Annotated in this window: 47 protein-coding genes and 1 pseudogene (1 of these 48 only partly in view); 32 read left to right on the top strand and 16 right to left on the bottom strand. The window is 73.3% G+C overall.

What is annotated here, in order from left to right; genetic code table 11:
* The 3 genes from ACIP4Y_RS01940 to ACIP4Y_RS01930 all read left to right on the top strand — a co-directional run.
* On the top strand, positions 1-313 hold the end of the coding sequence (locus ACIP4Y_RS01940; RefSeq protein ID WP_401386507.1) for a DeoR/GlpR family DNA-binding transcription regulator. 515 nt of this gene lie to the left of the window's left edge; 313 of the gene's 828 nt are visible here — the last part of the coding sequence; its start codon lies off the left edge, out of view; its stop codon occupies positions 311-313.
* 69 nt (positions 314-382) lie between these two features.
* Complete coding sequence (locus tag ACIP4Y_RS01935) at positions 383-1,408, top strand: 2-hydroxyacid dehydrogenase (RefSeq protein WP_401386504.1); 1,026 nt, start codon at positions 383-385, stop codon at positions 1,406-1,408.
* A gap of 18 nt (positions 1,409-1,426) precedes the next feature.
* On the top strand, positions 1,427-2,854 hold the full coding sequence (locus ACIP4Y_RS01930; RefSeq protein ID WP_401386501.1) for an FGGY family carbohydrate kinase: 1,428 nt from the start codon (positions 1,427-1,429) through the stop codon (positions 2,852-2,854).
* A gap of 115 nt (positions 2,855-2,969) precedes the next feature.
* On the opposite strand, the gene ACIP4Y_RS01925 is transcribed toward ACIP4Y_RS01930, so the two are convergent.
* Entirely contained in the window at positions 2,970-3,608 is a 639-nt protein-coding gene (locus ACIP4Y_RS01925; RefSeq protein WP_358644529.1) for a DsbA family protein, read from the bottom strand.
* 137 nt (positions 3,609-3,745) lie between these two features.
* Between ACIP4Y_RS01925 and pepN (ACIP4Y_RS01920) the strand changes: the two genes are divergently transcribed.
* From pepN (ACIP4Y_RS01920) to ACIP4Y_RS01910, 3 genes are all read left to right on the top strand, one after another.
* The gene (gene pepN / locus ACIP4Y_RS01920; protein WP_401386498.1) at positions 3,746-6,328 is read left to right on the top strand and encodes an aminopeptidase N; all 2,583 of its coding nucleotides are present in this window, start codon (positions 3,746-3,748) and stop codon (positions 6,326-6,328) included.
* 207 nt (positions 6,329-6,535) lie between these two features.
* Positions 6,536-7,573: a hypothetical protein gene (locus tag ACIP4Y_RS01915; RefSeq protein ID WP_401386496.1), complete on the top strand. Its 1,038-nt coding sequence runs from the start codon at positions 6,536-6,538 to the stop codon at positions 7,571-7,573.
* Between the two features lie 195 nt (positions 7,574-7,768).
* A complete protein-coding gene (locus tag ACIP4Y_RS01910) occupies positions 7,769-8,593 on the top strand; it encodes an SGNH/GDSL hydrolase family protein (protein ID WP_401386493.1) in 825 nt (274 codons plus the stop codon).
* Here ACIP4Y_RS01910 and ACIP4Y_RS01905 read toward each other — a convergent pair.
* The 5 genes from ACIP4Y_RS01905 to ACIP4Y_RS01885 form a co-directional block, all read right to left on the bottom strand.
* Positions 8,548-9,720, bottom strand: a complete 1,173-nt coding sequence (locus ACIP4Y_RS01905) for a serine hydrolase domain-containing protein (protein ID WP_401386490.1) — start codon at positions 9,718-9,720, stop codon at positions 8,548-8,550. The two genes, ACIP4Y_RS01910 and ACIP4Y_RS01905, sit on opposite strands and share 46 nt — an antisense overlap.
* A 94-nt stretch (positions 9,721-9,814) precedes the next feature.
* Positions 9,815-11,566, bottom strand: coding sequence for a TIGR03767 family metallophosphoesterase (locus ACIP4Y_RS01900; protein ID WP_401386487.1), 1,752 nt, complete (start codon positions 11,564-11,566; stop codon positions 9,815-9,817).
* A 200-nt stretch (positions 11,567-11,766) separates the two neighbouring features.
* Entirely contained in the window at positions 11,767-12,249 is a 483-nt protein-coding gene (locus ACIP4Y_RS01895) for an NUDIX hydrolase (protein ID WP_358644517.1), read from the bottom strand.
* A gap of 9 nt (positions 12,250-12,258) precedes the next feature.
* Positions 12,259-13,125, bottom strand: coding sequence for a pyridoxamine 5'-phosphate oxidase family protein (locus ACIP4Y_RS01890; protein ID WP_401386483.1), 867 nt, complete (start codon positions 13,123-13,125; stop codon positions 12,259-12,261).
* A gap of 2 nt (positions 13,126-13,127) precedes the next feature.
* Positions 13,128-13,574 carry a VOC family protein gene (locus tag ACIP4Y_RS01885; protein WP_401386480.1) on the bottom strand — a complete coding sequence of 149 codons (447 nt, stop codon included), beginning with the start codon at positions 13,572-13,574 and terminating at the stop codon, positions 13,128-13,130.
* 125 nt (positions 13,575-13,699) lie between these two features.
* Between ACIP4Y_RS01885 and ACIP4Y_RS01880 the strand changes: the two genes are divergently transcribed.
* Together ACIP4Y_RS01880 and ACIP4Y_RS01875 are read left to right on the top strand one after the other, a co-directional pair.
* Positions 13,700-14,242, top strand: coding sequence for a CGNR zinc finger domain-containing protein (locus ACIP4Y_RS01880; protein WP_401386477.1), 543 nt, complete (start codon positions 13,700-13,702; stop codon positions 14,240-14,242).
* A 155-nt stretch (positions 14,243-14,397) separates the two neighbouring features.
* A complete protein-coding gene (locus tag ACIP4Y_RS01875; RefSeq protein ID WP_401386474.1) occupies positions 14,398-17,694 on the top strand; it encodes a S8 family serine peptidase in 3,297 nt (1,098 codons plus the stop codon).
* Positions 17,695-17,937: 243 nt separating this feature from the next.
* On the opposite strand, the gene ACIP4Y_RS01870 is transcribed toward ACIP4Y_RS01875, so the two are convergent.
* On the bottom strand, positions 17,938-18,807 hold the full coding sequence (locus ACIP4Y_RS01870) for a hypothetical protein (protein WP_401386471.1): 870 nt from the start codon (positions 18,805-18,807) through the stop codon (positions 17,938-17,940).
* A 1-nt stretch (position 18,808) separates the two neighbouring features.
* Positions 18,809-19,357 carry a sigma-70 family RNA polymerase sigma factor gene (locus tag ACIP4Y_RS01865; RefSeq protein WP_358644596.1) on the bottom strand — a complete coding sequence of 183 codons (549 nt, stop codon included), beginning with the start codon at positions 19,355-19,357 and terminating at the stop codon, positions 18,809-18,811.
* Between the two features lie 329 nt (positions 19,358-19,686).
* Between ACIP4Y_RS01865 and ACIP4Y_RS01860 the strand changes: the two genes are divergently transcribed.
* Positions 19,687-20,706, top strand: a complete 1,020-nt coding sequence (locus ACIP4Y_RS01860) for an aspartate-semialdehyde dehydrogenase (RefSeq protein WP_401386466.1) — start codon at positions 19,687-19,689, stop codon at positions 20,704-20,706.
* Positions 20,707-20,795: 89 nt separating this feature from the next.
* Here the strand turns inward: ACIP4Y_RS01860 and ACIP4Y_RS01855 are convergent, their stop codons facing one another.
* Positions 20,796-21,272: a DUF1203 domain-containing protein gene (locus ACIP4Y_RS01855; RefSeq protein WP_358644503.1), complete on the bottom strand. Its 477-nt coding sequence runs from the start codon at positions 21,270-21,272 to the stop codon at positions 20,796-20,798.
* Positions 21,273-21,384: 112 nt separating this feature from the next.
* Here ACIP4Y_RS01855 and pepN (ACIP4Y_RS01850) point away from each other — a divergent pair, with 112 nt between their 5' ends.
* On the top strand, positions 21,385-23,958 hold the full coding sequence (gene pepN / locus ACIP4Y_RS01850; RefSeq protein WP_401386462.1) for an aminopeptidase N: 2,574 nt from the start codon (positions 21,385-21,387) through the stop codon (positions 23,956-23,958).
* Between the two features lie 96 nt (positions 23,959-24,054).
* On the opposite strand, the gene ACIP4Y_RS01845 is transcribed toward pepN (ACIP4Y_RS01850), so the two are convergent.
* Positions 24,055-24,309 carry a hypothetical protein gene (locus ACIP4Y_RS01845; protein WP_401386459.1) on the bottom strand — a complete coding sequence of 85 codons (255 nt, stop codon included), beginning with the start codon at positions 24,307-24,309 and terminating at the stop codon, positions 24,055-24,057.
* Between the two features lie 268 nt (positions 24,310-24,577).
* Positions 24,578-25,525 (bottom strand): EamA family transporter, encoded by a 948-nt coding sequence (locus ACIP4Y_RS01840; protein ID WP_401386456.1) that lies wholly within the window; start codon positions 25,523-25,525, stop codon positions 24,578-24,580.
* A 142-nt stretch (positions 25,526-25,667) separates the two neighbouring features.
* On the opposite strand from ACIP4Y_RS01840, the gene ACIP4Y_RS01835 reads away from it, so the two are divergent.
* Complete coding sequence (locus tag ACIP4Y_RS01835; RefSeq protein WP_358646844.1) at positions 25,668-26,168, top strand: MarR family transcriptional regulator; 501 nt, start codon at positions 25,668-25,670, stop codon at positions 26,166-26,168.
* Positions 26,169-26,190: 22 nt separating this feature from the next.
* On the opposite strand, the gene ACIP4Y_RS01830 is transcribed toward ACIP4Y_RS01835, so the two are convergent.
* Positions 26,191-27,651: an FAD-dependent monooxygenase gene (locus ACIP4Y_RS01830; RefSeq protein ID WP_401386453.1), complete on the bottom strand. Its 1,461-nt coding sequence runs from the start codon at positions 27,649-27,651 to the stop codon at positions 26,191-26,193.
* 186 nt (positions 27,652-27,837) lie between these two features.
* On the opposite strand from ACIP4Y_RS01830, the gene ACIP4Y_RS01825 reads away from it, so the two are divergent.
* Positions 27,838-28,395 carry a TetR family transcriptional regulator gene (locus ACIP4Y_RS01825; RefSeq protein WP_358646840.1) on the top strand — a complete coding sequence of 186 codons (558 nt, stop codon included), beginning with the start codon at positions 27,838-27,840 and terminating at the stop codon, positions 28,393-28,395.
* Between the two features lie 106 nt (positions 28,396-28,501).
* Here ACIP4Y_RS01825 and ACIP4Y_RS01820 read toward each other — a convergent pair whose 3' ends face one another.
* From ACIP4Y_RS01820 to ACIP4Y_RS01810, 3 genes are read right to left on the bottom strand one after another with little or no spacing between them, the layout of a single operon-like run.
* Positions 28,502-28,783 carry a hypothetical protein gene (locus tag ACIP4Y_RS01820; protein ID WP_358646838.1) on the bottom strand — a complete coding sequence of 94 codons (282 nt, stop codon included), beginning with the start codon at positions 28,781-28,783 and terminating at the stop codon, positions 28,502-28,504.
* A gap of 5 nt (positions 28,784-28,788) precedes the next feature.
* Complete coding sequence (gene malQ / locus ACIP4Y_RS01815; protein WP_401386448.1) at positions 28,789-30,939, bottom strand: 4-alpha-glucanotransferase; 2,151 nt, start codon at positions 30,937-30,939, stop codon at positions 28,789-28,791.
* The gene (locus ACIP4Y_RS01810; RefSeq protein ID WP_401386445.1) at positions 30,940-31,185 is read right to left on the bottom strand and encodes a hypothetical protein; all 246 of its coding nucleotides are present in this window, start codon (positions 31,183-31,185) and stop codon (positions 30,940-30,942) included.
* Positions 31,186-31,340: 155 nt separating this feature from the next.
* On the opposite strand from ACIP4Y_RS01810, the gene ACIP4Y_RS01805 reads away from it, so the two are divergent.
* The 5 genes from ACIP4Y_RS01805 to ACIP4Y_RS01785 all read left to right on the top strand — a co-directional run bounded on the left by ACIP4Y_RS01805 (position 31,341) and on the right by ACIP4Y_RS01785 (position 35,674).
* The gene (locus ACIP4Y_RS01805) at positions 31,341-31,949 is read left to right on the top strand and encodes an RNA polymerase sigma factor (RefSeq protein WP_401388613.1); all 609 of its coding nucleotides are present in this window, start codon (positions 31,341-31,343) and stop codon (positions 31,947-31,949) included.
* Positions 31,946-32,839 carry a zf-HC2 domain-containing protein gene (locus ACIP4Y_RS01800; RefSeq protein ID WP_401386443.1) on the top strand — a complete coding sequence of 298 codons (894 nt, stop codon included), beginning with the start codon at positions 31,946-31,948 and terminating at the stop codon, positions 32,837-32,839. Before ACIP4Y_RS01805 ends, ACIP4Y_RS01800 begins: the two co-directional genes overlap by 4 nt.
* A 125-nt stretch (positions 32,840-32,964) precedes the next feature.
* Positions 32,965-33,735 carry an ATP-binding cassette domain-containing protein gene (locus ACIP4Y_RS01795; RefSeq protein WP_401386440.1) on the top strand — a complete coding sequence of 257 codons (771 nt, stop codon included), beginning with the start codon at positions 32,965-32,967 and terminating at the stop codon, positions 33,733-33,735.
* Complete coding sequence (locus ACIP4Y_RS01790) at positions 33,735-35,066, top strand: hypothetical protein (RefSeq protein ID WP_401386437.1); 1,332 nt, start codon at positions 33,735-33,737, stop codon at positions 35,064-35,066. Before ACIP4Y_RS01795 ends, ACIP4Y_RS01790 begins: the two co-directional genes overlap by 1 nt.
* Positions 35,063-35,674 (top strand): hypothetical protein, encoded by a 612-nt coding sequence (locus tag ACIP4Y_RS01785; RefSeq protein ID WP_401386434.1) that lies wholly within the window; start codon positions 35,063-35,065, stop codon positions 35,672-35,674. Before ACIP4Y_RS01790 ends, ACIP4Y_RS01785 begins: the two co-directional genes overlap by 4 nt.
* Before the next feature lie 58 nt (positions 35,675-35,732).
* Here ACIP4Y_RS01785 and ACIP4Y_RS01780 read toward each other — a convergent pair whose 3' ends face one another.
* Positions 35,733-36,269: an HNH endonuclease gene (locus tag ACIP4Y_RS01780; RefSeq protein ID WP_358646822.1), complete on the bottom strand. Its 537-nt coding sequence runs from the start codon at positions 36,267-36,269 to the stop codon at positions 35,733-35,735.
* Between the two features lie 317 nt (positions 36,270-36,586).
* Here ACIP4Y_RS01780 and ACIP4Y_RS01775 point away from each other — a divergent pair, with 317 nt between their 5' ends.
* The 15 genes and pseudogenes from ACIP4Y_RS01775 to ACIP4Y_RS01705 form a co-directional block, all read left to right on the top strand.
* Entirely contained in the window at positions 36,587-37,660 is a 1,074-nt protein-coding gene (locus ACIP4Y_RS01775; protein ID WP_401386430.1) for a mechanosensitive ion channel family protein, read from the top strand.
* 556 nt (positions 37,661-38,216) lie between these two features.
* Complete coding sequence (locus tag ACIP4Y_RS01770; protein WP_358646816.1) at positions 38,217-39,428, top strand: ROK family transcriptional regulator; 1,212 nt, start codon at positions 38,217-38,219, stop codon at positions 39,426-39,428.
* Between the two features lie 42 nt (positions 39,429-39,470).
* Complete coding sequence (locus ACIP4Y_RS01765) at positions 39,471-40,814, top strand: ABC transporter substrate-binding protein (RefSeq protein WP_401386427.1); 1,344 nt, start codon at positions 39,471-39,473, stop codon at positions 40,812-40,814.
* Positions 40,814-41,755: a sugar ABC transporter permease gene (locus tag ACIP4Y_RS01760; protein WP_358646812.1), complete on the top strand. Its 942-nt coding sequence runs from the start codon at positions 40,814-40,816 to the stop codon at positions 41,753-41,755. The genes ACIP4Y_RS01765 and ACIP4Y_RS01760 overlap by 1 nt, the downstream gene beginning before the upstream one ends.
* Before the next feature lie 2 nt (positions 41,756-41,757).
* Entirely contained in the window at positions 41,758-42,651 is an 894-nt protein-coding gene (locus tag ACIP4Y_RS01755; RefSeq protein WP_401386424.1) for a carbohydrate ABC transporter permease, read from the top strand.
* Positions 42,652-42,658: 7 nt separating this feature from the next.
* Positions 42,659-43,924: a 6-phospho-beta-glucosidase gene (locus tag ACIP4Y_RS01750; RefSeq protein ID WP_401386421.1), complete on the top strand. Its 1,266-nt coding sequence runs from the start codon at positions 42,659-42,661 to the stop codon at positions 43,922-43,924.
* Positions 43,915-44,901, top strand: a complete 987-nt coding sequence (locus tag ACIP4Y_RS01745; protein WP_401386418.1) for an N-acetylglucosamine kinase — start codon at positions 43,915-43,917, stop codon at positions 44,899-44,901. The genes ACIP4Y_RS01750 and ACIP4Y_RS01745 overlap by 10 nt, the downstream gene beginning before the upstream one ends.
* A gap of 72 nt (positions 44,902-44,973) precedes the next feature.
* A complete protein-coding gene (locus tag ACIP4Y_RS01740; RefSeq protein WP_401386415.1) occupies positions 44,974-46,428 on the top strand; it encodes a purine-cytosine permease family protein in 1,455 nt (484 codons plus the stop codon).
* 182 nt (positions 46,429-46,610) lie between these two features.
* Positions 46,611-48,059 carry a hypothetical protein gene (locus tag ACIP4Y_RS01735; RefSeq protein ID WP_401386412.1) on the top strand — a complete coding sequence of 483 codons (1,449 nt, stop codon included), beginning with the start codon at positions 46,611-46,613 and terminating at the stop codon, positions 48,057-48,059.
* A 14-nt stretch (positions 48,060-48,073) separates the two neighbouring features.
* On the top strand, positions 48,074-49,105 hold the full coding sequence (locus tag ACIP4Y_RS01730; RefSeq protein WP_401386409.1) for a glutamate ABC transporter substrate-binding protein: 1,032 nt from the start codon (positions 48,074-48,076) through the stop codon (positions 49,103-49,105).
* A gap of 41 nt (positions 49,106-49,146) precedes the next feature.
* On the top strand, positions 49,147-50,439 hold the full coding sequence (locus ACIP4Y_RS01725) for a hypothetical protein (RefSeq protein WP_401386406.1): 1,293 nt from the start codon (positions 49,147-49,149) through the stop codon (positions 50,437-50,439).
* Positions 50,436-52,913, top strand: a complete 2,478-nt coding sequence (locus ACIP4Y_RS01720; RefSeq protein WP_401386403.1) for a tetratricopeptide repeat protein — start codon at positions 50,436-50,438, stop codon at positions 52,911-52,913. Before ACIP4Y_RS01725 ends, ACIP4Y_RS01720 begins: the two co-directional genes overlap by 4 nt.
* 3 nt (positions 52,914-52,916) lie before the next feature.
* Positions 52,917-54,152, top strand: coding sequence for a PP2C family serine/threonine-protein phosphatase (locus tag ACIP4Y_RS01715; RefSeq protein ID WP_401386400.1), 1,236 nt, complete (start codon positions 52,917-52,919; stop codon positions 54,150-54,152).
* Between the two features lie 114 nt (positions 54,153-54,266).
* Complete coding sequence (locus ACIP4Y_RS01710; RefSeq protein ID WP_401386397.1) at positions 54,267-55,610, top strand: VWA domain-containing protein; 1,344 nt, start codon at positions 54,267-54,269, stop codon at positions 55,608-55,610.
* A gap of 34 nt (positions 55,611-55,644) precedes the next feature.
* Positions 55,645-56,635 (top strand): annotated as a pseudogene (locus ACIP4Y_RS01705) (phosphopeptide-binding protein); the annotation flags it as partial.

Here is a 56,635-nt window from a genome sequence, read left to right as displayed (position 1 = left end):
CGTCGACGTCGGCTTCGTGTCCACCTCCGGCGTGCACGGCGGCTACGCCTACCACCAGGAGCAGCACATCGTGTCGGTGAAGCGGGCGATGCTCGACATCGCCGCCCGGAACGTCCTGCTCGCCGACCACACCAAGCTGGGCCGGGTCGCCCTGCACCGGGTGGCCCCGCTCTCCCGCTTCGACCTGCTGCTGGTGGACGACGGGGCCGCCCCGGAGGCGCTGCGCGACCTGGACGAGCACAAGGTGCGCTACGAGGTGTGCGCCACCGCCGCCGGGACGGGGGAGGGCGATGACCGCGCCGGAGCCACGTGAGCTGCGCACGACCTACCGGTCGCGGGGACCGGCCCATGTCCTCGACGCCGAGACGGGAGACTCCCTCAGATGACCTCCAGTGGTGTGCGTGTGGTGGCCGCCGGCGACCACTTCGTCCTGCCGTCCCTGATCACGGCCGCGCTGGCGGAGGAGGCCGACTGCGCGGTGCGGGAGCTGACCCTGGGCTGGCCGCTGGAGCCGTTCGGGCCGGTGGCCGAGGTGAGCGAGGCGAGCGACGCCGAGGAGGCGCTGATCGCGGCCCTCGACGGCGCCGAGGTGCTCGTCACCCAGATGGGACCGGTCACCGAACGCGTCCTCGCCGCCTGCCCGGGGCTGCGGCTGGTCGTCGTCTGCCGGGGCGGACCGGTCAACGTCAACCTGGAGGCGGCCGGGCGGCACGGCGTGCGGGTGTGCTTCGCGCCCGGCCGCAACGCCGCGGCCACCGCCGAGTTCACCGTCGGTCTGCTGCTCGCCGCCCTGCGCCGCATCCCGCAGGCCCATGACCTCCTTGCGCGGCAGGGCAGTTGGGCCGGTGCGTCGTACTACACCTACGAGCACAGCGGCCTGGAGCTGGAGGACCTGCCCGTCGGGCTCGTCGGCTACGGCGCGGTCGGCAGCCGGGTCGCCCGGGTGCTGTGCGCGTTCGGGGCGCGGGTGATGGTGTACGACCCGTACGCGCGCGGCGAGGTGCACGGGCTGCGCCTGTCCGCGCTGGACGACCTGCTGCGCCGCTCCGCCGTCGTCACCCTGCACGCCCGGCTCACCGCCGAAACCCGCGGTCTGATCGGCGCCCGCGAGCTGGCGCTGCTGCCGCCGGGCGCGGTGGTGGTCAACGCGGCCCGGGGTCCGCTGCTGGACGAGGACGCGCTGTGCGACGCGCTGGCCGAGGGCCGGCTGTCGGCGGCGGCCCTGGACACCTTCGCCCGCGAACCGCTGCCGCCGGACTCCCGGCTGCGCGCGCTGTCCGACCGGGTGGTGCTCACCCCGCACCTGGGCGGGGCCAGCCGTGCGGTGGCGGAGAAGGCCGCCCGGATCGCCGCCGCCGAGGTGGGCCGCTGGGTGCGCGGGGAGCCCCTCGCGCACTGTCTGACCTGATTCCCCGGGAGGCTTGGCATGTTCGTCGGGATCGATGTGGGGACCTCCCTGGTGAAGGCCGCTGCCTTCGACCGGGCCGGGCGGCAACTGGCCGTCGAGGCACGGCCGGTGCACCTCGATGTGCGCAGGGGGGCCGTGGAACAGGAGATGCGGGAGGTGTACGCGGCCGTCGTCGGTGTGCTGCGGGCGTTGACCGGGCGGCTGGAGGCGCCCGTGGAACTGGCCGGGCTGACCGGGCAGGGTGACGGGGTGTGGCTGGTGGACGCGGCGGGCCGCCCGGTGCGGCCGGCGCTGTCCTGGATGGACGGCCGGGCGCACGAGCTGGTGGACCGGTGGCTGGCGGACGGCACCTTCGAGGCCGTCTTCCGGCGCACCGGCAGCGCGATGTTCCCGGGCTGCCCGGGACCGCTGCTGGCCTGGCTGGACCGGCACGAACCGAAGGCCCTGGACGCCGCCGCGGCGGCCGTCTACTGCAAGGACATGGTGTTCCAGCGGCTGACCGGCGCGGCGCGGGCGGTGACGGACGTGTCGGACGCGTCGATGCCGTTCCTGGACCCGCGCTCCCGGTCGTACGACGACGGGGTGGTGGAACTCCTCGGCCTCGCCCACCGGCGCGGACTGCTCCCGGGGATCGGCGATCCGATCGCGACCGGCGAGGCGAGCGGCGAGGGGCTGCCCGCCGGGACCCCGCTGGCGAACGGCCCGTACGACCTGCCGGCCTGCGCGCTCGGCGCCGGGGTCACCGTGCCCGGCGACGGCCTGCTGATCGTGGGCACCTGTCTGGCGAGCCTGGTCGCCACCACCGAGCTGGACCTGGACGGCGAACCGGCGGGGCTGTACATCTCCACCGACCGGCCGGGCCACTGGCTGCGCGCGATGCCCGCGATGGTCGGCACGGCGGCGCTCGACTGGGTGCTGCGCACGACGGGGGCCCGGCACGAGGAACTGGACGACCTGCTGGTCGCCGCCCCGCCGGGCTCGTCCGGGGTGCGGGTGCTGCCGTACTTCGCGCCGTCCGGTGAGCGGGCGCCCTTCGTGGAGCCCAGGCTGCGGGCCGAGCTGCTCGGGGTCTGTCTGGAGACGCGCCCCGCCGACCTGGTCCGGGCCACCTGCGAGGGCATCGGCTACGCGGCCCGGCACTGCCTGGAGGCGGCGGGCCTGACCGGCTCGCTCGCGGTGTGCGGCGGCGGCACCCGCAGCCTCGCCTGGACGGGGCTGCTGGCCGATGTGCTGGGCCGGCCGCTGAAGGTGGTGGAGGGCGAGGTCGGCGCGCGGGGCGCGGTGCTCGCGGCCGCCGCCCGGTACGGCATGCCCCTGGACACCGCCGCCTGGACCGGGCCGACCCGGGTGATCGAGCCGGACCCGGACCGGGCGGCGTACTACGCGAAGGGGTACGAGGAGCACCTGGAGCTGCTGGCTGCGGCACGGGAACGGGCCCGGCGCTGAGTGCTCCGCAGGAACTGCCGGGTCGCGCTGGCGGGCGGCTGCGGCGCCGTCGTGGCTGGTCGCGCACTTCCCCGCGCCCCTGCGGGGTGCCGGCCGCCGGGCCCGTCACCCGAACTCACAGGTTGCTGAAGTCGGGGCCCTTGGTGCGGGAGCGCTTGATCTCGTAGAAGCCCGGCACCGAGGCCACGGCGAGCGTGCCGTCCCACAGGCGGGCCGCCGCCTCGCCCTGCGGGGCGGGGGTGACGACCGGGCCGAAGAAGGCGATCTCCTCGCCGTCGGGGCCGGGCACCGCGATGACCGGGGTGCCGACGTCCTGGCCGACCTTCTCGATGCCCTCCTTGTGGGAGGCGCGCAGCTCCGACTCGTACGGGGTGGAGTCCCAGTGGTCCATGAGGGACTCGGGCAGCCCCACGTCCCGCAGCGCGGCGGCCACGGCCGACTTCTCCGGGCCCTCGCCCTGGTTGTGGATGCGGGTGCCGAGCGCCGTGTAGAGGTCGCCGAGCACCGCTTCGCCGTGCTCCTGCTGGGCCGCGATGACGACGCGGACCGGGCCCCACGCCTTGGTCGCGAGCATCTCGCGGTACTCCTCGGGCAGCTCGTCCAGCCGGTTCTCGTTGAGCACGGCGAGGCTCATCACATGCCAGCGGACCTCGATGTCGCGGACCTTCTCCACCTCCAGCACCCAGCGGGAGGTCATCCAGGCCCAGGGGCACAGCGGGTCGAACCAGAAGTCGACGGGGGTCTTGTCCGACATGTCTCTCCTCGTCAGTATCACTTTCCCCGGAAAACGCGCGGGTCGGCCGTGCCATTCCCCGTCCCCCCTGTCAGGGGCGCATGGGAGGATCGGTCCTGTTCAACCGCCATCCGCGCGATCACGAGGGAGTGCCGTCCGTGCCCGGTGAGAATCTGTCCCGCGACGAGGCCCGGGAGCGGGCCGCCCTGCTGTCCGTCGAGGGCTACGAGGTGTCCCTGGACCTGCGGTCCGCCGTCGGCGACGCGGGCGGCGAGCCGCGCACGTTCCGCTCGCTGACCACCGTCCGCTTCCGCTGCAACGAGCCGGGCGCCTCCAGCTTCGCCGATCTGATCGCGCCGAGCGTGACGTCCGTCTCGCTGAACGGCCGGGATCTGGACCCGGGCGAGGTGTTCGACGGTTCCCGGATCGCACTGGAGGACCTGGCCGCGGAGAACGAGCTGGTGGTGGACGCCCGGTGCGCCTACTCGCGCACGGGTGAGGGCCTGCACCGCTTCGTCGACCCGGAGGACGGCGAGGTCTACCTGTACACGCAGTACGAGCCGGCCGACGCCCGCCGGGTGTTCGCGAACTTCGAGCAGCCGGACCTGAAGGCGCCGTACCGCTTCGAGGTGCAGGCGCCCGAGGGGTGGACGGTGTGGAGCAACGGCGCCGGTGAACTGGCCGACGGCATCTGGCGGTTCGCGGAGACCAAGCCGATCTCGACGTACATCACGTGCGTGGTGGCGGGCCCGTACCACTATGTGACGGACTCCTACACCCGGACCTTCGAGGACGGCACGAAGCTGGAGATCCCGCTCGGCGCGATGTGCCGCAAGGGTCTCGCCCCGCACTTCGACGCCGACGACGTGTTCCTGGTGACCAAGCAGGGCCTGGACTTCTTCCACGACCACTTCGACCACCCGTACCCGTTCGGGAAGTACGACCAGGCGTTCGTGCCGGAGTACAACCTGGGCGCGATGGAGAACCCGGGTCTGGTGACCTTCCGCGAGGAGTACATCTTCCGCGGGAAGGTGACGCAGGCGTCGTACGAGGCGCGGGCCAACGTCATCCTGCACGAGATGGCGCACATGTGGTTCGGCGACCTGGTCACCATGGAGTGGTGGGACGACCTGTGGCTGAAGGAGTCCTTCGCGGACTTCATGGGCACGTTCGCGAACGTCGGCGCGACCCGCTTCAAGGACGCGTGGATCACCTTCGCCAACCGCCGCAAGGCCTGGGCGTACCGCGCGGACCAGCTGCCGTCCACGCATCCCATCACGGCGGACATCCGTGACCTGGAGGACGCCAAGCTGAACTTCGACGGCATCACCTATGCCAAGGGCGCCTCGGTGCTCAAGCAGCTGGTGGCGTACGTCGGCCAGGACGCCTTCCTCGAAGGCGCCCGGCGTTACTTCAAGCGCCACGCGTACGGCAACACGCGCCTGGGCGACCTGCTGTCGGTGCTGGCCGAGACCAGCGGCCGGGACATGACGGCGTGGTCGCGGTCCTGGCTGCAGACGGCCGGGGTGAACACGCTGACCCCGCAGGTGCTGCTGGACACCGAGGGCGGCCGGATCGCGGAGCTGGCGATCCTCCAGGAGGCTCCCGAGTCGCACCCGGAGCTGCGTCCGCACCGGATCGCGGTGGGCCTGTACCGCCGTACGTCCGAGGGGGCGCTGGAGCGGTACGCGCGCGTGGAGACGGACCTGCACGAGCCGCGTACGGTCGTGGCGGAGCTGGCGGGCGCCGAGGCACCGGAGCTGGTGCTGGTCAACGACGACGACCTGACCTACTGCAAGGTCCGGTTCGACGAGACCTCGCTGGCGACGCTGCGGTCCGGCCTGGGCGGGCTGACGGACCCTCTCGCGCGCGCCCTGTGCTGGTCGGCGCTGTGGAACCTGACCCGCGACGGGCTGCTGCCGGCGCGGGACTTCATCGACCTGGTGCTGCGGTTCGCGGGCCGCGAGTCGGACATCGGTGTGCTGCAGATGCTGCACGCCTGGGCGAACTCGGCGCTGGTGCACTACGCGGCGCCGGCGTGGCGGGAGACCGGCGGGGAGCTGCTGGCCGAGGGGGCGCTGCGGGAGCTGCGGGCGGCCGAGGCGGGCAGTGAGCACCAGCTGGCCTGGGCGCGGTTCTTCGCGGCGGTGGCCTCCGCCGAGCCGGACCTGAAGCTGCTGGCGGATCTGCTGGACGGCACCACCGGAATCGAGGGTCTGGAGGTGGACCAGGAGCTGCGCTGGGCGTTCCTGGAGCCGTTGGCCGCGCACGGGGCGGCGGACGAGTCGGTGCTGGCCGCGGAGCTGGCCCGGGACGACACGGCGTCGGGCAAGCGGCACCAGGTGCGCTGCCTGGCCGCGCGGCCGTCGGCGGCGGTCAAGGCGCAGGCGTGGGCGCAGGTGGTGGAGTCCGACGCGCTGTCGAACGCGCTGGTGGAGGCGACGATCTCGGGCTTCCAGCAGCCGTCGCAGCGGGAGCTGACCGCGCCGTACGCGCAGCTGTACTTCGCGGCGATCGAGCGGGTGTGGCGGGAGCGGTCGATCCAGATCGGCATGGACGTGGTGCGGGGTCTGTTCCCGGCGTACCAGGACCGGCGGGAGACGCTGGACGCGACGGACGCGTGGCTCGGGGCGCACGGCGACGCGGCGCCGGCGCTGCGCCGGCTGGTACTGGAGGCACGGGACGATCTGGCGCGGGCGCTGCGCGCACAGGAGTGCGACGCGGCGGCCGGCGACCGGTGAGCTTTGGCCTGAGCTTTCCCGGGCGGTGACCGTTACGAAATTCGGTCAAACACAGCCGTAACCCCTGGTCCGCACCCGATCGGACCAGGGGTTTTCCGTCTCTACTCGGCATCCGAACACCTGACCTTTAGTCCCGCCTTGTCCGCATTCCTCGACGGGCGTGTAACAGCGGTTAAGGGCATGACCGGGCGCGGGAATCCCGAGGCCATGACCCACAACACCCCGCTCTCCCCCCGCCCCCTGCGCCACCTCTCCGACGCCCACCGCCGCGTCCTGACGACGGCCCAGCTGCGCGCCCACGGCGTGACACCGGCCGAGCTGTCCGAGCAGTGCCGGGCCGACGGCCCCTGGCGGGAGCTGCTCCCGAACGTGATCCTGCTGCACCCGGGCCCGCCCACCGGCGAGGAACGGCTGCACGGGGCCCTGCTGTACGCGGCCCGCGCCACCGAGCCGGCCGTCCCGGCCCAGCCGACGGCCGACAGCCCGCACCGGCCGCTGTACACCGAGGCCGTGCTCACCGGCCTGGCCGCGCTGACCCTGCACGGCTTCTCGTCCACCCCGCCACTGCCCTCCCTGGACCACGTGGACGTCCTGGTCCCGCGCCTGCGCCGGCTGCGCTCCGCCGGCTACGTCCGCGTCCTGCGCACCCCGTCCCTGCCCGCCCCGCAGGCGGTGTCGGGCCTGCCGGTGACACCGGTGCCACGGGCGCTGGCGGACGCGGTGGCGGAGCTGATGGACGCGGAGGCGGTACGGCGGCTGCTCACCGAGGCGGTGCGCGGCGGCCACTGCGAACCGGCGGCCGTGGTCCGCGAGCTGACCCTGGCGAAGCTGCTGAACCGCCCGCACGTGGTGGACGCGGTGGACGCGCTGGTCGCCGAGGGCCGCTCGATCGCCGAGGACCGCCTGTACCGGATGGTCCGCGAGCACGGCCTGCCCGACCCGGTCTGGAACGTCGACCTGCGCCTGCCCGGCGGCCCGCACCTCGGCGGCCTGGACGCCTACTGGCCGGACCAGGCGGTCGCCGTCGAACTCGACACCCGTGCACCCCGGCAGGACGACGACGCGCTGTGGTCGGAGTACGCCCGCAAGCGCGAGCACCTGGAGCGCCTCGGCATCACGGTCGTGCACCTCACGCCGAGGAAGCTCCGGGACTCCCTGGAACAGCAGGCGACGGTGGTGCGGACCGCGCTGATGGCGTCCGGGGACCGCGACCCGGCCGCGTACGTCCTGGTGCTGCCCCGGTAGTGACGGACCGGGGCGGCGCCGGGAGGGTCCGAGGGCCCTCAGGAGGGGAGAGGAGGGGCCGCCGGCCGGACACCGGCGGCCCCTCCTCACGCGTGCCGCCGCCCGTCCACTTCTGCTGCGCCGGCCGGGTGAGGGTTCACCGGAACGGACGAGCAGGGCGGGCGGGCAGGGAGCCGGCCGCGGTACAGGAGAGTCATGAGACACCCCCGAATAGCGGCAGGCGCGTGCTCCCTCCTCCTCGCGGCCGCCTGCGCGTTCGCCGATCCCGCGACGGCACACGTGGCACCCCGCACCGTGGCCGGCGGCTACGTGGCCCTCGGCGACTCCTACTCCTCCGGTGCCGGAGCCGGCGACTACCTGGCCTCCGGCAAGGAGTGCAAGCGCAGCAGCCGGGCCTTCCCCGTGCTGTGGGCCGAGGCCCACGCGCCGGCGTCCTTCACCTTCGCCGCGTGCAACGGCGCCGGCGCCGACGACGTCCTGACCGACCAGCTCGGCCATCTCGGCCCGGGCACCGGACTGGTCACGCTCACCGCCGGCGGCAGCGACTCGGGCTTCGTCTCCGTCATCGCGAGCTGCGCGCTGGGCGGCGCCGAAGGGTGCCTGTCCGCCGTCTCCCGAGCCCGCACCACCATGGACGGCTCTCTCTCCGGCAGCCTCGACCGGCTCTACTCGGCCATCCGGAACCGGGCCCCCGCCGCCCGTGTCGTGGTGCTCGGCTACCCGCACCTGTACCACCTGCGGGGCGCCTGCGCGCTGGGCCTCCCGGACGGCGAACGGGCCACCCTGAACGACGCCGTGGACCACCTCAACGCGGTCATCGCCCAGCGTGCAGGCGCCCACGGGTTCACCTTCGCCGACGTCACCGCCGCCTTCGCCGGGCACGAGATCTGCTCGTCCCGGCCCTGGCTGCGCGGTGTCGACGTACTGGCGATCACCGAGTCGTACCACCCGACGGCACCGGGACAGTCCCTCGGCTACCTGCCGGTGCTCACCCGGGTGTCGGGATGGAAGGCCGGCTGACAGAACTCCTTCTCGATCACGTCCGAGGTCTCCCCGGCCCAGTCCCCGTTGAAGTTGACCGCCAGGGAGTGCCGGCCGTCCGCCGTCGTCGCCGTCTCGGACACCGAGCCGTGGATCCCGCCGGTGTGGCCCCAGACATGGGCACCGCAGGTCAGCCGGGTGTCCATGAGACCGAGGCCGTAGCGCATGCGGGGCGCGACCCCGGTGGCCACCGTGGTCTTCATCTCCTTCAGCTGCTGCGGCGGGAGCAGCTCGCCGCGGAGCAGGGCGCCGTAGAAACGGGACAGGTCGGCGGAGTCGGAGATCATCTCGCCGGAGGAGGAGGCCAGCGACGGGTTGAGTTCCGTGACGTCGTACGCCGGGCCGCCGGGGACCTTGAACGTCGAGTACGCCCTGCTGCCCGGCCGCGGCAGGGTGACCCGGGTGCCGGGCACGGAGGTGGCCCTCAGGTGCAGCGGTGTGATGATCCGCCGGGTGATCTCGGTGCCGTACGGGCGGCCCGTCACCTTCTCGATCACCATGCCGGCGAGCACGTAGTTGGTGTTGGAGTACCGCCAGGAGGTGCCCGGCGCGAAGTCCGGCGCGTGCCGCAGCGCGAGGCCGACCAGGTGCTGCGGGGTGAGGGTGTCGTAGCGGTGCTCGGAGAAGCCGTCCTCGGTGAAGTAGTCGCGGCGGAAGTCGGCGTCGTCGAGGTAGTCGTGGATGCCGCTGGTGTGGTTCAGCAGCTGCCGCAGGGTGACCTTGCGGCCGTCGTGGCCGTGGCCGCGGACCACTCCCGGCAGCCACCGCTCCACCGAGTCGTCCAGGGAGAGCCGACCCTCCGCCTCCAGCTGGAGCAGGACGGTGGCGACGAAGGTCTTGGTGATGCTGGCGACGCGGTAGTGGTCGGCTGCCGAGCGCGGCCTGCCCGTGCGGGTGTCGCCCACGCCGGCCGTGGCGGACCAGGTGCCGTGGCCGTCCCGCGCGGTGGCGGTCGCGCCGGGTACGCCGGCCGTGACGGCCGCTGCGAGGGCCTCGCGGGTCGCGGTGTGCCCTTGGGACGCGGGTCCGGCCGCGAGGGCCGGACCCGCGAGGGCCGCCGAGAGGAGCAGGGCGGTGGTGCCCGCCAGAGCCGTGCGTGCGCGCATGTCTTCCCCAACCTGTGGTGTGCGGTGCGGTCGGGGGGAGGGACCCGGGAGCGTTGTGCGAAGGTTGCCTGGATGTAGGCCGGTTGGGTGACTTTCAGCCCTTCCGCAGCACCAGCTCGGTGTTCCGGTCGGCCGCGGCACCGGCGAGGGTCGTGTTGGCGCCGGGGGCGTTGCAGGACAGCTCGCGGTAGAGCGCGGCGAGGCCGGTCTGGGAGAGGTCGGCGTAGTCGGTGCGGTGCGGGGCCGCGGACTCGATCAGGGTGGTGAACAGGGAGACGGTGCCGTCCTTGTTGTCGACCAGCTCGATGATCCGGGCGAGCTGCGGGTAGTCGACGTGCGAGGCGGTGGAGATCTCCCAGAAGGAGCGCCCGCCCCCGGCCCGGTGCGGGGTGATGACGTTCTTGTGGATGTGCCCGTTCACCCAGGCCAGCACGTTGGCGTGGGCGGACAGCACGGAGATCACCTCGGCGCCGTTGTGCCGCTTCTCCCCCGGGCGGGCCGGGTCGGGCCGGGTGTTGGTCATGGTCTTGCTGGTGTGGTGGCTGAAGACGACCGCGTAGGAGTCCTTGTTGTCCTTCAGCGTCCTGTCGAGCCACTTCAGCTGGGCGGTGCCGAGGGAGCCGTCGTAGTGGCCGCCGGCGTCGGTGGTGTCGAGGCTGATGCCGATGACGTCGTCGGAGATGCGGAAGGCGTAGTACTGGGTGCCCGCGTCCAGGTTCGCCGACGAGTAGCCGTGGCCGACCGGGCCGTGCCCCTGGTGGGCGGGGTCGAGGTGGGCCTTCAGGTAGTCGGCCTGGGTGTACGGGGCGCGCTTCTCGTCCGGCGTGACCGAGCGCATCGAGCGGGCGTGGGCCTTGAGGAAGTCGCGGTAGCCGACGCCCTTGGGGTCCTTGGCGTATCGGATGGCGTCCTGGAGCTTCTTGGCGTCGGCGGCGGAGACGCTCATCAGCTTCTTCCCTCCGATGGCCGCCTCGGCGAGGTAGCGGTCGCCGTGGGAGCCGTAGCAGCCGAGCGGGAGGGCGTCGTGGTTGCCGACGGTGGAGTACCAGGGCAGGCCGAGCCCGGGGCTGCGGACCTCGCGGACGGCGGCGGCCAGGAACTTCTCCAGGTGGGGGAAGCCGAGCGCCTTGTCGTGGTCGCGGGTGGCGGAGCCGGGCTGCCAGTACAGCTTCAGCCCGCTGTTCTGCACGCCCTCGTAGTGCCCGGGGTCCCCGGTGTTCGGGGTGATCCGGCCGCCGCTCATCACCTTCATGAACCACTCCAGTTCGGAGTGGGCGTTGTTGTCGGTGTTGTCGCCGGTCGTCATCACGAAGTGCAGCGGGGCACCGGTGACGGGCGCGCCGCGCAGCGCGTTGACCCGCTCCACGAGGGAGATCGCGCCGGGCACGGTCAGCGCCTCGTGCGGGCGCCAGGCGTGCACGTCGCGGGAGCGCAGGTACTCCAGGCGCAGCGGGTGCTGGACGTCCATCAGGTGCAGGTCGGTGAACTGCACGAACGCGGCGAGGGCGGTACGGCGGCCCGCCCGGCCGGACTTGGGTGCGGCCAGTTCGTCGCGCACGACCCGCTTCCAGCCGGGCCCGTCGCCGAGGCGGCGGTAACCGGAGCTGTTCCGCGGGGCGGCGACGGAGGCGACGGTGGTGCCCTTGGTGTAGGGGGCGAGCGGGGCCGCGGCGGAGGCCTGCCGGGACCGGGCGACCGGTGCCTCGGCGGTGGTGGCGGCCTGGCTGTCGGTGGGGCGCAGGGCGTAGCCGACGCCCGCGGAGAGCGAGACGGCTCCGGCGGCGGCGAGGACGGTACGGCGGTTGACCCCCGGAGCGGAGGCGGTGACAGAGCGTATGCGCGACATGGCGCGATCTCCCCGAGTGCGAACGCGTCGGCAGTGGTCGCGGGCCGTCGCGGACGCGAACGTCCCGCTCACTGTGGATCGTTGGCAGCGGGGATGGCCTGCGCGTGAACGCGGTGGCAACGCGCAGCGCCGATCACCGTACGTGGATCACGGGGTACCGGCCGCGGTCACGGAGTGGATCGCGGCCCGCCCGGAGCCGGTCACTCCTCGTTCATCCGACGGGGTACGGGTCGGTCCGCCAGGCGTCCGTGCGGCGGGCGTTCGCGCCACAGCCGCAGCGCGATGTCGACCAGCCGGATGCGGGTCAGGCCGGGTACGGCGGCAAGGTCGTGCCAGGCGGCGAGGTCGGTGGAACCGCCCACCTCGTAGCGGAGTTCGCCGCCGGTGATCTCGCCCTCGTACAGGATCCGCACCCCGTGGTGGTCGGTGCGGCGCAGCGGGCGTCCGCCGGGGAAGACGTGACGGGAGGAGTCGATGCCGAGGAGACCGGTCACCTCGATGCGGTAGCCGGTCTCCTCCGCGACCTCGCGGCGGACGGTGTCGTACGGGTCCTCGCCGTGCTCCATGCCGCCGCCGGGCAGCACCCACTCGGGCGTGCCGTCGGCCGCCGGCGAGCGGGCGAGCAGGAGCTGTCCGTCACGGACGCACACGGCGTAGGCCGCCACCCTCAAGTTCCGTCGCATGGACGGACGTTAACGCGCCGGATCCGGGTTGGCGGGCGAATATTCCGGTGCCGACCAGCGCAGGGGCAGGGCGGCCGGGGTCCACCGGGCCTCGGTGAGGGTGAAGCGGACGGTACGGGTGCCGTCCGGGCCGAACTCGGTGCGGGCCTCGCCGGTGAGCTGGAGCGTGGTGCCCCTCTCCCAGTCCAGGAAGAGCAGGCCGGCGCGGGGGTCGGCGTGCAGGTTGCCCAGGCTGAGGAACATGGCGTTGCCGGAGTAGTCCGGCCAGGTCAGCTCGTGTGGTGAGGCGACCTGGACGAAGCCGGGGTTGCCGCCGCGGTGGCTGGCGTCGGCGCCGGTGCGGTGCACGGTGGCGAGGAAGAAGGTGTCGGCGGCGGCGATGAAGTCCGTTTCCTCGGTGCCGAGTTGCGTGAGGTGGCGGGGGGTGCCGGGGGTGCGGTCGACCGTCTCGTACGACTCCCTTCGCTGGATGTGTTTCGGGCAGTTGGAGAAGACCTGGTCCGCGTCCACGGTGAAGCCGGTTGCCGTGGGGTGCAGGTGGCCGTTGAGGCGCATGCGGCGGCGGGTTCGGGGGTCCAGGGCGATGGTGCCGACGGGTTGACCGCGCAGCCGTTCGCCCGACAGGTCAGCGGTGTGCACGGATATCCGCCTGGGGCCTGTCGCCCGTACGAAGCCCGGTGCTCCCGCGAGTGCCGATGCCCCTACCCTCCCCGTCTCCGGGTCCGCCGCGGCCACGATCAGCAGGGGCTGTTGCTCCAGGAAGGCGGCCGCGATCGGCTTGATGGTCCGGCCCAGGGAGCGGCCCACGTGGTCGGCGCGGTCACGGACGCCGGCCCGGTCCTGCACGGCCCGCGAACCCGCGTGATACACGTCCATGTCTAGAAGAAGCCGCAGGTCGGGGCGGAGGCGTGGGGCGCGGGGGCGTTCTCGGCGCCGTGCGGGACGGAGATCTCCAGGCGGGTGCCGTCCGGGTCGTGGAAGAAGATGCCGCCGGAGGCCGAGCCCTCCCGGTGGGCGACCACGCCCTCGTGGGCGAACTCCACTGCGGCGGCCCTGAGCGCCGTCTCGTACTCCCGGACCCGGTCGATGGAGTCGGCGGTGAAGGCGAGGTGGTGCAGTCCGGCCCGGCCGCCGTCGTACGACTCCCGCGCCTGCTGCCAGAGCGTGAGGACGGGCTGGTCGCCGCCGTCGCCGAGGAACGCGTAGCGCCGGTCGTCCTCCTTGCCCTCGGCGAGCAGGGTGAAGCCGAGGACGTCCCGGTAGAAGGCGAGCGAGCGGTCGAGGTCGGTGACGTTCAGGCCGGTGTGGCCGGTGCGCAAGGTCATGACTGTCCCCTTCGGCGTGCCCTTTGCCGGGCGTGTCTAACCGTCGTGTTTCACGTTAGAGGGTTAGCTCGTGGCGAGTCAACCGGTCACGTACGCTTGACTGGTTAGCCGAGGAGGAGTGCCCGATGTCCACCGCCCGCGATCCCCGCCCGCTCACCGGTGAGCCGCTCGCGCTCGACCTGCTCAACACCCGGTGGAACCGGGACGGCGTCACCCAGGACCTGCTCGCGGACACCGACGGGCTGGCGGTGTGGCTCGCGGACAACGGGCTGGCCGGGGACCATCCGGCCGACGCGGAGGTGCTGCGTCATCTGCGCACCGCCCGGGAGGCGGTCAAGGCGGCGGTGGACGGGTCGCCGCAGCAGGCGGCGCCGCTCGTGGACGCCGTACTGGAGCACGGCCGGATCCGGGCCCGGCTCACCGCCGGCGGCCCGGCCGAGGAGCCGGAGTTCGCCGACCCCGCCTGGGGCCCGGCCTGGCTCGCCGCCCGCAGCTACCTGGACCTGCTCACCCGGGCCCCGGAGCGGATCCGCACCTGCGCCGGCGGCAGCTGCATCCTGTACTTCTTCGACACGTCCCGGAACGGCACCCGCCGCTGGTGCTCGATGGCCGCATGCGGCAACCGGGCCAAGGCGTCCCGGCATTACGCGCGCTCCAAGGAGAACTGAGCACAATCCGGGCCGAACCGGCCCCGATCCGCTCGGATCCCATCGCGGGTTTTCCCCATACATTCATTTCGATTCGGTCAACGGTCACCAAAATAAGGACCCTTGGGTCAGGCTGAGCGCTCTCGTCCGCTCGTTCCTTGACCTGAGGGATGCCGATGACCCACACGCCCGAGCGTGATCCCATACCCGGCCCGAGACGCCTGGCCCGCATAGCCGTGGCCGTGGGCGTGGTGGCCGCCCTCTCCGCGGCCGGGCCGATACCCCTGGCCCTCGCCGCGGACACCCCGCCCGCCCCGGCCGCCGACCCCGGCGTGAAGTCCGCCCACGACAAGCTCGGTTCGGACGACGCAGCCCTGCTCGCCGAGGCCAAGGCCGACGGCGACAAGAACGTCACGATGATGATCGCGACCTCGCCCGGGAAGACGGAGCAGGTCGCCGGGGCACTGGACGCGGTCGAGGGCGGCCTGGTGGGCCGTACCGACGACAAGCTCGGCTATGTCCGCGCCACCGTCCCGACGGGCCGGGCGGAATCGGCCATCGCCGCCGCCGCGAAGCTCTCCTCCGTCCAGGCGATCGACCTCAAGCAGGAGATCCCGCTCGACGACCCGGCGCCCAGCGGGGCCAAGTCCGCGGCCGGCGGGGGCTCTTACCCCGCGCCGGGCAAGAAGACCCCCGCCGCGAACCCGTACAACCCGTCCTTCGAGACCGGTGCCGTCGACTTCGTCGAGGACCACCCGAAGGCGGACGGCCGCGGCATCACCATCGGCATCCTGGACTCCGGCATCGACCTGGGCCACCCGGCGCTGCAGAAGACCACCACCGGCGAGCGGAAGATCGTCGACTGGGTGACCGCGACCGACCCGGTCGCCGACGGCGACGGCACCTGGCGCCGGATGACCAGCGGTGTCTCCGGCCCGTCCTTCTCGATCACCACCGCCTCGCAGGGCACCGAGAAGTTCACCGCGCCCGAGGGCTCGTACAAGTTCAACTACATGTACGAGTCGGCCACCGCCGGCGGCGACGAGAAGGGCGACCTCAACCGCGACGGCGACACCACCGACGCCTGGGGCGTGCTGTACGACCCGGCCGCCGGCACGGTCCGCGTCGACACGGACGACAACCTGGACTTCACCGACGACACTCCGATGAAGCCGTACAAGGACGGCTACCAGGTCGGGTACTTCGGCACTGACGACCCGGGGACGGACGTCGCCGAGCGCGTCCCGTTCGTGGTCGAGACCCGCAAGGACGTCGTCTACAACTCCTCCGGCGCCAAGGCCGACTACGTCAACATCGGCGTCATCGAGTCCGAGCACGGCACCCACGTCGCCGGCATCACCGCCGCGAACGGCCTGTTCGGCGGCAGGATGAACGGCGCGGCCCCGGGTGCGAAGCTGGTCTCCTCGCGGGCCTGCACCTGGACCGGCGGCTGCACCAACGTCGCCCTCACCGAGGGCATGATCGACCTCGTCACCAAGCGCGGGGTCGACATCGTCAACATGTCGATCGGCGGCCTGCCCGCGCTGAACGACGGCAACAACGCGCGCGCCGAGCTGTACACCCGGCTCATCGACACCTACGGCGTCCAGCTGGTGATCTCCGCCGGCAACTCGGGCCCCGGCGCCAACACCATCGGCGACCCCGGCCTGGCCGACAAGGTGATCTCGGTCGGCGCGGCGATCTCCAAGGAGACGTGGGCCGCCAACTACGGCTCGGCCGTGGAGAAGAAGTACGCGATGATGCCGTTCTCCTCGCGCGGCCCGCGTGAGGACGGCGGCTTCACGCCGACCCTGACCGCCCCCGGCGCCGCGATCAACACCACCCAGACCTGGCTGCCGGGCTCCCCGGTCGCCGAGGCGGGCTACTCGCTGCCGGCCGGCTACTCGATGCTCCAGGGCACCTCGATGGCCTCCCCGCAGGCCGCCGGCGCCTCCGCGCTGCTGCTGAGCGCCGCCAAGCGGAAGGGCATCGACCTCACGCCCGCCAAGCTGCGCACGGCGCTGACCTCGACCGCCGACCACATCAAGGGCGTGCAGGCGTACGAGGAGGGCGCGGGCCTAATCGACATCGTGGACGCGTGGGACGCCATCAAGGACGACGCCACCGCCCACGAGTACACCGTCAAGGCCCCGGTCGACACCGCGATCGACTACGCGCTGAAGACCCCGGGCTTCGGCACCGGCCTGTACGACCGCGAGGGCGGCCTGAAGGCGGGCGAGAAGAAGACGTACGACGTCACGATCACCCGCACCTCCGGCCCGGACAAGGCGGTCCGGCACGAGCTGCACTTCGAGAACAACGCCGGCGGCACCTTCCGGATCGTCGGCGACGACGACGTCAAGCTGCCGCTGAACCAGCCGGTCACCGTCAAGGTGCAGGCGGCCCCGAAGTCCGCCGGCATCAAGAGCGCGATCCTGGAGGTCGACGACCCGCGGACCGAGGGCGTCGACAAGCAGGTCCTGTCCACCGTCGTGGTCGCGGCCCCGGTGAAGTACACCTTCTCCGCCTCCGACTCGGTGCAGCGCAACAGCACGCGGTCGTACTTCCTGAGCGTGCCCGAGGGCGCGACGTCGCTGGAGGTCGCGATCGGCGGGCTGAAGGACAAGAGCCAGACCCGGTTCATCGCCATCCACCCGTACGGCGTCCCGTCCGACAACACCTCGACGCCGTACTGCTACAACAACTACCTGGACGGCAACGGCTGCAAGCCCGACGTGCGTTCCTACGCCGACCCGCAGCCCGGCGTGTGGGAGGTCGAGGTCGAATCCCGGCGTACGTCCCCGCTGCTCGACAACCCGTACCGGCTGGACGTCACCGTCCTCGGCGCGGCTTTCGACCCGGAGACCGTGACCGTCCCCGAGGCCAAGGTGGGCACCCCGGCCACCGCCTCCTGGAAGGTGACCAACAAGTACGCCGCGCTGGACGGCAAGCTGGCCGGCGGCCCGCTCGGCTCCGCCAAGACGACCCGCCCGGCCATCAAGGAGGGCGAGACCCAGACCACCACGGTGGAGGTCCCGGCCGGCGCGACCTCGCTCGACGTCGCCATCGGGGGCGTCTCCGACACGGCGGCCGACCTGGACCTGGCGGTGTACGACGCGTCCGGCAAGGAGGTCGGCAAGTCCGCCGACGGTGACTCGGAGGAGGCGGTGTCCGTGCCGTCCCCGGCCGCCGGCACCTACACCATCGAGGTCGCGGGCTACTCCGTCCCGTCCGGCTCCACCGACTACGACTACCGGGACGTGTTCTTCTCGACCGCGCTCGGTTCCGTCACGGTCGACGGCTCGGCCCCGGTCAAGCTCGGCACGGGCGACTCGGCCACGGTGACCGGCCAGGTCACGGCCGCCGCTCAGGCCCCGGCGGGCCGCGAGTTCTTCGGCCGCGTCCAGCTGGTGAACACCCGCGGCACGGTCGCGGGCACCGGCAGCGTGAAGATCGAGAAGGTCACGTCGTAGCGGCTCGGCGCACACAGGAGGGGCGGGCGTCCTGACGGACCCCCGCCCCTCTTCGGCTTCAGGGGTGGTGACGGAGGAGCAGGGCCCCGGTGGCGGATGGGCGAGCCAGGCCTCGGGAACCGGACAGGGCCTCGGTGATCCAGGCCCGGCCATCGGCTCCGCCTCCCGCCCGCCCCCGTCCAGCTCAAGGCCCGGGAGCGTGACAGGTCGGCGGGCTCGGCGATCGGCTGCGTCCCCGGCCGCTCAGGGGGCGGGGGCGGAGGGGCAGGGGAGGGAGCGGGAGGCCGGTAGGGCGTCGGTGATCCAGGCTCGGTCTGCGGAGACGCGGGAGGTGCCGACGGCCCACAGGGTCGCGTACCGCTCCCCCTGGCCGACGCCCACCAGCACGTGCTGGCCCGTGCGCGGGGCCGGACGCGCGTCCGCGGCGAGCAGGAAGCCGACCTCGGCCGGGCCGTGCGCGGGCTTGTAGGAGCGGATCACGGTCAGCGTGACCCGGCTCCCGGACGAGCCCTTGTCCCGCTCCACCTTCGTCACCGTGCCCTCCACGACCAGCCGCGTACAGGCCAGTTCGCGCTCCGGCTCCGCCGGCCGTCCGCCGGACGCCGCCTCCTGGCTCCCCGCGTCGCCCTTGGCCGACGCCCCGCCCTTGTCGTCCGCGCCGCCGCCGGCCTGCGTCACCAGCCACCCGAACCCCAGGGCCAGGGAGAAGGCCGCGGCACCGGCGAGCGAGCCGAGCGCGATCCGCAGGGCCCGCCGGGGCCCGCTCGGCCGCCCGGGCCGGGGCGGTCCGGCGGGACGGGTACGACCCCGGGGGCGGCGGGCGGGGGGAGCGGCCGAGGGTGTGTCCTGCGGAGTCCGGATCTCCCCGGCGTCACCGGGCACCTGGTCTCCCGTCAGGGCCTGCGCCAGCCGGGCCAGCTGGTCCCGCAGCACGGCCACGTCGGCCTCGGCCGCCCGGTGTTCGGCGAGGAAGGCGGGGTCCCGCCGGGCCTCCTCCGGCAGGGGATCGCCGGTGACCGCGGCCATGAGGGCGTCCATGCCGTCGTACTCCCCGCGCCTCCCGGCGCTGTCGGCGCGCTCGGCACCCCGCGCGCTCTCGTGTCCGGCGGTCATGTCACACCACCTCGTCCTCGTGCAGCCGGTCGCGCAGTGCGCGGACCGCCGTGTGCAGCCTGCTCTTGACCGTGCCCTCCGGGATGCCCAGCTCCTCGGCGATGGCCCGCACCGGCAGGTCCGCGAAGAAGCGCAGCACGACCACCTGCCGCTGGGCGGCGGGCAGCCCGTCCAGGCCCCGGGCGACCGCGAGGGACAACAGGCTGGTCTCCTCGCCGGAGGCGTGCGCGGGCGCGCGCAGTGCGGCCAGCCGCTCCCCCAGCCGCTCCTGGCGCCGCTTGGCCCGGTGCCAGTCCATGGCCAGGTTGGAGGCGACCACCGCCGCCCACGCCGACACGTCCCGCGGTGCCTCGCGACCGCTCGCGGCCCGCTCCAGCAGCCGCAGCCGTACCTGCTGTACCCCGTCCGGCAGGTCCGACTGCGGCACGCCGCCGAGCGCGAGCACCGCCCGCACCCGGCGTTCCTGGGCCGCGTCCAGCGGATCGTCGCCGGCACGGTCCGTACCGACGGCGTACACCCCCTGGCCGCGGCGCGCCTTTCCGCGCAGCACACGCCACCCCCTCACGCGTTTGCCCCTACGACGTGGCAGCGGGCCGAAACGTTCGGCAGGTGCCGGACCGGCGCGGAGGCGTACGTCACACCTTCGTATGGGCCGCGGCCGGACGGGCAGGGTCGGGACAGCACAGCTTCCGGCGCGGGCCTGCGGCCGAGGGAATTTCTGCAGCTCAGCGGGGTGCCCGGCGGACGTATGGAACCGTCGGGCGGCTGATCGTGTCCCATTCCTCGGGCACACGGCACAAAGAATTGGACAGGTGGACCGGGGTCGGCCGCATGATGGAAAAGCCCCGGTCAGGCAAGAGACACGTAGAGGGAGTCGCTGTGAGGGTCGGAATCGTCGGAGCCACCGGTCAGGTCGGCACGGTCATGCGCAGGATCCTCGCGGAGCGGAACTTCCCGGTGACGGAGCTGCGCCTGTTCGCCTCTGCCCGTTCCGCCGGGACCGTCCTGGACGGCGTGACGGTGGAGGACGCGGCGACCGCCGACTACACCGGCCTGGACATCGTGCTCTTCTCCGCGGGCGGCGCGACCTCCAAGGCGCTGGCCGAAAAGGTCGCCTCGCAGGGCGCCGTCGTGATCGACAACTCCTCGGCCTGGCGCAAGGACCCCGAGGTCCCGCTGGTGGTCTCCGAGGTGAACCCGCACGCGATCGCCGACCGCCCCAAGGGCATCATCGCCAACCCGAACTGCACCACGATGGCCGCGATGCCGGCGCTCAAGCCGCTGCACGAGGAGGCCGGCCTGGAGGCGCTGGTCGTCGCCACCTACCAGGCGGTGTCCGGCTCGGGTCTCTCGGGCGTGGCCGAGCTGCACGGCCAGGTGCAGAAGGTGGCCGCCGAGGCGGACAAGCTCACCCACGACGGCGCGGCGGTCGACTTCCCCGAGCCGAACGTCTACAAGCGCCCCATCGCCTTCAACGTGCTGCCCTTCGCCGGCAACCTCGTCGACGACGGTCTGAACGAGACCGACGAGGAGCAGAAGCTGCGCAACGAGTCCCGCAAGATCCTGGAGATCCCGGCCCTGAAGGTCTCCGGCACCTGTGTGCGCGTGCCGGTCTTCTCCGGCCACTCCCTCCAGGTGAACGCCCGCTTCGCCCGCCCGCTCTCCCCGGAGCGCGCCACCGAGCTGCTCGCGAAGGCGCCGGGCGTCGCCCTCTCCGACATCCCGACGCCGCTGCAGGCGGCCGGCCAGGACCCGTCGTACGTGGGCCGCATCCGCCGCGACGAGACGGTGGACAACGGCCTCGCCCTGTTCATCTCCAACGACAACCTCCGCAAGGGCGCCGCCCTGAACGCGGTACAGATCGCGGAACTGGTGGCGGCGGAACTGTCCGGCAAGTAACCCGCACGGCTCACCAGGGGCGGCCCGCCCGGGCCGCCCCTTTCGCATGCCCCGGCGTCACACCCGCCGACGGCCTCCCCGACTCCGCCCTAGCCCCGCCGGACCTCGTACAGGAAGCACCCGTACTCCACCGCCCGCACGTGCACCACCGCCACCTCCGGGTCGGCGAAGGCCTCGGCGAGGGCAGGCGCGAAGGCGTCCGGGCCGGTCACCAGCCGGCCGCCGAGGATGCGGCCGTCGGCCGAGTAGCGGCGCAGGGTGCGGTGGTCGTTGGTGAACGGCAGGGCGTCGCCGGCCGGGCCGGGGCACTCCTCGGCGTGGATGAAGACGGGGCCCTGCTCGTCGTAGGCACCGGGGTCGGCGCCCGTCTCGGCCGCCCAGCGGCGCAGCGGCGCGTACGAGACCAGGGCGATCAGCTCGCCCGGCGTGCTGTGGCGCAGACAGCAGCGCAGCGGGGAGCCGCCCTCCGCGTCCGGCACGGCGGCCATGGGGCGGCCGGCGTCGTCGGCGGTGCGCAGCTCCTCGAGGACCTCGGCCGGGACGGGGCGTGCGGTGTACGTCGTCATGCGCCCAGCGTCCCGCCGCCGCGGCGCGCCCACCGGCGGGATACGGACATCGCGTTCCCCGTCGGTCCCATGGAAGGATGGCGCAACCGACACATAACGAGGAGATGACCGCGTGCCTGGCACAAACCTGACTCGCGAAGAGGCGCAGCAGCGGGCCGAGCTGCTCACCGTTGACTCGTACGAGATCGATCTCGACCTCTCCGGCGCGCAGGAGGGCGGTACCTACCGGTCCGTGACCACGGTGCGCTTCGACGTGGCCCGCGGCGGTGCCGAGTCCTTCATCGACCTGGTGGCCCCGACGGTCCACGAGGTGGTGCTCAACGGCGACCAGCTGGACCCCGCCGAGGTCTTCGACGACTCGCGGATCGCGCTGCCGGGGCTGCTCCAGGGGCCCAACGTCCTGCGGGTCGTCGCCGACTGCGCCTACACCAACACCGGCGAGGGCCTGCACCGCTTCGTCGACCCGGTGGACGAGCAGGCCTACCTGTACACGCAGTTCGAGGTCCCGGACGCCCGCCGCGTCTTCGCTTCCTTCGAGCAGCCGGACCTGAAGGCCACCTTCCAGTTCACCGTGAAGGCGCCCGAGGGCTGGACCGTCATTTCCAACTCGCCGACCCCGGAGCCCAAGGACAACGTCTGGGTCTTCGAGCCGACCCCGCGGATGTCGACGTACATCACCGCGCTGATCGTCGGCCCGTACCACTCCGTGCACAGCGTGTACGAGAAGGACGGCCAGTCGGTGCCGCTCGGCATCTACTGCCGGCCCTCGCTCGCCGAGTTCCTCGACTCGGACGCGATCTTCGAGGTCACGCGGCAGGGCTTCGACTGGTTCCAGGAGAAGTTCGACTACGCGTACCCGTTCGAGAAGTACGACCAGCTGTTCGTACCCGAGTTCAACGCGGGCGCCATGGAGAACGCGGGCGCGGTCACCATCCGCGACCAGTACGTCTTCCGGTCCAAGGTGACCGACGCGGCGTACGAGGTGCGTGCCGAGACCATCCTGCACGAGCTGGCCCACATGTGGTTCGGCGACCTGGTCACCATGGAGTGGTGGAACGACCTGTGGCTGAACGAGTCGTTCGCCACGTACACGTCGATCGCGTGCCAGGCGGCGGCTCCCGGCTCCCGCTGGCCGCACTCGTGGACCACGTTCGCCAACTCGATGAAGACCTGGGCGTACCGGCAGGACCAGCTGCCGTCCACGCACCCGATCATGGCGGACATCCGCGACCTGGACGACGTGCTCGTCAACTTCGACGGCATCACGTACGCCAAGGGCGCGAGCGTGCTGAAGCAGCTCGTCGCGTACGTCGGCGAGGACGAGTTCTTCAAGGGCGTGCAGGCCTACTTCAAGCGGCACGCGTTCGGCAACACGCGCCTGTCCGACCTGCTCGGGGCGCTGGAGGAGACCTCCGGCCGCGACCTGAAGACCTGGTCGAAGAAGTGGCTGGAGACGGCCGGCATCAACATCCTGCGCCCGGAGGTGGACACCGACGCCGAGGGCCTGATCACCTCCTTCGCCGTCCGCCAGGAGGCCCCGGCGCTCCCGGCCGGCGCCAAGGGCGAGCCGACCCTGCGCCCGCACCGCATCGCGATCGGCCTGTACGACCTCTCCGACGCCGGCAAGCTGGTGCGCACCGAGCGGGTCGAGCTGGACGTGGACGGGGAGCTGACCGCCGTACCGCAGCTGGCGGGCAAGCGCCGCCCGGCGGTGATCCTGCTCAACGACGACGACCTGTCGTACGCGAAGGTCCGCCTGGACGAGGAGTCCCTGAAGGCCGTCACCGAGCACCTCGGCGACTTCGAGGCGTCCCTGCCGCGCGCCCTGTGCTGGGCGTCGGCCTGGGACATGACGCGGGACGCCGAGCTGGCCGCCCGCGACTACCTCTCGCTGGTGCTGTCCGGCATCGCCAAGGAGTCCGACATCGGCGTGGTGCAGTCCCTGCACCGCCAGGTCAAGCTGGCCATCGACCTGTACGCCGCGCCGGCCACCCGCGAGTCCCTGCTGACCCGCTGGACCGACGCCACGCTGGCCCACCTGCGCACCGCCGAGCCGGGCAGCGACCACCAGCTGGCCTGGGCACGGGCCTTCGCGGCGACCGCGCGCACCCCGGAGCAGCTGGACCTCCTGGAGGCCCTGCTCGACGGCACCCAGACCGTCGAGGGCCTGGCCGTCGACACCGAGCTGCGCTGGGCGTTCGTCCAGCGGCTCGCGGCCGTCGGCCGGTACGACGAGACGGAGATCGCCGGCGAGTACGAGCGGGACAAGACGGCGGCCGGCGAGCGGCACGCGGCCACCGCCCGCGCCGCCCGCCCGACGCCGGAGGCGAAGGCGGAGGCCTGGTCCTCGGTCATCGAGTCCGACAAGCTGCCCAACGCCGTGCAGGAGGCCGTGATCGGCGGCTTCGTGCAGACCGACCAGCGGGAGCTGCTCGCGCCCTACACGGACCGGTACTTCGAGGTGCTCAAGGGCGTCTGGGAGTCCCGTTCGCACGAGATCGCCCAGCAGATCGCCATCGGCCTGTACCCGTCGATCCAGGTCTCCGAGGAGACCCTGGCCAAGACGGACGCGTGGCTGTCCTCGGCCGAGCCGACCGCGGCCCTGCGCCGCCTCGTCTCGGAGTCCCGGGCGGGCATCGAACGCGCCCTGCGGGCCCAGGCGGCGGACGCGGCGGCCGCCGCGTAGTCACCCACCCGCACGACAGAAGGGGCGCCCGGCCTGGAGGCCGGGCGCCCCTCCGTGTGCGGTTCACGGACTGGGGTGCCGTGTCGCGATCGGCGCTCAGTTGACGACGATCACCACGACGCCGCCGCCGCCGAAGCCGGGGACGAAGCCCGTGCCGAAGAAGTTGTTGCGGAAGCCGTTGCCGAAGCAGTTGCCGCCTCCCCAGCCGCGGTCGAAGCAGCCGTGGTTGGTCGAGACCTGGTTCGGGGTGGCCGCCGAGGCCGTACCCGCCGTGCCGATCGCGGCGCCACCGGCCAGGAGGACGCCGGCCGCGGAGACCGCGAAGAGACGCCTCACGCGTTGTGCTTTCATGGGCCTACCTTCCTTCCACGCCCTCGCGGGGTTTCCGGTACGGGGGCGATGGCCGCGGCCACGCGGGATACGGGCGCGGCGCGGTCGTAGGTGTTGCCGCGGGGGACGAGCAGCGGGCCTGCGCCACATCGGCTGTCGGCCCCGGTGGGCGGGGCACTCGCCGCCGGCGGCGGGCACACCCCTGATCGCGGACCTTCCCCTTCACGCTAGCCGCCCTCCGGTCACTCAGCATCTCGAAGGGCGACGGGCCGCCGGCAGCGGGTCCGGCTCACCGTCCGGTCACCGGGACCGCCTCCTGCGAATCCTTACGATCACTCTTTCCAGCAGAGCTGAACGGTCGCGGCTTCGCGCCGCCGAGTTGTGCGGCCACCGTCGCGCCGAACGCCAGCGCCATGCCCGTCACCTGCACCGGGGTGAGCGCCTGGCCGAGGGCCGCCCAGCCGACGACCGCGGCGGTCAGCGGGGACAGCGGGCCGAGGAAGCCGGCCTGCGTGGCGGTGAGCCGGCCGATGCCGCGGAACCAGAGCCAGTAGGCGACGGCCGTGTTGGCCAGGGCGAGGTAGAGGTAGCCGCCGGCTGCAGGGCCGTCGAGGGCGGGCGGGGCGCCCTCGGCCAGGAAGGCGACCGGCGCGATGAGCAGGCCGCCCGCGGTGAGCTGCCAGCCGGTGAGCGCCAGCGGACCGACCCCCTCCGGGCGGCCCCAGCGCTTGGTCAGTACGGTGCCGGCGGCCATGGCGGCGGTGGAGGCGAGGGCCGCGAGGACGCCGACCGGGTCGAGCGCGCCGGCCCCCTTCAGCACGACCAGGCTGACCCCGAACGCGGCCACCAGCCCGGTGAGCAGCGTCCGCGGCTCCGGCCGCTGCCCGAGCAGCAGCGCGGAGAGCCCGACGACGAACAGCGGTCCGGCCGAGCCGACGACCGCGGCCATCCCGCCGGGCAGCCGGTACGCCGCGACGAACAACAGCGGGAAGAAGGCGCCGATGTTCAGCGCGCCGAGCACCGCGGCCTTGGCCCACCAGGTGCCCCGCGGCAGCACCCGGGTGAGGGCGAGCAGCAGCAGACCGGCGGGCAGGGCCCGCATCAGGGCCGTGAACAGGGGGCGGTCCGGCGGCAGGAACTCGGTGGTGACCGCGTACGTGGTTCCCCAGGAGACGGGTGCGAGGGCGGTGACGGCTATGACGGCGGTGGCGGTCCCGGTGGGTCGGGTGGTGGCCATGGCGGGCCCTTTCCGAGGAGGGTGAGCGGATCACTGGGCGAGTGGGTCGCTACTAAGTAGCTTAGCTCTAAGCTACTTATGGTCAAGCCTCTTTCCGGTGACTTTCTTGCGGGTGAGCGGAACCGGGGTCGATACTCTGCGCATGCAGCCACAGCCAGCGGACGCCGTCGACGCGATCATCGAGCAGTGGGCCCGGGTACGGCCCGACCTGGACACCCGGGCCATGGAGGTCTTCGGCCGGATCTTCCGGCTCTCCCGCGCGATGAGTGACCGGATGGAGAGGGCCTACAAGCCCTACGGCATCTCCCGCGGCGAGTTCGACGTCCTGGCCACCCTGCGGCGCTCCGGCGAGCCCTACACCCTCTCTCCCCGCGAGCTGTCGGCCACCCTCATGCTCACCACCGGCGGGATGACCGGCCGGCTCGACAAGCTGGAGCGCGCCGGGCTGCTGCGCCGCTCCCCCGACCCGCACGACCGGCGCGGCCTGAAGGTGACCCTCACCGAGGAGGGACTGCGGCTGATCGACGAGGCGGTGGGCGCCGGACTGGCGCAGGAGAGCACCGCCCTGTCCGCCCTGGACGCCGAAGAGGCCGGCCACCTGGCCGGCCTGCTGCGGAAGTTGCTGGACGCGACGGCCGAGTAGCCGCCGCAGCCGTCACCCCACGTCACTCGGCGGGGTCGGCGGGAGCGGCGGGGCCGAGGTGACGGGCGAGTGCGGCCTCGATCCGCGCCGGGCCGGCCGGGTCGGCGGCCCAGGCCGCGTAGCCGTCGGGGCGCACCAGCACGGTGGTACGGCGGTCGCTCGCCCACCGGGCCACGGCCAGCCGGTCCGCGCGGCCGGCCCCCGCCTCGTACGGCTCCGGCGTGATCAGCACGAACCGTCCGCCGCGCAGCGCCTCGTACAGCCGGCCACCGCCGGCCAGCTCCACGTCCGGGACACGGGCGCCGGTGAGCGGATGGGCGCCGCGGGGGGCGGGGTAGCGGTAGCCGATGCCGGTGATCTGGCCGGCGACCTTGCGCCGGGCCGGACCGACCGCGTCGAGGAAAGCGGTGAGGGCCGCGCGCGCCGCCAGCGTCCACGGGCGCTTGGCCATGGCGAGGCGGACGATCCCGCCGCTGCTGCGCAGCACCGCCCGGCCGATGGGGTGCCGCTCGTCCTGGTAGGTGTCGAGCAGCGCGGGGTCCGCGTGACCGCCGGCCACCGCGGCCAGCTTCCAGCCCAGGTTCGCGGCGTCCTGCAGCCCGGTGTTCATGCCCTGGCCGCCGGCCGGGGTGTGCACGTGCGCCGCGTCCCCGGCGAGGAAGACCCGCCCGACCCGGTACGCCGGCGCCTGGCGCTCGTCGCTGTGGAAGCGGGACATCCAGCGGGCGTCGTGCATCCCGAAGTCCCGGCCGAGGGCGAGACGGGTGATCTCCTTGATCTCCGCGAGGTCCAGCGGCTCGCTGTCCGCGACGTTGCGGCCCCGGTGCCAGCCGATCACCCGGTAGTAGCCGTCGCCGAAGGGCGCGAGGAAGGCGAACGCGTCGCCGACCGCGTTGACCGTGAGCACGGTCGGCGGCGTCTCGGCGAGCCGCACGTCGGCGAGCACGACGGACCGGATCACCGACCGGCCCGGGAACGGCAGCCCGACCGCCTGCCGCACGGCGCTGCGCATCCCGTCCGCGCCGACGACGTACGCGGCCCGGAGCGACTCCGTACGGCCCTGCGGCCCGCGGACCTCGACCGTCACCCCGTCCGCGTCCTGGGTGAGCCCGGTCAGCTCGGCCTCGTACCGGAACTCGGCCCCCGCCTCGGCCGCCCGCCGCTCCAGCGCCTTCTCCACCTCGTACTGCGGGAGGACGAGGAGGTGGCGGTAGCGGGAGGGGAGCGCGGAGAGGTCGATGGTGAGCCGACCGAAGAGGCGGAGCCGGTCAAGGGGCTGCCCCAGGGACTCCAGGTCGTCGGCGAGGCCCCGGGCGTCGAGCTGTTCGAGGGTGCGTGCGTGCAGGACGAAGGCGCGGGAGAGGTTGCTGACCTTGTGGGGGCGCTTTTCCAGGACGGTGACCGGGATGCCGGCGAGGGCGAGGTCACCGGCGAGGAGGAGGCCGGTGGGACCGGAGCCGACGATGAGGATGCGCGGGGTCATGGTGGCCTCCTGAGGGCGCCTACGGGTGTTGGCCAACAACTGTTGGTCAACGCTTGTTGGCAACGGTAGGTCTCGGCGAGGGGCGGAGTCAACAGGTGTTGGCCAACAACTGTTGACCCGACGCTGCTCCCAGCCCCGACAGGCCAGCACTTGTTGGCCAACGCCGGTTGGCCTACGCTCGTTGGCATGACAGCACGCCGCTCCGACGCCACCCGCACCGCCATCCTCGCCGCCGCCCGCGACCGCTTCGCCGCCGACGGCTACGACCGGGCCACCATCCGGGCCATCGCCAAGGACGCGCAGATCGACCCGTCCATGGTGATGCGGTACTTCGGCAGCAAGGAGGGCCTGTTCGCCGCCGCCGTCGCGCTCGATCTGCGGCTGCCCGACCTGGCGCAGGTGCCCCGCGAAGACGTGGGCCGCACCCTGGTCGGCCACTTCCTCGGCCTGTGGGAGGAGAACGAGGAGCTGACGGCCGTGCTCCGGGTCGGGGCCACCAACGAGGCCGGGGCCGAGCGGATGCAGGGCATCTTCCGGGACCAGCTGCTCCCGGTGGCCCGGCAGGTGTGCCCGGACCCCGAGCAGGTCCCCGCGCGGGCCGCGCTGTGCGCCGCCCAGCTGCTCGGGCTGGCCCTCACCCGCTACGTGCTGCGGCTGCCGCCGGCCCGCGCGCTCACCCGCGAGGAGCTGGTGGCGTGGCTGGGCCCGACGGTGCAGCGCTATCTGACCGCGCCGAACCCCTGAGCCGGGCGCGGAAAAACGCCGGGGGCGCCGGTCTCTTCCCGGGTACGGCGTGCGCGCGTACCGACGGGAGGACCGGCGCCCCCGGCGAACGAACCGGTGGTCCGGGTCAGGCCTTGGCCCGGGCGTCGGACTTGACGTTGATGTTGGACGAGGTGGTGTCCTTCTTGGCCCGCGACTTGTCCAGCAGCATGACCAGACCGGCGATCACCAGGAACAGGACCACCGGGAGAATGACGTACAGGCCCAGCGTCTGGATGACGCTCAGGCCCTTGCCGGGGTCGTCGCCGTCGTCGCGGGTCAGCGCGAGCGCGGGGGACGACATGAGCAGCATCATCAGCGTCGTACCGGCGGCCAGGGCGCCGGCGCGCAGGGCGTTCTTCGTGTCCACGGAAATCAAGTTAGCGAACCGTCCTCGGGGCCGCGCGCCCGGGGTGCCTTACAGGACCGCGGTGCCGCGCCGGACGGCCGCAGCACCTCCAGCAGGGCCCGCAGCCGCGACGAGGCCACCAGCTCTTCCAGCGGCACCGGCCGGCCCTCGGTGTCGGCGACCGGCAGGCGCCAGTTCGGGTACTGGTCCCAGGTGCCCGGCAGGTTCTGCGGGCGGCGGTCGCCGATGCCGTCCGGGAGCCAGACACCGATCAGGCGGGCGGGGGTGCGCAGCAGGAAGCGGTGGACGGCGCGGATCTCCTCCTCCTCGTCGGAGCCGGGCGGTCCGGCCGCCGGACTGTCCAGCAGGCCGAGGCTGCCGAGCAGGGCGAGCCACTCGGCGGCGTCGGCGGTGGCCTCGGCGCGTTCCTCGGCGGCCGAACGGGTGAGCAGGCCGAGCCGGTCGCGCAGCTCGACGTGGTCGCCGGTGAGCCGGGCGGCGGTGGGCGGCAGGTCGTGGGTGGTGGCGGTGGCCAGGCAGTCGGCGCGCCAGCGCTCGGGCGGCAGCGGGCGGCCGTCGCCCTCCCAGTCCCGTTCGAACCAGAGCACGGAGGTGCCGAGCACCCCGCGCCGCTGGAGTGTCTCGCGCACGCCGGGCTCGACGGTGCCCAGGTCCTCGCCGATGACGACGGCCCCGGCGCGAGTGGCCTCCAGGGCGAGGATCGCCAGCATGGCGTCGGCGTCGTAGCGGACGTAGGTGCCGTCGGTGGGCGGGCTGCCCTGGGGCACCCACCAGAGCCGGAACAGGCCCATGACGTGGTCGATGCGCAGGGCGCCGGCGTAGCGGAAGAGGGCGCGCAGGAGGTCGCGGTAGGGGGCGTGGCCGGTGGCGGCGAGCCGGTCGGGGCGCCAGGGCGGCAGGCCCCAGTCCTGGCCGCGGGCGTTGAAGGCGTCCGGTGGCGCGCCGACGGACATGCCGGCGGCGTACACGTCCTGCTGGGCCCAGGCGTCGGCGCCGGCCGGGTGGACGCCGACAGCGAGGTCGTGCACGATCCCGACGGGCATGCCGGCCTCGCGGGCGGCGCGCTGGGCGGCCCGGAGCTGGCCGTCGGTGAGCCAGGCGAGGCGGGCGTGGAACTCCACCCGGTCGGCGAGGTCGGACCTGGCGCGCGCGGTGGCGGCCGAGCGGGGGTCGCGCAGCCCGTCGGGCCAGTGGTGCCAGTCGGAGCCGTGGAGTTCGGCGAGGGCGTTCCAGGTGGCGTGGTCGTCGAGGGTCCGGCCGTGGGCGGCGCGGAAGGCGTCGTAGGCGGCCTGGCGGCCGGGGCCGAGGGGGACGGCGAGGACGAGTTCCAGGGCCTCGCGCTTCAGTTCCCATACCGCGTCGCGGTCGATGAGGGCGCCCTTGTCGAGGACGGCGGCGCGCAGCCGTTCGGCGCGCTGCAGCAGGCCGGCCAGCCGTTCGCGGTCCTCGGCGTAGGCGAACTCGGGGATGTCCTCGATCCGCAGGTGGACCGGGTCGGGGAAGCGGCGGGAGGAGGGGCGGTACGGGGAGGGGTCGGTGGGGGCGCCGGGTACGGCCGCGTGGAGCGGGTTGACCTGGACGAATCCGGCGCCGGCGGTGCGCCCGGCCCAGCCGGCCAGCTCGGCGAGGTCGGCGAGGTCGCCCATGCCCCAGGAGCGGTGGGAGAGCAGGGAGTACAGCTGGACGAGGAGGCCGTAGGAGCGGCCGGGCGGGGCGGGCAGCCGGTCCGGGGCGACGACGAGGCACGCCTCACCGGTGCGTCCGTCGGGGGCGGTGGCGGTCAGCCGGTGGACGCCGAGCGGAAGGTCCGCGGTCCCCTCCCGGTGCCGGCCGTCCTCGGTCTCGACGCGCAGCCGGGTGCCGGCGGGCAGGGCGGTGAGGGCGGCGGGCGGCTCGGCGCCGGTCCACTGCACCAGCGTCGGCGGCAGCAGGCGCTCGCGCAGCTCACGTTCCCGGGCGGCGAGGGCAGTGCGGACGGCGTCCGGCCCGGTCGCGTCGACGCCGAGGGCGGCCAGGGCGGCGGTCACGGCGGCGGCGGGGACCTGGACGGTGCGGTCGGGCGCGGGCCGGTAGGAGGTGGCGACCCCGTGCAGCTCGGCGAGCCGGGCGAGGTCGGCGGAGGGCTGGCCGGGGGGCTCGTCGGGCGCCGCGGCCATCTACAGTCCCGGCGCGAAGGAGTCCGGGACCGGGTCGGACTCGCTGGTCAGCGGGGCGGCCTCGGCGAGCGGGGGTTCGCTGGTCAGCGGCTCGGCGTCGGGCAGCGGCGGCTCACTGGTCAGCGGCGCCTGCGCGCACGCGCTCTCCGCGCTGAACGCGTGCAGCGGTGCCTCGTCGGTGTGGGCGGACAGCTCCGCCACGGGTTTGGACGGGGCGGGGATCATGAGGCGAGCCGGTGCGGCCACGAGGGCCTCCTTGTCGGTGTGCGGGTGCTGCGGCTGGGGAGGGGTTACGGCAGGCCTACCCCGTGAGCCCGGCGCCACGCCCGGAAAATCCGGTGCCAAGGTGATCCGGCACCGGACCGGTGATCGATAGAGGGGGTGTGAGACTGTTCCGCCCCATGGGGGGCCAGCGGGAGACGGACGACGTCGGCGGCGCGGACGCGGCCCTGTTGCGGGCCGTCGCGCAGGGGGACGCGGGGGCGATGGCCGCGCTGTACGACCGGCACGCCGGGTGGCTGCACGCGCGGCTGACCCGGCGGTGTGCCGACCCGGAGCTGGTGCGGGAGGTGCTGCAGGACACGTTCGTCACGGTGTGGCGGTCGGCGGCCGGGCACCGCGGGCAGGAGGCCGGAGGCTGGCTGTGGACGATCGCGGCGCGTCGGCTGGTGGACGCGCGCCGGGTGCAGGAGCGGGTCGTAGGGGTCGCGGGGCCGCTGCCGGAGCCCGGGGCCGCGGGGCGGTACGAGCCCGCGGCGGCGCCGTCCGCCGAGGACCGGGTGCTGGCCGGGCTGGAGTACGGCGATGTCGGCACCGCGCTGGACCGGATCTCCCCCGAGCTGCGGGACGTGCTGCGGGCGACGGTCGTCGACGGGCTGAGCACCCGGGAAGCGGCCCGGCTGCTCGGCATCCCGGAGGGCACGGTCAAGTCCCGGGCCCGCCGGGCCCGCGCCGAGCTGCGGGAGGCACTCGACCTGTTGAACCCGTCCCCGCTGGGAGGTACGGCATGACGCACCGCAACGCGCATCTGTGGCACGCCTCGGAGGACCTGGTCGCCCGCTATGCGGAGGGTGTCCTGCCGGAGCCGGACGCGTGGTCGCTGGAGAAGCATGTGGAGGGTTGCGCGGGCTGCGCGTCCCGGGTGTCGGCCGCGGTGCGCGGCACGGCGGCGGGCGCGGTGCTCGCGCAGGTGCGGGCGACGGTGCTGGAGTCGGCTCCGGCGCCGGTCGCGGCGGTCGGACCGGGGTCCGGGGCGACCGGGTGGCCCGCGCCGTCCCGGCTCGCCCGGCTGCTGTGGGCCGCCGGGCCGGCGGTGCGCGGGGCGTGGCTGCCGGCCGTGCTGGGCGTGGCGGTGGCCGCGCTGGCCCTGTCGTACGGGGCCGGGTTCCCGGGCACGCGGGCGCTGCTGCTGGCGGTCGCGCCGGTGGTGCCCGTCGCCGGGGTCGCCCTGTCCTACGGCCCGCACGCGGACCCGTTGTACGAGGTCACGGCGGCCACGCCGGGCGGCGGGCTGCGGCTGGCGCTCACCCGTACGGTCGCCGTGCTCGCGGTGAGCCTGCCGCTGCTGACCCTCACCGGGCTGCTGCTGCCGGCCTCGGGGGCGCCGGCCGCGGCGGCCTGGCTGCTGCCGGGGCTGGCCCTGGCGCTGGCCTCGCTGGCGCTGGCCTCCTTCGTGGGGTGCCGGGCCGCGGCCGGGGTGACGGGCGGCGGCTGGCTGTGCGCCGTGCTGTCGCCGGTGGCCGTGGCGCCGGGCGGGGCGGCGACCGCGCGGCTGGCCGAGCAGCTCTCCCGCTGCCTGGACGGCACCGCCGCGCAGGGCGTGTGGGCAGCGGCGGCCGTCCTCAGCGCGGCCCTGCTGACGGCCCGCCGCCCGGCGTACGACCGCCCGCTGCGTCCCTGACGACGCCCCGCACCGCGTAGGGCCGCCCGCGTTCGCCGAGCGGCGGTCCGCAGCGGCTTCCTGGAAGCATTCCGATCCCGGGACCACCGACTGCCGTGGCCCCGCGCCCTCTCCTGGAGAGACCGATGAGTTCCCTACGTGTGACCGGCCTGCGGGTCCGGCACCGCAAGACCCTCGCCCTCGACTCGCTCGACCTGGCGCTCGGCACCGGTGTGCACGGGCTGCTCGGGCCCAACGGGGCCGGGAAGACCTCGCTGATCCGGGTGCTGGCCACGGTGGCGCGGCCGGACGCCGGCCGGGTGGAACTGCTCGGCGAGGACACCGCCGGCCACCGCGGCCTGGCCGGGGTGCGGCGCCGGCTGGGCTATCTGCCGCAGGACTTCGGCTACTACCCGGGGTTCACCGTGCGGGAGTTCGTGGCGTACGTGGCCTGGCTGAAGGAGGTGCCGGCCGCGCGGGTGCCGGCGGCCGTGGAGCGGGCGGTGGCCCGGGTCGGCCTCGCGGACCGGATCGACGCCAAGGTGCGGACGCTGTCCGGCGGCATGGTCCGCCGGGTCGGCATCGCGCAGGCCGTCGTCAACGACCCCGCCCTGCTGCTGCTGGACGAGCCGACCGCCGGTCTGGACCCCGAGCAGCGGGTGGAGTTCCGCGAGTTGCTGCGCGAGCTGGGCACCTCGGCGACCGTGGTGGTCTCCACCCACCTGGTGGAGGACGTGGCCGCCGCCTGCACGGAGGTCACGCTGCTGGACGCGGGCCGGATCGCGTACCGGGGCACGCCCGAGGCGCTCGGCCGGCTCGGCGAGGCGGCCGGCGGGCCGGGCGACCACCCGATCGAGCGCGGGTACACGGCGGCGCTGCGCGCGCACCGCGCGCCGGGTGCGCGGGAGGCGGTGTGATGACCCTGCTCACCGAGCCGGAGGCGCCCGTGCGCGCACCGCACCCGCTGCGCGCCGAGGCGGTGCGGGGCTTCGCGCCCTGGGCCGGGGCCGCGGTGCTGCTGACCCTCGGCGTGCCCCTGTGGGCTAAGGCGGACCGCTGGCAGGGCGGCTGGGCGGAGACCGCCGACCAGCTGCACACCGCGCTGCTGATCACCCTTCCGCTGGCCGCGGCGGCGGGCTGCTGGCAGGGCGGCCGGGAGCGGCGGCGCGGCACCGAGGAGCTGTGGGGGACGACCGTACGGCCGCCGCTGACCCGCCTGCTGGTCGCGGCGCTGCCCGTGGTCCTGTGGGTGACCGCCGGCTACCTGGTCACGGCGGCCCTGGCGCTGCTGGCCACCTGGCCCTACGCCCAGGGCGACCGGCCTCATCCGGCGGTGCTGCCGGGGGACACGGTCGCCATGGCCGCGGGCGCGCTGGCCGGGCACGTGGTGGGACGGGTCGTCGCCACGCGGCTGGCGGCGCCGCTGCTGGCGATGGCCGGCTACGTGGGGCTGGGGATCGTGGCGGCCGGCGGCTCGCCCGCCGGCCGGGCCCTGAGTCCCGCCACCGGGGCTCTGGACGGCGCGCTGCCGGTGTGGTGGCAGCCGTGGGCCATGGCGGTGTGGACGGGCGGGCTGGCGCTCGCCGCCGCCCTGGCGTACGCCGCCCGGCGCCGGGTGACCGCCCTGCTGCCGCTGGCCGCCGCGCTGTCCGCGGGCGCGCTGCTGGCGCAGGCCGGGGACGGCCTGTGGCACACCGATCCGCTCGGCCGCCGGCAGGTGTGCGACACCTCCACCACCCCGGCGGTCTGTGTGAACGCCCGGTATGCCGGGATGCTCCCGCAGGTCGGCGAGGCGCTGTCGGGGATCACGGACAAGCTGCACGGCGTGCGCAACCTGCCGGTGCGGTGGGCGGACCACGGGAGCGCCCCGCGCGCCGGCGAGGCCCAGCTGCCGGGCATCACCCCGCTGGGCTGGTCGGCCGTCCGGGGGCGGCTGACGGATCCGCGGCAGTACGCCTGGCAGGCCGTCACCGCGCTCCAGGGCTACGACTGCCCCGAGACGACCCTGACCGCACGGGTGCTGCGGGCGGACGACGCGGTGGAGCACTACCTCGCGCCGAGCCCGGTGCAGAAGGCGATCGACGAGGACGACGCCCGCGGCGACGCGGCCCGCCGCGCCGGCCTGCGCGAGCGGCGCGCCGCCCGGGCCAGGCTGGCCGGCATGGACGAGCGGCAGCGCCGCGACTGGCTGTCGGCGTACTTCGGGGCCCGCGCGGGCTGCGACCCCAAGGAGGTACCGGCACTGTGACGACGACCCACGGCCCCCTGCTCTACGCCCGTTCCCGGGCGCTCCCGCTGACCCTGGCCGTGCTCGCCGGTACGGCCGCGTTCGCGGTGTGGGCGGCCGGCCGGCTGGATGCCTACCTCGACCCGGACCGCCGGGTGCCGATCGTCGCGCTGGCGCCGCTGCTGGCGTCGGCGGTGATCGGGACGAGCCTGTACAGCGCGTCGGACGAGCTGGACCGTACGGCCGTACGCCCCTGGTGGCCGCGCCGCCTGGTGCAGCTGACGGCGCTGACCGCGCTGGCCGCGCTGCTGGTGGCACCGGCCGTCCTCGGTCACGCCGAGACCTTCGGAGCGCCCGCGGTGGTCCGCAACACGCTGGGCTGCACCGGCGTCACCGCGGCGGCGGCCGTGCTCCTGGGCGCCCGCCTGAGCTGGCTCCCCGCGTTCGCGTACGTCACCGCCGTCTACCTGGGCTCCAACGCCGCCCACGGCCGCGCGGCCACGGTGTGGGCGTGGCCGATGCAGCCGGGCGCTCAGCGGGGTGCCTGGGCGGTGGCCCTGGCCGCGTTCGCCGTGGGAGCGGTGCTGTACGCGGCACGCGGCGCCCGCCCGGAGGGCCCGCGGGCCTGAACCCCGGGCGGCGCGGCCGGTCCTGCCGGCTCACCGGCGCACACACATCAGCCCGGACCTAGGCAGAGATGCCGTCGATCCGGGCCAAAGCATCATCCGCGCCGTAGGGCTGCAAGTACGGCAACCAGCGCGGGTCGCGATGCCCCGTGCCGATGATCCGCCAGGCCAGCCCGGACGGCGGAGCCGGTTTGTGCCGCAGCCGCCAGCCCAGCTCCACGAGGTGACGGTCGGCCTTGACGTGGTTGCAGCGGCGGCAGGACGCCACCACGTTGTCCCAGACGTGCTTGCCCCCGCGACTGCGCGGGATGACGTGGTCGACGCTGGTTGCGACGCCACCGCAGTACATGCACCGGCCCCCGTCGCGTGCGAACAGCGCACGGCGGGTCAGAGGAACAGGCCCCCGATAGGGGACCCGGACGAATCGCTTGAGCCGGACCACGCTGGGTGCGGGGAGGGTCACGGTTGCGCTGTGCATATAGGCGCCGGATTCCTCGAGGGAGACGGCCTTGTTCTCCAGCACGAGGACGAGCGCGCGGCGGAGCGGTACGACGCCGAGCGGCTCGTACGACGCGTTGAGGACCAGGACATGCGGCACGGGTGCCTCCTTGGGCGTCGGCGGCGCGTGGCTCGCGCCGGGACGATCTGCAGTCAGTTTCCCCTCATGCCTGGTGGAAGCGCCACCATGTCCCGGTAACGGGCTGGGAGTGTTTTCGACCACACCTGATTCATCCCCCGGATCATGGCCGGTTCAAGCCCGCGTGAGCCGTGTCTCTCCTGCGCGCCTCCTGTGCGGAACGGCACGAGGCACACACAAGGCCCCGTTAGTGTGGTGGTCCTGTCCGTCCGGTGACCTTTTCGTGACCTTGACCGCCCCGCCGGTACGGACCGCGCAGCACCTGGGAGGTACCTGCCGTGTCGTCCCCGTCCCCGTCGCCCTCGGGCTCCACCGCCCCGGCCGTGCCGACGCTCCAGGACGCCCAGGAGAGCGCGACGAACGCGGCGAGCTGGGTCGAGCAGAACTGGTCGACGTGGCTCGCGATGGGGCTGCAGATCCTGTTGATCGTGGTCGTGGCGGTCGCGCTGCGCGCGGTGGTGCGGCGGGCGATCACCAAGCTGATCGACCGGATGGGCCGCACCGCGCAGGCCGCGGACGGCAGTGCGCTGGGCGGACTGCTGGTGAATGCCGAGCGCCGCCGGCAGCGCTCGGCGGCGATCGGCTCGGTGCTGCGCTCGGTGGCGAGCTTCCTGATACTCGGCACGGCCGCGCTGATGGTGCTGGGCACCTTCAAGATCAACCTGGCGCCGCTGTTGGCGTCGGCCGGTGTCGCGGGTGTGGCGATCGGTTTCGGTGCGCGGAACCTGGTCACGGACTTCCTGTCCGGCGTCTTCATGATCCTGGAGGACCAGTACGGCGTCGGGGACGTGATCGACGCGGGCGTGGCCACCGGCGAGGTGATCGAGGTCGGGCTGCGCGTGACCAAGCTGCGCGGCGACAGCGGGGAGATCTGGTACGTCCGCAACGGCGAGGTCAAGCGGATCGGCAACCTCTCGCAGGGCTGGGCGACGGCCGGGGTCGACGTGACCGTGAAGGCGAGCGAGGACCTGGACCGGGTCAAGGCCACGCTGGACGAGGTCGCCGAGAAGATGAGCAAGGAAGAGCCCTGGAACGAGCTGCTGTGGGGCCAGATCGAGGTCCTCGGCCTGGACTCGGTCCTGATCGACTCCATGGTGGTCCGGGTCTCGGCCAGGACCATGCCCGGCAAGTCGGTCACCGTCGAGCGGGAACTGCGCTGGCGGATCAAGCGGGCGTTCGACGCGGCCAGCATCCGCATCGTCGGCGGCGCGACAGCCGTCGAGGACCAGGAAGACACCCCCGACCCCACCGCCACGGTCGCGTCCCCGTCGGCGTACTCCAACGCGGACTCCCCGCAGACGGCGGCGGCCTCTCCGATCACCCCGCAGCGCGCGGCTCCGCCGGCGAAGTAGAAGCAGCGGAACGGTTCGGCACGCGAGCCGCTCCCCCTCCCGGCGCCGTACCCCACCCGCGACACGGCCCCGGTCGTCAGCGAGTCGCGCCCTTCGTGCCGGCCAGCCAGGTCGTGACGCTGCCGTAGTGCGTGCCGTCCGGGCAGCCGCGGGTCGCTCGTGTCGTAGCCACCGTGCGCACGGGCACGTTCCGGAACGTGGTCCACCCGTCGTCCTTGCCGACGTACCGCGCCCCAGCGGAACGTCCCCGAAGCGCAGGACGGCGACGCCGAGGGCCGTACCGAGGGCGCCGCCGGCGCCATCGCCGTCCGGCCGCTTCCACGAACGCACAGCACTCTGAGCAGCGGAAACCACAGCCGTGACGCAGTCGTGATCGTGGTCGGCACCACCAAGGGGGCGTTGTCTATTGACGCCCCCTTCGTCCTGGGCTTACGTTCCTCCCACCCCAATAGGAAAGTTTCCTAACAGTGATCTCCCGGCGGCCGGTGATCAAGACTGGACGTCCTCCCCGGGTCACTGAAAAGCTGGGCGGCTGGAAAGGCAGGTGTCGACCCCCATGGCAGGAACCGCCGGTACGCCGGGCACCCCGCGCGTCCTGCGCGCCATGAACGACCGCGCCGCCCTGGACCTCCTGCTGGAGCACGGGCCGCTGTCGCGCACCCGGATCGGCAAGCTCACCGGCCTGTCCAAGCCCACCGCCTCCCAGCTGCTGGCCCGCCTGGAGGCGGCCGGACTGGTCCGGCTCACCGGCACCAGCGAGGGCCGGCCGGGCCCCAACGCCCAGCTGTACGCGGTCGATCCGGCCGCCGCGTACGCCGCCGGACTCGACGTCACCCCGCACCGCATCCGCGCCGCGGTCGCCGACATCACCGGCCGCACGGTCGGCGAGTACGAGCTGCCCACCCCCGGACGGCGCCCGGCGCGGTCCGTGGTCCAGCAGGTCACCGACGCCCTCGACGGCGCCGTCAAGGCCGCCGGGCTCGCCCGGTCCGACGTGCACCGGCTGGTCATCGGCACGCCCGGCGCCTTCGACCCCAACACCGGGCGGCTGCGCTACGCCTCCCACCTGCCCGGCTGGCACTCCCCCGCGCTGCTCGACGACCTCGCGGCGGCGCTGCCGATGCCGGTCGAGTACGAGAACGACGTCAACCTCGTCGCCATCGCCGAACAGCGGCTCGGCGCGGCCCGCGGCCACGCGGACTTCGTGCTGCTGTGGAACGAGGAGGGCCTGGGCGCCGCCCTGGTCCTCGGCGGCCGGCTGCACCGCGGCTGGACCGGCGGCGCCGGCGAGGTCGGCTTCCTGCCGGTGCCGGGCACCCCCCTGGTACGGCAGGTCACCAAGGCCAACAGCGGCGGCTACCAGGAGCTGGCCGGCTCCCAGGCCGTACCGAGGCTGGCCCGGGAACTCGGTATCACCGACGTGCCGCCGGGGCCGCATGCCGAGGCCGCCACCGCACTCGTCGCCCGCGCCGCCGACCACGCGAGCGGCCCCCACCGGAAGCTGCTCCAGACCTACGCCACCCGGCTGGCCACCGGTCTGGCCTCGCTCGTCTCCGTGCTCGATCCCGAACTCGTCGTCCTGAGCGGCTCCGCCCTGACGGCCGGCGGCGAGGTGCTGCGCGGCCTCGTCCAGGCCGAGCTGGAGGAGCTGGCCGCCGCCCGGCCCCGGCTGGTCGTCGGCGACGTCCGTGAACACCCCGTGCTGCGCGGTGCGCTGGAGTCCGCGCTCGCCGCCACCCGCGACGAGGTCTTCGACACCTCGCGCTGAGCGTCCCCTCTTTTCCCATACCCGTCCCTGGGAGACCTCGCCATGCCCACAGCCATACCCGAAGTCGCCCGAAAAGCGGCTTTTGCCGTGACCGTCTCCGCCGTGCTCCTCACCGCCGCGTGTACCGGCCAGACCGGCTCGGGCGCCACCGACGACCCGTCGAAGGACACGACGATCAACTTCTGGCACGCCTGGAGCGCGCCGAACGAGGTGAAGGCCGTCAAGTCGCTGGTCGCCGGCTTCGAGAACGCCCACCCCAACATCCACGTGAACATCGTCGGCAACATGACCGACGACAAGATCAACCAGGCGCTGCGCGCCGGCGGCGACAAGGCCCCGGACGTGATCTCGTCGTTCACCACCAACAACGTGGGCAAGTTCTGCTCCTCGGGCGCCCTGGTGGATCTGAACCCGTTCTTCGAGAAGTCCGGGATCGACCCGGAGAAGACGTTCCCGAAGCCGATGAACGAGTACACCCGGTTCGACGGCGACCGCTGCACGGCACCTCTGCTCGGGGACGCGTACGGGCTCTACTACAACAAGACGGCGTTCGAGAAGGCGGGTATCGCCCGTCCGCCGAAGACCTGGTCCGAATTCGCGGCGGATGCCGAGAAGCTGACCATCCGCCAGGGCGACGGCTTCAAGCAGCTCGGGTTCATGCCGAACTACCACGGCTGGGAGTCCACCACCGAGCACTACCTCGGCCAGTTCTCGCCGACGTACTTCGACAAGAACGGCAAGTCGAACCTCGCCCGGGACCCCGCCTTCGAGAAGGGCTTCACCCTCCAGAAGAAGCTCGTCGACGAACTCGGCGGATTCCGGCGGCTGGAGAGGTTCCGGGCCACCCTCGGCGACGAGTGGGGCCCCAGGCACCCCTTCCACACCGGGCAGGTCGCCATGCAGCTCGACGGCGAGTGGCGGCTCGGCATGGTCGAGGAGGCCGGGCCGGACTTCGAGGTCGGGGTGGCCCCGCTGCCCGTCCCGGACGACCAGGCCGGCCAGTACGGCAAGGGCTACATCACCGGCACCGTCACGGGCATCGCCGCCACCAGCCACAAGCAGAACGCGGCCTGGGAACTGGTGAAGTACATGACCACGAACACGGACGCGGTGGTCGGCTTCGCCAACGACATCCACAACGTGCCCTCCACGCTCGCCGCGCTGAAGTCCCCGAAGCTGACGTACGACCCGCGGTTCAAGACCTTCCTGGACATCGCGGCGAACCCGCACTCCACCACGACACCCGCCTCCGTCAACGGCGGCGTGTACCTGGTGACGATCCAGCAGCTCGGCTACGACTACGAGAGCGGCAAGGTGACCGATCTGAAGGCCGGGCTGAGGAAGACGGCCGCGCAGATCGACACGGACATCGCACAGGCCCAGTGATGAGCGCCGTCACCCTCGCGTCGAAACGCCGGCGCTCGGCCCTGCGCACGCTCGCCTTCATGTCGCCGTGGCTCATCGGTTTCGCGGTCTTCTTCGCCTATCCGCTGCTCTCCACGGTCTATTTCTCCTTCATGCACTACGACGGGTTCCGGCCGCCGCAGTGGACCGGCGGGAAGAACTGGGCGTACGTCTTCGAGCACTACCCGCTGTTCTGGCCCGCCCTGCGCAACACGCTGTGGCTGGTCGTGGTGATGGTGAGCCTCCGGGTGGTCTTCGGGCTCGGCGTCGGCCTGCTCATCACGAAGATCAAGACGGGGACGGGCGTCTTCCGCACCCTGTTCTACCTGCCGTACCTGGCCCCGCCGGTCGCGGCGACCATGGCCTTCGCCTTCCTGCTCAACCCCGGCACCGGCCCGGTGAACTCGCTCCTGGAGAAGGCCGGACTGCCGGCGCCCGGCTGGTTCAACGACCCCGCCTGGTCCAAACCCGCACTGACCCTGCTGGCCCTGTGGGGCGTCGGCGACCTGATGGTCGTCTTCATGGCCGCGCTGCTCGACGTACCGACCGAGCAGTACGAGGCGGCGGAGCTGGACGGCGCCTCGGCGTGGCAGCGGTTCCGGTACGTGACCCTGCCGAACATCTCCCCGATCGTGATGTTCGCCGTCGTCACCGGCGTGATCCAGACCATGCAGTACTACACCCAGCCACTGATCGCCGGGAAGGTCGCCTCCGGCGTGATCCAGGGCGCCGGCACCCAGTTCGAGCCCGGCTACCCCGACAAGTCCACGCTCACCCTCCCCCAGCTCGTCTACAACCTCGGCTTCCAGCGCTTCGACTACGGCTCGGCGTGCGTGGTCGCGCTGGTGCTGTTCGCCCTGTCGATGGCGTTCACCGCGCTGCTGATGCGGCGCCGGGGCGGCCTGATCCAGGCAGGTGACTGACCATGACCCAGGTACTGGACCACCCCGTGAAGCTCGCGCCGCCGGTCCCGGGGGCCGACCGCGCCGCCCGCCGCAGGGCGGTGCTGGAGTGGATCGCCGTCCACGCGCTCGGCGTCGCCGCCGCGCTGTTCTTCACCCTGCCCTTCGTGTTCGTGTTCCTGACCTCGCTGATGAGCGACAGCCAGGCCCTCAGCCGGGACCTGATCCCGCACACCTGGGAGTGGGGCAACTACCGGAAGGTCTTCGACACGCCCGGCTTCCTCACCTGGTGGAGGAACACGCTGGCCTACGCCGGGCTCGGCACCCTGCTGACCGTGGTGTCCTCGGTCCCCGTGGCGTACGCGCTCGCCAAGTTCCGCTTCCGGGGCCGCAACCTGTCGCTCATGCTGGTGATCTCGATGATGATGCTGCCCCCGCAGGTGGTCGTCATCCCGATGTACCTCTTCTGGGCGAAACAGCTGGACCTGTCCGGCACGCTGTGGCCGCTGATCGTCCCGATGGCGTTCGGGGACGCGTTCTCCATCTTCCTGCTGCGCCAGTTCCTGATGACGATCCCGAACGAGTACCTGGACGCGGCGAAGGTCGACGGCTGCGGTGACCTGCGGATCCTGCTGCGGGTCGTGCTGCCGATGGCCAGGCCGGGCATCGCCGCCGTGGCCCTCTTCCAGTTCTTCTACGCCTGGAACGACTACTTCGGCCCGCAGATCTACGCGTCCGAGAACCCCGGCGCCTGGACCCTGTCCTACGGCCTGGAGTCCTTCAAGGGCGCCCACCACACCGACTGGAACCTCACCATGGCCGCGACCGTGCTGGTCATGGCCCCCGTGGTCCTCGTGTTCTTCTTCGCCCAGAAGGCGTTCGTCGAGGGCGTCACCCTCACCGGAGTAAAGGGTTGATCTGACTGTGAAACTCACCGTGGTCGGCGGCGGCTCGACCTACACGCCCGAACTCGTCGACGGTTTCGCCCGCCTGCGCGACACCCTGCCCGTCGAGGAACTCGTCCTGGTCGACCCCGCGGCGGACCGCCTGGAGCCGGTCGGCGGCCTGGCCCGGCGGATCTTCGCCAGGCAGGGCCACCCCGGCCGGATCGTCACCACCTCCGACCTGGACGCGGGGGTCGACGGCGCCGACGCCGTCCTGCTCCAGCTGCGCGTCGGCGGCCAGGCGGCCCGGGAACAGGACGAGACGTGGCCGCTGGAGTGCGGCTGCATCGGCCAGGAGACCACCGGCGCGGGCGGCCTGGCGAAGGCCCTGCGCACGGTGCCGGTGGTCCTGGACATCGCCGAACGGGTCCGCCGTACCAACCCGCGCGCGTGGATCATCGACTTCACCAACCCGGTCGGCATCGTCACCCGCGCCCTCCTCCAGGCCGGGCACCGGGCGGTCGGCCTGTGCAACGTGGCGATCGGCTTCCAGCGGAAGTTCGCCGCCCTGCTGGGCACGGCCCCGGCGAATGTGCACCTGGGCCATGTGGGCCTGAACCATCTCACCTGGGAAACAGGTGTGCGCCTGGGCGGTCCGGAAGGCGAGGACGTCCTGCCGAAGCTCCTGACGGAACACGGCGAGGCGATCGCCGACGACGTCCGTCTTCCCCGCCCCCTGCTGGACCGCCTCGGTGTGGTCCCGTCCTACTACCTGCGCTACTACTACGCGCACGACGAGGTCGTACGGGAGCTGCGCACCAAGCCCTCCCGCGCGTCCCAGGTGGCCGCCATGGAGCGGGAGCTGCTGGAGATGTACGGCGACCCGGCCCTGGACGAGAAGCCGGCCCTGCTCGCCAAGCGCGGCGGCGCCTTCTACTCGGAGGCGGCCGTGGACCTGGCGGCGGCCCTGCTGGGCGGCGGCGGCAGCCCCTACCAGGTGGTGAACACGCTCAACAGGGGCACACTGCCGTTCCTGCCCGACGACGCGGTGATCGAGGTGCAGGCGGCGGTCGGCCCGGCCGGCCCGGTACCCCTGCCGGTCCGGGCCATGGACCCGCTGTTCGCGGGCCTGGTCGCGAACGTGACGGGGTACGAGGAGCTGGCCCTGGAGGCGGCCCTGCGCGGCGGCCGGGACCGCGTCTTCCGTGCCCTGCTCGCCCACCCGCTGATCGGCCAGCACGCGTACGCCGACGCCCTCACCGACCAGCTGGTCGCACACAACCGGGAGCACCTCGCGTGGGCCTGACCGCACCCGACCCCCTGACGGTCCTCGCCATCGACGCGGGCAACAGCAAGACCGACGTGGCCGTGGTCACCGCCGCCGGCGAGGTGCTGGCCACGGCCCGCGGCGGCGGCTTCCGGCCGCCCGCGGTGGGCGTGGCCGCGGCGCTGGACGCGCTGGCGGAACCGGTGTCACGGGCGTTCGCGGACGCCGGGGTCACCGGGGTGACCCATGTCTCGGCCTGCCTGGCCAACGCCGATCTGCCGGTGGAGGAGGAACAGCTGGCGGACGCGCTGCACGCGCGCGCGTGGGGCGCGTCGGTGGAGGTCCGCAACGACACCTTCGCGATCCTGCGCGCGGGCGTCGCCGAGCCGCGCGGGGTGGCGGTGGTGTGCGGCGCGGGCATCAACTGCGTGGGCATGCGCCCCGACGGCCGTACCGCCCGCTTCCCGGCCATCGGCCGGATCTCCGGGGACTGGGGCGGTGGCTGGGGCCTGGCGGAGGAGGCCCTGTGGCACGCGGCCCGCGCGGAGGACGGCCGCGGCCGGCCGACCCTGCTGGCCCGCACCCTCCCCGCGCACTTCGGTCTGCCGAGCATGTACGCCCTCATCGAGGCCCTGCACCTGGAGCACGTCGCCCCGCGCCGCCGGCACGAGCTGACCCCGGTGCTGTTCGCCACGGCGGCGGACGGCGACCCGGTGGCCCGCGCGATCGTCACCCGGCTCGCGGAGGAGGTCACGGTGCTGGCCACGGTCGCCCTGACCCGCCTGGACCTGCTGGACGAGCAGACCCCGGTCCTGCTCGGCGGCAGCGTCCTCACCGCCGGCCACCCCCAGCTGAACGACACCGTCCGCGAGCTGCTGTCCTCGCGCGCCCCGAAGGCCGACGTCCGCGTGGTCAGGGCGAGCCCGGTGCTGGGCGCGGCCCTGCTGGGCCTGGACCGGCTGGCGGCGGGGGCGCAGGCGCAGGAGCGGGTGCGGGGCCACTGGGAGGCGGGCTGATCCGGAGTCGTCGCGGGGGCGGAGCGGGGCAACAATGTGACCAGAGGGGCGGAGCCGATCTCGGGAGGCGTCATGAGCACATCAGCCGAGCCAAGAGTGTCCGGTCTCGAGGTCCGGTCCATCGACTACGTCCCGCTGGACGAGCGGCACGGCAAGCTCTGGCATCTGGGCCCGCTGTGGTTCATGTCCAACGCGCAGATCGCCACCCTGGCGGTCGGGCTGGTCAGCATCACCCAGGGCGGCAACCTCGTCTGGTCGCTGCTGGCCATCGTCTCCGGTGCCGTGCTCGGCACCTTCTTCATGGCCTTCCACTCGGCCCAGGGCCCTCAGCTCGGGCTGCCGCAGATGATCCAGTCACGGCCCCAGTTCGGCTACGTCGGCGCGCTGTTGGTGTGGCTGTTCGCCTACGTGCAGTACGCCGGGTTCAACGTCTTCAACAGCATCCTCGCCGCCGACTCCCTGCACACCACGCTGCACGGCGGCGTCAAGCTGTGGGTCGTCGTGGTGACCGTGGTCGCGCTCGTCATCGCGCTGGTGGGCTACGACATCATCCACAAGGCCGAGCGGATCCTGACGTACATCTTCCTGGTGATCTTCGGGGTCTTCACCGTGGGCGTCCTGGTCACCCTGCACTACCCGGCGGGCTCCTTCGACCTCGGCGGCTTCCGGTGGACGCCGTTCCTCGCGCAGTTCGGCGTGGTCGCGGGCTACCAGATCAGCTGGGCCATCTACGTCTCCGACTACTCCCGTTACCTTCCTCCGGACGTGACCGTCCGCAAGACCTTCTACTGGACCTACTTCGGCTCCGCGCTGGGCGGCATCTGGCTGATGGTGCTCGGGGCGCTGCTGGCGGCCTGGGCGGGTCCGAAGACCTTCCAGACGATCCCGGCGATCAACTCCGCGGGCGACAAGGTGTTCACCGGGTTCGGTGCCGTCGTGCTGCTGTTCTCGGCCCTCGGCCTGGTCTCGGTGACCGCGCTGAACATGTACGGCGGGTCTCTCACCCTCATCAGCGCCATCGACTCGTTCAAACGGGTCCGGCCGACGCTCGCCGTACGGCTGGTCACCCTCGGTCTCACCGCGGTGCTCTCCCTGGTCGGCGCGCTGGCCGCGACGTCGAACTTCCTGGAGAACTTCGAGAACTTCCTGCTCCTGGTGCTCTACCTGTTCATCCCGTGGACCGCGGTGAACCTCATGGACTACTACGTGGTGCGCCGCGGGCACTACGCCATCGCCGAGATCTTCAACCCGCACGGCATCTACGGCCGCTGGGGCTGGCACGGCATCGTCGCCTACCTCGTCGGCTTCGCCGCCATGGTCCCGTTCTTCTCCGTCGGCACCCTGTTCCTCGGCCCCGCCGCGAGGGCGCTGGGCGGCGCCGACATCTCCCTCTTCATCGGCCTGCCGGTCTCCGCCCTCCTGTACTGGTGGCTGACCCGCTCGATCGACGTCGAGGCGGAGACCCGGCTGGCGACCGCGGAGGCGGCAGCCCTGGAACAGGCGGCCCACGAGCACCGCGAGCCGTGAGGCCCGCCGTTCGGGGAACCGATCCGCCGTCACCGGCGTGTAACTGAACAGGGGGTGGTGCGTCCTCAGGCGCGCGCCCTCCGGCACACTGCGATCCGATCAAGATCGAGTGAAGGCCGGTGCGCAATGTCAGTGCGGGCGGTGATACTGGGCGGCGAACGGATGACCATGGGGGAGGTCGAGTGACACACCCGCCGAAGAGCAGCGCGGCGCCACCGCCGGCCGGGTCCGCCGCTGTGTCCGGCATCCCCGGCATCCCCGCCCAGCCCGGGCCGCCCGGGCTCCCGGCGGCCACCGGTGCGGGAGTGCCGCCCGCGCGCCGGACCGCCTTCGCCGAGGGGGTCGAGCGGCTGCGGACCGCCGCGACGACCGAGCCGGGGCGGCTGCGGATCATCGGTGCCGTCCTGGCGGTGCTGGTCGTCGCGTTCGGCGCGGTCACCGCCTGGCAGACCAGCGAGCGCTCGGCCGCCGCCGACGACGTGCTGCACCGCAGCCAGCCGCTCAGTTCCGGCGCGGCCGGCATCTACCGGTCGCTGGCCGACGCCAACACCGCCGCGTCCAGCGGGTTCCTGGCCGGCGGCCAGGAGAACCCGGCGTCCAGGGAGCGGTACGAGAAGGACATCCGCACCGCCGCCGGCGGCCTCGTCAACGCCGCCGCCAACGCCGAGCCCGGCTCGGCCTCCGAGGCGACCATAGCCGAGCTGAACCGGCTGCTGCCCGAGTACAAGGGCCTGATCGAGCGGGCCCGGACGTACAACCGGCAGGGCTATCCGGTCGGCGGTGCCTATCTGCGGTACGCCAACGAGAAGCTGCAGAAGGAGATGCTCCCGGCGGCGGAGGAGCTCTACACCACGGAGAACCGGCGGCTGGATGCCGACTACGCGGACGCGACGCCGTACCCGTGGGCGGCGATCGCGCTCGGGCTGCTCGCCCTGGCCGCGCTCGGCTGGGCCCAGCACCGCATGTACCGGCGCACCAACCGGGTCCTCAACCACGGCCTGGTCGCCGCCAGCGCCGCGACCGCCGTCGCCCTGCTGTGGCTGGTCGTCGGCCACGCGGTCGCCCGGTCGGGCCTCGACGGCTCGTACGAGCACGGGATCCGCTCGCTGAACGTGCTGCACGACGCCCGGATCGCCTCCCTGAAGGCGCGCGGGAACGAGAACCTGAGCCTCGTGTCGCGCGGCGCGGAGACCATCACGGTCGACGGCAGGCCGTACGACGCCTACTACTACGACTTCGACAAGGACATCGCCGTGCTCGGCAAGGGCCTGTCCGAGGCGGCGCGACTCGCCGACGACCAGGGGGGCACCGCACCGGTCAAGGCGGCCGAGGGCAACATGGCGGTGTGGAAGCAGCGGCACGCCGCCGCCCGGGCCGAGGACGAGAACGGCAACTACCAGCAGGCGCTGGACAAGGTGATCGGCGCGAAGGGCGCGACGGCCGAGTGCTTCGACAGCGTCGACCGCAGTCTCGCCCGGGCCATCGACCATGAGCAGGGCGAGTTCCAGCAGGCCGCCGGAGACGGGCGGGACGCCATGACCGGGCTGCCGGTGGGCGCCGCCGTCCTCGCGGTGCTGGCCGCGGCCGGCGCCGTCGCCGGCATCGGCCGCAGACTTTCGGAGTACCGGTGACAAGGGGCAGGGCGATGTACGTGAGCCGTGCACGGGCCTCCCTGCGAGGCTGGGGCGGGGTCGCCGCCATGGCGGTGCTGTGCGCGCTGGCGATGGCGTTCGTCCTGCTGCTGCCGAGCACCCAGCGGGCGCCGGAGGAACCGGACCGGGCCGGGCAGAGGTCCGCCACCGGCATCCAGGCCCGCGCCGACGGCTGCGTGGACTCCGAGGCGCACCGGCAGACGCTCGCCCCGTCCGGCGCGGACGGCCCGACGATCGACGCCATCAAGGCCCGTACGGGCGCCAAGCGCAAGCTGATCGTCGGCGTCGACCAGAACAGCTACCGCTGGGGCTACCGCAACCCGAACACCGACGGCGCCCGGCTGGAGGGCTTCGACATCGACCTCGTCCACCGCATCGCCGCCGACCTCCTCGGCGACCCGGACGCGGTGCAGTTCAAGGCGATACCGACCAGCCAGCGCATCCCGGCGATCGAGGACGGGCGGGTCGACATGGTCGTGCGCACCATGACGATCACCTGCGACCGGCTCCGCCAGGTCGCCTTCTCCGCGCCCTACTTCAAGACCGGCCAGCAGGTCCTCGCGCCCAAGTCGTCCCCGATCACCGGCTACGACGGCTCGCTGGCGCACAAGAAGGTGTGCACGGCGGCCGGTTCGACCGCGTACGCCAAGCTGGCCGCCGACAAGAAGGACGGCCGGCTGCCCGCCACCACCGACATCTCCACCACCGTCCCGAACCAGCTCGACTGCCTGGTCCGGCTGCAACTCGGCGAGGTGGACGCGGTGGTGACCGACGGCGCGCTCGCCGCGAGCCAGGCCGCCCAGGACCCGACCGTCGAACTCAAGGGCAAGGCGTTCACGACCGAGTACTACGGAGTGGCGATGAAGAAGGACACGGACGATCTGGTACGCCGGGTCAACCGTGTTCTGGTGGACTACCGCGCGCAGGGCTGGCAGACGTCGTACGACGACTGGCTGTCGGCGACACTGGGCAAGGACGCGTCCGCGTCGAAGCCGCCCGCGCCGCAGTACCTGCGCGGCAGTTGAGCCGTACCCGACCGGTACATACAGCAAGCGAGAGGTGATCGATGGGCGTCACGGACCCCGCCGGGCCGGTGATGGACCGGGACGAGGTGGACCGTGCGCTGGCGCGGCTCGGCCAGGAGCACGAGGCGATCGAGACCTCGCTGCTGGCCCTGCAGGACCACGCGGGCCGCAGACTCCTCGAGGGCGCGGAACTGACCGGTGTCACCAAGGAGCGCTGGCAGGCCACGGAGGCGCAGATCACCCTGCTGTGGGCGTACTTCGACGCCTACACGGCCGCGCTGCGCGGCGCCCGGGAGATCCGCTCCCGGCGCCGCTGGTCCAGCCGGGAGGACCTGGCGGAGCTGACCGAGCTGCTGCGCGGCGCGTGCGTGACCGTCCCCGGCGGCGGGAACGGCAGGCTGAGCGAGACGTTCTCGCTGTCCACGCTGGTGGACCGGATGAACGAGCTGTACGCGACGAGCCTGGACATGATCGTCGCCGCCGACGCGGTCTGGTCGGCGCTGCCCGCGCGGATCGATTTACTCGCCGCGGAACTCCAGCGCACCCGGGGCCTGGCGCACTCGGTCGGGGTGCGCCCCGGCGAGCACCCGGCCGGCGACGACCTGGAGCGGATCACCCGGACACTGACCCAGCTGCGCGCGGACGTCGTCTCCGACCCGCTCGCCTTCTGGGTGCCCGCCGAGGGCAGTTCGGCGCCCGGCGGCGGACGTCCGGACACGACGGTGTACGACCGTGAGGCGCGCGCCCTGGAGGACGTACGGCGGGAGATCGACGCCGTGCTGACGGTGCGCCAGGACGCGGAGGCGCGGCTGATCCGGCTGCGGGACGTGCTCTCGCGCGCGGACCGCACGCTCGCCGAGGCCCGTACCGCGCGCGGCGAGGTGCTCGCGAAGATCGCCGCGACGGAGGTGCCGGTGGTGAGCGGGCCGCCGACCGCGTTGCAGGAGCAGCTGGCGACCGCGGCCGAGTACCGCAGGCAGGCCCAGTGGCACCGGCTCTCGCCGCTGCTGGAGTCGCTGGAGGAGAAGGCGGAGGACGAGCTGCTGCGCGCCCGCGAGTCGTTGACCGCGGTCACCGCGCCGCTCGCGGTCCGCGCCGAGCTGCGCGGCCGGCTGGACGCCTACAAGGCGAAGGTGGCCCGGCACGGGCTGGCGGAGGACCCGCTGCTGGTGGAGCGGTACGACGCGGCCCGCCGCATGCTGTGGAGCGCGCCCTGCGACCTGCGCGTGGCCGAACAGGCCGTGCTGCGCTACCAGCAGGCGGCGGCCGAACTGCTCGGCGGCGCGAGCGCGCCGGAGGACACCCAGGGGGAGCACAGGGGGGACGGGTCATGAGTCAGCCGGGGCAGAGCTGCCAGCGGCCGGGCTGCGAAGGGTCGTACGAGGACGTCGGCGGCGGCGAGCTGTACTGCGACACGTGCGGTCTCGCGCCCGTGGTGTCGGCTGGGGGTCCCCCCTCTGGGGGAGGCATGGTGGGCTCGGCGCCCACCGGTGTCACCAGGGCGGCGTCCGACAGCGGCAGTTCGCGCAGCTCCCGGACGTCCTCGCAGTCGTCGAGGTCGCGCCGCTCGGTCTCCGGGCGGCTGTCCCGGTCGCTGTCGGGGAAGTCCACCGGCCGTTCGGTGTCGGTGCGCAGCTCCGGCTCCTCCTCCGGCGCCTCCACGCGCGGGCGGCTGGGCGCCGGGCTGGTCTCCGTGCCGCAGGTGCCGCGGCCCGACCCGCGCGCGATGGTGCTGGACAACCCGGAGGTGCCCGAGCGGAAGCGGTTCTGCTCGCGGTCGGACTGCGGGGCGCCGGTCGGCCGGGCCCGGGGCGACCGGCCGGGCCGCACGGAGGGTTTCTGCACCAAGTGCGGGCACCCGTACTCCTTCGTGCCCAAGCTGAAGGCCGGGGACATCGTGCACGGCCAGTACGAGGTGGCGGGCTGCCTCGCGCACGGCGGGCTCGGCTGGGTCTACCTCGCCGTGGACCGGGCCGTCTCCGACCGGTGGGTGGTGCTCAAGGGCCTGCTGGACACCGGCGACCAGGACGCGATGGCCGCGGCGATCTCCGAGCGGCGGTTCCTCGCGGAGATCGAGCACGCCAACATCGTGCGGATCTACAACTTCGTGGAGCACCTGGACCAGCGCACCGGCTCCCTCGACGGCTACATCGTCATGGAGTACGTCGGCGGCAAGTCCCTGAAGGAGATCGCCAACGCCCGCCGGGCGCCCGACGGCCGACGTGATCCGCTGCCGGTGGAGCAGGCGTGCGCGTACGGCATCGAGGCGCTGGAGGCGCTCGGTCATCTGCACAGCCGGAACCTGCTGTACTGCGACTTCAAGGTCGACAACGCCATCCAGACCGAGGACCAGCTCAAGCTGATCGACATGGGCGCGGTCCGCCGGATGGACGACGAGGAGTCGGCGATCTACGGCACGGTCGGCTACCAGGCGCCGGAGGTCGCCGAGGCCGGCCCGTCGGTGGCCAGCGACCTGTACACGGTGGGCCGTACGCTGGCCGTGCTGACCTTCGACTTCCAGGGCTACACGAACGTCTACGCGGACTCCCTGCCCGACCCCGAGAGCATCGAGGTCTTCCGCCGGTACGAGTCCTTCTACCGGCTCCTGGTCCGCGCCACCGACCCCGACCCGGCCCGCCGGTTCGCCTCCGCGCAGGAGATGGCCGAGCAGCTGACGGGCGTGCTGCGGGAGGTCGTCGCACTCCAGACCGGGCGGCCCCGGCCGGCGCTGTCGACGCTGTTCGGGCCGGAGCTGAAGGTCACCGACACCGAGCTGTTCCCGCGGCTGGACGGGGACGTGTCCCGGCTGGGCGCGCGCCCGGTGCGGAAGGCGGAGACCGCCGCTCCCGCCCTGCACCCGCCGGCCCTGGTCGAGCCCGTCGACACCCCGGCCGCCGCGCTCGCCCTGCCGGTGCCGCTGGTCGACCCGACCGACCCGAACGCCGGTTTCCTGGCGGGCCTGCTGGCCTCCGCTCCGGCCGAGCTGATGACCGCGCTGGCCGCCGCGCCCGCGCAGACCGTGGAGTCCCGGCTCCGGCAGATCCGCGCCCGGCTGGAGAGCGGCGACCACCAGGCCGCGGCGATGAGCCTCGCCAAGCTGGACGAGGAACGCCCGGACGACTGGCGGGTGGTGTGGTACCGGGGGGTGGCCGCCCTGGTCACCGGCGACTTCGAGGCCGCCGCGCTCGCCTTCGACGCGATCTACGACGCCTTCCCGGGCGAGGCCGCGCCGAAGCTGGCGCTCGGCCTGTGCGCGGAGGTGCTGGGCCAGCTGGACAACGCGGCCGAGTACTACCGCCTGGTGTGGACGACCGACCCGAGTTTCGTGAGCGCCGCGTTCGGGCTGGCCCGGGTGCAGCTCGCGGCCGGCGACCGGAGCGGGGCCGTACGGACCCTGGAGTCGGTGCCGGAGTCGTCCATCCACTACACGGCCGCCCGGGTCGCCGCCGTCCGCGCCCGGATCGCCCGGCGCACGGCGGGCGCGGGTGACGTACCGTTCCTGGACGACCTGACGGCCGCCGCCGGTCAGGTCGAGGCACTCCAGGCGTACGGCCTGGACCCGGCGCGGCGCGAGCGGTTGTCGGCGGAAGTGCTCGGCTGCGCGCTGGACTGGATACTCTCCGGGGGTCAGGGCACCGGGCCGGCCGTCGGAGGCCGGGTGCTCCTGGGCAGCGGTCTGGACGAGCGGGGTCTCCGCTTCGGCCTGGAGCGCGCCTATCGCACGCTGGCCCGGCTGGCGACCGGCGGCGAGGAGAGGATCGAGCTGGTGGAACGGGCCAACCGTTACCGCCCCCGGACGTGGGTGTAGTCGATGTCGCAGATGCCCCAGCAGGCCGCACTGCCGAAGTGCCCGAGTTGCGCGGAGCCCGTGGAGTCGGGCGACCTGTTCTGCGGAGCGTGCGGGTACGACCTTTCGGTGGTCCCCGCCGCGCCGCAGGACCAGCAGGACCACCCGACGCTCACCATGACCGGCTCCGGCGCGCCCGGGGACGGCACGGCCGGGCCCGAGGCGGGCACCGGGCAGGCCGGCGGCTCCGGGGTGCGGTTCGACCGGCCGGCCGAGCCCGACGAGTACCCGCTGCAGGCGCCGGACCCGCGGCTGGCCGCCGATGCCGCCGCCCCGGCCGATCCGGCGCAGGTCTGTGTGGCCTGCCGGGCGGGCCGGGTGGACGGCGACGGCTACTGCGAGAACTGCGGGCACGCCCAGCCCCGCGAACGCGACCACGTGGAGCGGGAGTCGGGCCCGGTCGCCGCCGTCAGCGACCGCGGGCTGCGCCACCACCGCAACGAGGACGCCTTCGCCGTCGGCCACACCACGCTGCCCGACGGCACCCCGGCGGTGGTGGCGATCGTCTGCGACGGCGTGTCCTCCGCGACCCGCCCGGACGACGCCTCCCTGGCCGCCTCCCAGGCGGCCGGTGACACGCTGCTGGCCGCGCTGCCCCGCGGGACCCACCCGCAGCAGGCGATGCACGAGGCGATCGTCGCCGCCGCGCAGGCCGTCAACGCGCTCGCCGAGGAGCCCGCCACGGCCCGCGAGCACGCCCCGCACCAGAACGCCCCGGCGTGCACGATCGTCGGCGCGGTGGTCACCTCCGGGCTGCTGGTCGTCGGCTGGGTCGGTGACAGCCGGGCCTACTGGGTGCCCACCGACCGCGGCGCACCGCCCGCCCGGCTGACCGAGGACGACTCGTGGGCCGCCCAGATGGTCGCCGCCGGCCTGATGAGCGAGGCCGAGGCGTACGCCGACGAGCGCGCCCACGCGATCACCGGCTGGCTCGGCGCGGACGCCTACGAACTGGAGCCGCACACCGCCTCGTTCAAGCCGGACCGGCCGGGTGCGGTGGTGGTGTGCACCGACGGACTGTGGAACTACGCGGAGACGGCCGAGGAGATGTCCGAGGTCGTCCCGGCGGACGCGGCGGCCCGCCCGCTGCACAGCGCCCGGGTCCTGGTCGGGCACGCCCTGGACGGCGGGGGCCACGACAACGTAACAGTGGCGGTCCTGCCGTTCCCGGCGCCGCCGCAGGGGGCAGTATCGGCCTGAGGGCCGTATCCGACGGGGGAACGGCACGGGGAAGCCGGGGCGGACCGGAGGGGACCGGTCCGCTCACAGCCAGCGCCCCGCGGGGGCGGGGTGTCGAGGGGGATGCGATCAAGCATGGCCAATTTCGCGAAGTCGAACGTGCCGCAGTTCTCGGTGGACGTCTACCAGAACGAGTACCTGCCCGAGGGCGGCAGCGAGGTCAACGCCATCGTCACGGTGAGTGCGACCGGCGGCGGCACCATCGGCAGCACGGTCTCCGCGCCCGTGTATGCGCCGGGGCAGCGGCCCTCCGCCGCGGTGGCGGTCATGGTCGACTGCTCGGGCTCCATGGACTATCCGCCGACCAAGATGCGCAACGCCCGGGACGCCACGGCCGCCGCGATCGACACCCTGCGCGACGGCACCTGCTTCGCGGTGATCGGCGGCACGCACGTGGCCACCGAGGTCTATCCGGGCGCCGGGCGGCTCGCGGTCGCCGACGCCACCACCCGGGAGCAGGCCAAGCAGGCGCTGCGCCGGCTGAGCGCGGGCGGCGGTACGGCCATCGGCACCTGGCTGCGGCTCGCCGACCGGCTGCTGTCCTCGGCGGACGTCACCATCCGGCACGGCATCCTGCTCACCGACGGCCGCAACGAACACGAGTCACCGGAGGACCTGAGGGCCACGCTGGACGCCTGCGCCGGCCGGTTCACCTGTGATGCGCGGGGCGTGGGCACCGACTGGGAAGTGAAAGAAGTCACAGGGATCGCCTCGGCGCTGCTCGGCACCGCCGACATCGTCGCCGACCCGGCGGGTCTGGCCGCCGACTTCACGAAGATGATGGAGACGGCGATGGGCAAGGAGGTCGCCGACGTCGCCCTGCGGGTGTGGACGCCGGTCGGCACGACCATCCGGTTCGTCAAGCAAGTCGCCCCCACGATGGAGGACTTGACCGCCCGCCGCACCGAGGCCGGGCCGCGCGCCGGGGACTACCCGACCGGGTCGTGGGGCGACGAGTCCCGCGACTACCACCTGTGCGTGACGGTCCCGCCGGCCGGGCTGGGCCGGGAGATGCTCGCCGCGCGCGTCTCGCTGGTGATCCCGCAAGCCGACGGATCGGCACAAAGCCTCGGCGCGCAGGGGCTCGTACGGGCCGTGTGGACCGACGACATGGTCGCCTCCACCTCGATCAACCCCCAAGTCGCCCACTACACCGGGCAGGCCGAACTGGCGCAAGCCATCCAGAAGGGCCTCGACCTTCGCAAAGCGGGCGATTTCGATGGAGCAACGGCCAAACTCGGACGGGCCGTTCAGCTCGCGAACGCCTCGGGGAACGCGGATACTGCGAAACTGCTTGCGAAGGTGGTGGACGTGGTCGACGCCGCGACAGGTACTGTGCGGTTGAAGACGAGGGTCGCGGAGGCGGACGAGATGACTCTGGAGACCCGGTCCACCAAGACTGTTCGTGTGAAGAAGTGACCCTTGGAAGCGTAGGAGAAGGGGAAGCGCCGACATGCCGACCTGCCCGAACGGACACCAGTCGGGTTCCGACGACTGGTGCGAGGTCTGCGGTCACCGCATGGCCGGTGCCGTACCTCCCCCTCCGCCGCCGCCCCCTGCCGCAGGCGGCTACGGCTTCCCGCCGCCCGCGGGTGCCGGTGGCCGGCCCGGCCCGGCCGCCGGGGACCCCGAGCCGGAGCTGTGCCCGCAGTGCCGTACGCCCCGCGAGGGCGGCGCGCCCTTCTGCGAGGAGTGCCGGTGGAACTTCCTGACCAACACGGCGACGTCCTACACCCCGGCCGCCCCGCGTCCGCCGCAGCCGCGGTTCCAGCCGCCGAGCGCGACGTACGGCAGCGGTGACGGGTACGAGTACCAGGGCTCGCGGCCCTCGCAGGTGAACCGGCCGGCCGAGCCGATCCCGTCCTTCGGCAGCGAGCCGTCGGGCCCGACGCCGTTCGGCGGCGACCGCGCCCCGTCCGGCCCGCCGACCTCCCCGGGCCCCTCGGGCCCGCCCCCCTTCGGCGGCGGCAACCAGCGCCCGCCGGGCCCACCGCCGGGCTTCGGCGGCGGCCCGGGCACGGCACCGGGCCAGCGCCCCGGCGGCCCGTCGGGCCCGTCCGGCTTCGGCGGCGGTCCCGGCCAGGGCCCCGGCGCCCCGTCCGGCTTCGGCGGCGGACCGGGCCAGGGCCAGGGTCCTGGCGGCCCGTCCGGCTTCGGCGGCGGTCCCGGCCAGGGCCAGGGCCAGGGCCCCGGTCAGGGCTTCGGCGGCCCGGGACAGGTTCCCGGCGGCCCGGGACAGGGTCCGGGATCCGGCGGCCCCTCCGGTCCGTCCGGGTTCGGCGGCGGCCAGGGTCAGGGTCGGGATCAGGGACAAGGTCCGGGCCAGGGCCAGGGCCCCGGTCAGGGCTTCGGCGGCCCGGGACAGGGTCCGGGATCCGGCGGCCCCTCCGGTCCGTCCGGGTTCGGCGGCGGCCAGGGTCAGGGTCGGGATCAGGGACAAGGTC

The sequence above is a fragment of the Streptomyces sp. NPDC088810 genome (assembly GCF_044750305.1).
GTDB lineage: Bacteria > Actinomycetota > Actinomycetes > Streptomycetales > Streptomycetaceae > Streptomyces.
This window is presented reverse-complemented; position numbering and strand designations above follow the sequence as displayed.

Excerpts from the sequence above, each read along its gene's own strand:
- ACIP4Y_RS01835 (WP_358646844.1), top strand. The coding sequence starts at position 25,668 with ATGCAGCCACAGCCAGCGGACGCCGTCGACGCGATCATCGAGCAGTGG.
- ACIP4Y_RS01720 (WP_401386403.1), top strand. The coding sequence starts at position 50,436 with ATGAGTCAGCCGGGGCAGAGCTGCCAGCGGCCGGGCTGCGAAGGGTCG.
- ACIP4Y_RS01760 (WP_358646812.1), top strand. The coding sequence starts at position 40,814 with ATGAGCGCCGTCACCCTCGCGTCGAAACGCCGGCGCTCGGCCCTGCGC.
- ACIP4Y_RS01740 (WP_401386415.1), top strand. The coding sequence starts at position 44,974 with ATGAGCACATCAGCCGAGCCAAGAGTGTCCGGTCTCGAGGTCCGGTCC.
- ACIP4Y_RS01885 (WP_401386480.1), bottom strand. The coding sequence starts at position 13,574 with ATGACCTTGCGCACCGGCCACACCGGCCTGAACGTCACCGACCTCGAC.
- ACIP4Y_RS01870 (WP_401386471.1), bottom strand. The coding sequence starts at position 18,807 with ATGACCGCCGGACACGAGAGCGCGCGGGGTGCCGAGCGCGCCGACAGC.
- ACIP4Y_RS01935 (WP_401386504.1), top strand. The coding sequence starts at position 383 with ATGACCTCCAGTGGTGTGCGTGTGGTGGCCGCCGGCGACCACTTCGTC.
- ACIP4Y_RS01875 (WP_401386474.1), top strand. The coding sequence starts at position 14,398 with ATGACCCACACGCCCGAGCGTGATCCCATACCCGGCCCGAGACGCCTG.
- ACIP4Y_RS01765 (WP_401386427.1), top strand. The coding sequence starts at position 39,471 with ATGCCCACAGCCATACCCGAAGTCGCCCGAAAAGCGGCTTTTGCCGTG.
- ACIP4Y_RS01855 (WP_358644503.1), bottom strand. The coding sequence starts at position 21,272 with ATGACGACGTACACCGCACGCCCCGTCCCGGCCGAGGTCCTCGAGGAG.
- malQ (WP_401386448.1), bottom strand. The coding sequence starts at position 30,939 with ATGGCCGCGGCGCCCGACGAGCCCCCCGGCCAGCCCTCCGCCGACCTC.
- ACIP4Y_RS01880 (WP_401386477.1), top strand. The coding sequence starts at position 13,700 with ATGTCCACCGCCCGCGATCCCCGCCCGCTCACCGGTGAGCCGCTCGCG.
- ACIP4Y_RS01725 (WP_401386406.1), top strand. The coding sequence starts at position 49,147 with ATGGGCGTCACGGACCCCGCCGGGCCGGTGATGGACCGGGACGAGGTG.
- ACIP4Y_RS01800 (WP_401386443.1), top strand. The coding sequence starts at position 31,946 with ATGACGCACCGCAACGCGCATCTGTGGCACGCCTCGGAGGACCTGGTC.
- ACIP4Y_RS01895 (WP_358644517.1), bottom strand. The coding sequence starts at position 12,249 with ATGCGACGGAACTTGAGGGTGGCGGCCTACGCCGTGTGCGTCCGTGAC.
- ACIP4Y_RS01710 (WP_401386397.1), top strand. The coding sequence starts at position 54,267 with ATGGCCAATTTCGCGAAGTCGAACGTGCCGCAGTTCTCGGTGGACGTC.
- ACIP4Y_RS01825 (WP_358646840.1), top strand. The coding sequence starts at position 27,838 with ATGACAGCACGCCGCTCCGACGCCACCCGCACCGCCATCCTCGCCGCC.
- ACIP4Y_RS01890 (WP_401386483.1), bottom strand. The coding sequence starts at position 13,125 with ATGGACGTGTATCACGCGGGTTCGCGGGCCGTGCAGGACCGGGCCGGC.
- ACIP4Y_RS01770 (WP_358646816.1), top strand. The coding sequence starts at position 38,217 with ATGGCAGGAACCGCCGGTACGCCGGGCACCCCGCGCGTCCTGCGCGCC.
- ACIP4Y_RS01715 (WP_401386400.1), top strand. The coding sequence starts at position 52,917 with ATGTCGCAGATGCCCCAGCAGGCCGCACTGCCGAAGTGCCCGAGTTGC.
- ACIP4Y_RS01910 (WP_401386493.1), top strand. The coding sequence starts at position 7,769 with ATGAGACACCCCCGAATAGCGGCAGGCGCGTGCTCCCTCCTCCTCGCG.
- ACIP4Y_RS01930 (WP_401386501.1), top strand. The coding sequence starts at position 1,427 with ATGTTCGTCGGGATCGATGTGGGGACCTCCCTGGTGAAGGCCGCTGCC.
- ACIP4Y_RS01805 (WP_401388613.1), top strand. The coding sequence starts at position 31,341 with ATGGGGGGCCAGCGGGAGACGGACGACGTCGGCGGCGCGGACGCGGCC.
- ACIP4Y_RS01830 (WP_401386453.1), bottom strand. The coding sequence starts at position 27,651 with ATGACCCCGCGCATCCTCATCGTCGGCTCCGGTCCCACCGGCCTCCTC.
- ACIP4Y_RS01755 (WP_401386424.1), top strand. The coding sequence starts at position 41,758 with ATGACCCAGGTACTGGACCACCCCGTGAAGCTCGCGCCGCCGGTCCCG.
- ACIP4Y_RS01840 (WP_401386456.1), bottom strand. The coding sequence starts at position 25,525 with ATGGCCACCACCCGACCCACCGGGACCGCCACCGCCGTCATAGCCGTC.
- ACIP4Y_RS01795 (WP_401386440.1), top strand. The coding sequence starts at position 32,965 with ATGAGTTCCCTACGTGTGACCGGCCTGCGGGTCCGGCACCGCAAGACC.
- ACIP4Y_RS01900 (WP_401386487.1), bottom strand. The coding sequence starts at position 11,566 with ATGTCGCGCATACGCTCTGTCACCGCCTCCGCTCCGGGGGTCAACCGC.
- ACIP4Y_RS01845 (WP_401386459.1), bottom strand. The coding sequence starts at position 24,309 with ATGAAAGCACAACGCGTGAGGCGTCTCTTCGCGGTCTCCGCGGCCGGC.
- ACIP4Y_RS01790 (WP_401386437.1), top strand. The coding sequence starts at position 33,735 with ATGACCCTGCTCACCGAGCCGGAGGCGCCCGTGCGCGCACCGCACCCG.
- ACIP4Y_RS01905 (WP_401386490.1), bottom strand. The coding sequence starts at position 9,720 with ATGCGCGCACGCACGGCTCTGGCGGGCACCACCGCCCTGCTCCTCTCG.
- ACIP4Y_RS01925 (WP_358644529.1), bottom strand. The coding sequence starts at position 3,608 with ATGTCGGACAAGACCCCCGTCGACTTCTGGTTCGACCCGCTGTGCCCC.
- ACIP4Y_RS01730 (WP_401386409.1), top strand. The coding sequence starts at position 48,074 with ATGTACGTGAGCCGTGCACGGGCCTCCCTGCGAGGCTGGGGCGGGGTC.
- ACIP4Y_RS01915 (WP_401386496.1), top strand. The coding sequence starts at position 6,536 with ATGACCCACAACACCCCGCTCTCCCCCCGCCCCCTGCGCCACCTCTCC.